The 55,404-nt window shown below is 69.6% G+C and carries 50 protein-coding genes (2 of these 50 running past the window's edge); 23 read left to right on the plus strand and 27 right to left on the minus strand.

What is annotated here, in order from left to right; all coding sequences use genetic code 11:
* Both TSB10P1A_RS15895 and TSB10P1A_RS15900 read left to right on the plus strand, forming a co-directional pair.
* On the plus strand, nt 1-1,383 hold the 3' portion of the coding sequence (locus TSB10P1A_RS15895) for a GumC family protein (RefSeq protein WP_208987111.1). 690 nt of this gene lie to the left of the window's left edge; the window shows 1,383 of its 2,073 coding nt (coding positions 691-2,073); its start codon lies beyond the left edge, outside the window; its stop codon occupies nt 1,381-1,383.
* Entirely contained in the window at nt 1,364-2,656 is a 1,293-nt protein-coding gene (locus tag TSB10P1A_RS15900; protein WP_186388895.1) for a UDP-phosphate alpha N-acetylglucosaminyltransferase, read from the plus strand. The genes TSB10P1A_RS15895 and TSB10P1A_RS15900 overlap by 20 nt, the downstream gene beginning before the upstream one ends.
* Here the strand turns inward: TSB10P1A_RS15900 and TSB10P1A_RS15905 are convergent.
* Nucleotides 2,623-3,831 (minus strand): glycosyltransferase family 4 protein, encoded by a 1,209-nt coding sequence (locus tag TSB10P1A_RS15905; RefSeq protein WP_186388896.1) that lies wholly within the window; start codon nt 3,829-3,831, stop codon nt 2,623-2,625. The two genes, TSB10P1A_RS15900 and TSB10P1A_RS15905, sit on opposite strands and share 34 nt — an antisense overlap.
* Entirely contained in the window at nt 3,828-4,937 is a 1,110-nt protein-coding gene (locus TSB10P1A_RS15910; protein WP_186388897.1) for a polysaccharide deacetylase family protein, read from the minus strand. The genes TSB10P1A_RS15905 and TSB10P1A_RS15910 overlap by 4 nt, the downstream gene beginning before the upstream one ends.
* A 300-nt stretch (nt 4,938-5,237) precedes the next feature.
* Here TSB10P1A_RS15910 and TSB10P1A_RS15915 point away from each other — a divergent pair, with 300 nt between their 5' ends.
* The 4 genes from TSB10P1A_RS15915 to TSB10P1A_RS15930 are packed head-to-tail and all read left to right on the plus strand — an operon-like array spanning nt 5,238 to nt 10,693.
* Nucleotides 5,238-6,485 carry a glycosyltransferase family 4 protein gene (locus tag TSB10P1A_RS15915; protein ID WP_186388898.1) on the plus strand — a complete coding sequence of 416 codons (1,248 nt, stop codon included), beginning with the start codon at nt 5,238-5,240 and terminating at the stop codon, nt 6,483-6,485.
* Entirely contained in the window at nt 6,482-7,864 is a 1,383-nt protein-coding gene (locus TSB10P1A_RS15920) for a lipopolysaccharide biosynthesis protein (RefSeq protein ID WP_186388899.1), read from the plus strand. Before TSB10P1A_RS15915 ends, TSB10P1A_RS15920 begins: the two co-directional genes overlap by 4 nt.
* Complete coding sequence (locus TSB10P1A_RS15925; RefSeq protein WP_186388900.1) at nt 7,851-8,903, plus strand: glycoside hydrolase family 5 protein; 1,053 nt, start codon at nt 7,851-7,853, stop codon at nt 8,901-8,903. Before TSB10P1A_RS15920 ends, TSB10P1A_RS15925 begins: the two co-directional genes overlap by 14 nt.
* Complete coding sequence (locus TSB10P1A_RS15930) at nt 8,900-10,693, plus strand: alpha/beta fold hydrolase (protein WP_186388901.1); 1,794 nt, start codon at nt 8,900-8,902, stop codon at nt 10,691-10,693. Before TSB10P1A_RS15925 ends, TSB10P1A_RS15930 begins: the two co-directional genes overlap by 4 nt.
* Here the strand turns inward: TSB10P1A_RS15930 and TSB10P1A_RS15935 are convergent.
* Genes TSB10P1A_RS15935 through TSB10P1A_RS15955 form a run of 5 tightly spaced genes read right to left on the minus strand, consistent with a single transcriptional unit; the run spans nt 10,678 to nt 16,556 of the window.
* Nucleotides 10,678-13,155: a glycoside hydrolase family 2 protein gene (locus TSB10P1A_RS15935; protein WP_186388902.1), complete on the minus strand. Its 2,478-nt coding sequence runs from the start codon at nt 13,153-13,155 to the stop codon at nt 10,678-10,680. The two genes, TSB10P1A_RS15930 and TSB10P1A_RS15935, sit on opposite strands and share 16 nt — an antisense overlap.
* Nucleotides 13,156-13,195: 40 nt before the next feature.
* Nucleotides 13,196-14,191, minus strand: a complete 996-nt coding sequence (locus TSB10P1A_RS15940) for a DUF1839 family protein (protein ID WP_186388903.1) — start codon at nt 14,189-14,191, stop codon at nt 13,196-13,198.
* 2 nt (nt 14,192-14,193) lie between these two features.
* Entirely contained in the window at nt 14,194-15,105 is a 912-nt protein-coding gene (locus TSB10P1A_RS15945) for an amino acid--[acyl-carrier-protein] ligase (protein ID WP_186388904.1), read from the minus strand.
* A gap of 12 nt (nt 15,106-15,117) precedes the next feature.
* Nucleotides 15,118-16,299 (minus strand): acyl-CoA dehydrogenase family protein, encoded by a 1,182-nt coding sequence (locus TSB10P1A_RS15950; RefSeq protein WP_186388980.1) that lies wholly within the window; start codon nt 16,297-16,299, stop codon nt 15,118-15,120.
* Complete coding sequence (locus TSB10P1A_RS15955; protein ID WP_371515135.1) at nt 16,299-16,556, minus strand: acyl carrier protein; 258 nt, start codon at nt 16,554-16,556, stop codon at nt 16,299-16,301. Before TSB10P1A_RS15955 ends, TSB10P1A_RS15950 begins: the two co-directional genes overlap by 1 nt.
* A gap of 463 nt (nt 16,557-17,019) precedes the next feature.
* On the opposite strand from TSB10P1A_RS15955, the gene pcaF reads away from it, so the two are divergent.
* Both pcaF and TSB10P1A_RS15965 read left to right on the plus strand, forming a co-directional pair.
* The gene (pcaF, locus tag TSB10P1A_RS15960; protein ID WP_186388905.1) at nt 17,020-18,225 is read left to right on the plus strand and encodes a 3-oxoadipyl-CoA thiolase; all 1,206 of its coding nucleotides are present in this window, start codon (nt 17,020-17,022) and stop codon (nt 18,223-18,225) included.
* Between the two features lie 224 nt (nt 18,226-18,449).
* A complete protein-coding gene (locus TSB10P1A_RS15965; RefSeq protein WP_186388906.1) occupies nt 18,450-18,740 on the plus strand; it encodes a PilZ domain-containing protein in 291 nt (96 codons plus the stop codon).
* A gap of 21 nt (nt 18,741-18,761) precedes the next feature.
* Here TSB10P1A_RS15965 and TSB10P1A_RS15970 read toward each other — a convergent pair whose 3' ends face one another.
* From TSB10P1A_RS15970 to TSB10P1A_RS15985, 4 genes are all read right to left on the minus strand, one after another.
* Nucleotides 18,762-19,580: a hypothetical protein gene (locus tag TSB10P1A_RS15970; protein WP_186388907.1), complete on the minus strand. Its 819-nt coding sequence runs from the start codon at nt 19,578-19,580 to the stop codon at nt 18,762-18,764.
* On the minus strand, nt 19,577-20,644 hold the full coding sequence (locus TSB10P1A_RS15975) for a glycosyltransferase family 4 protein (protein WP_186388908.1): 1,068 nt from the start codon (nt 20,642-20,644) through the stop codon (nt 19,577-19,579). The genes TSB10P1A_RS15970 and TSB10P1A_RS15975 overlap by 4 nt, the downstream gene beginning before the upstream one ends.
* On the minus strand, nt 20,644-21,042 hold the full coding sequence (locus TSB10P1A_RS15980) for a 6-carboxytetrahydropterin synthase (RefSeq protein WP_186388909.1): 399 nt from the start codon (nt 21,040-21,042) through the stop codon (nt 20,644-20,646). The genes TSB10P1A_RS15975 and TSB10P1A_RS15980 overlap by 1 nt, the downstream gene beginning before the upstream one ends.
* 91 nt (nt 21,043-21,133) lie before the next feature.
* A complete protein-coding gene (locus tag TSB10P1A_RS15985; RefSeq protein ID WP_186388910.1) occupies nt 21,134-22,159 on the minus strand; it encodes a zinc-binding alcohol dehydrogenase in 1,026 nt (341 codons plus the stop codon).
* 89 nt (nt 22,160-22,248) lie between these two features.
* Between TSB10P1A_RS15985 and mdoH the strand changes: the two genes are divergently transcribed.
* The gene (gene mdoH, locus TSB10P1A_RS15990) at nt 22,249-24,129 is read left to right on the plus strand and encodes a glucans biosynthesis glucosyltransferase MdoH (RefSeq protein WP_186388911.1); all 1,881 of its coding nucleotides are present in this window, start codon (nt 22,249-22,251) and stop codon (nt 24,127-24,129) included.
* A gap of 24 nt (nt 24,130-24,153) precedes the next feature.
* Here mdoH and TSB10P1A_RS15995 read toward each other — a convergent pair whose 3' ends face one another.
* Genes TSB10P1A_RS15995 through TSB10P1A_RS16005 form a run of 3 tightly spaced genes read right to left on the minus strand, consistent with a single transcriptional unit; the run spans nt 24,154 to nt 26,699 of the window.
* The gene (locus TSB10P1A_RS15995) at nt 24,154-24,279 is read right to left on the minus strand and encodes a DUF2474 domain-containing protein (RefSeq protein ID WP_186388912.1); all 126 of its coding nucleotides are present in this window, start codon (nt 24,277-24,279) and stop codon (nt 24,154-24,156) included.
* The gene (cydB, locus tag TSB10P1A_RS16000; RefSeq protein ID WP_186388913.1) at nt 24,279-25,286 is read right to left on the minus strand and encodes a cytochrome d ubiquinol oxidase subunit II; all 1,008 of its coding nucleotides are present in this window, start codon (nt 25,284-25,286) and stop codon (nt 24,279-24,281) included. The genes TSB10P1A_RS15995 and cydB overlap by 1 nt, the downstream gene beginning before the upstream one ends.
* A 3-nt stretch (nt 25,287-25,289) precedes the next feature.
* Nucleotides 25,290-26,699: a cytochrome ubiquinol oxidase subunit I gene (locus tag TSB10P1A_RS16005; protein WP_186388914.1), complete on the minus strand. Its 1,410-nt coding sequence runs from the start codon at nt 26,697-26,699 to the stop codon at nt 25,290-25,292.
* Nucleotides 26,700-27,064: 365 nt separating this feature from the next.
* Here TSB10P1A_RS16005 and TSB10P1A_RS16010 point away from each other — a divergent pair, with 365 nt between their 5' ends.
* Nucleotides 27,065-27,355 carry a hypothetical protein gene (locus tag TSB10P1A_RS16010; protein WP_186388915.1) on the plus strand — a complete coding sequence of 97 codons (291 nt, stop codon included), beginning with the start codon at nt 27,065-27,067 and terminating at the stop codon, nt 27,353-27,355.
* Nucleotides 27,356-27,365: 10 nt separating this feature from the next.
* On the opposite strand, the gene TSB10P1A_RS16015 is transcribed toward TSB10P1A_RS16010, so the two are convergent.
* From TSB10P1A_RS16015 to TSB10P1A_RS16030, 4 genes are all read right to left on the minus strand, one after another.
* Complete coding sequence (locus TSB10P1A_RS16015) at nt 27,366-28,415, minus strand: dipeptidase (protein ID WP_186388916.1); 1,050 nt, start codon at nt 28,413-28,415, stop codon at nt 27,366-27,368.
* A gap of 91 nt (nt 28,416-28,506) precedes the next feature.
* Nucleotides 28,507-29,619, minus strand: coding sequence for an S-methyl-5-thioribose-1-phosphate isomerase (gene mtnA / locus TSB10P1A_RS16020; RefSeq protein WP_186388917.1), 1,113 nt, complete (start codon nt 29,617-29,619; stop codon nt 28,507-28,509).
* A 156-nt stretch (nt 29,620-29,775) separates the two neighbouring features.
* Nucleotides 29,776-30,090, minus strand: coding sequence for an antibiotic biosynthesis monooxygenase (locus tag TSB10P1A_RS16025; RefSeq protein WP_186388918.1), 315 nt, complete (start codon nt 30,088-30,090; stop codon nt 29,776-29,778).
* Complete coding sequence (locus TSB10P1A_RS16030) at nt 30,090-31,409, minus strand: DUF2325 domain-containing protein (RefSeq protein WP_186388919.1); 1,320 nt, start codon at nt 31,407-31,409, stop codon at nt 30,090-30,092. The genes TSB10P1A_RS16025 and TSB10P1A_RS16030 overlap by 1 nt, the downstream gene beginning before the upstream one ends.
* 307 nt (nt 31,410-31,716) lie before the next feature.
* Between TSB10P1A_RS16030 and hemP the strand changes: the two genes are divergently transcribed.
* The 5 genes from hemP to TSB10P1A_RS23995 all read left to right on the plus strand — a co-directional run bounded on the left by hemP (nt 31,717) and on the right by TSB10P1A_RS23995 (nt 37,802).
* Nucleotides 31,717-31,947 carry a hemin uptake protein HemP gene (gene hemP, locus TSB10P1A_RS16035; protein WP_186388920.1) on the plus strand — a complete coding sequence of 77 codons (231 nt, stop codon included), beginning with the start codon at nt 31,717-31,719 and terminating at the stop codon, nt 31,945-31,947.
* Nucleotides 31,948-32,388: 441 nt separating this feature from the next.
* Nucleotides 32,389-33,471: a phenylalanine--tRNA ligase subunit alpha gene (gene pheS / locus TSB10P1A_RS16040; RefSeq protein WP_186388921.1), complete on the plus strand. Its 1,083-nt coding sequence runs from the start codon at nt 32,389-32,391 to the stop codon at nt 33,469-33,471.
* Nucleotides 33,468-34,133 carry a phenylalanyl-tRNA synthetase subunit alpha gene (locus TSB10P1A_RS16045; protein ID WP_186388922.1) on the plus strand — a complete coding sequence of 222 codons (666 nt, stop codon included), beginning with the start codon at nt 33,468-33,470 and terminating at the stop codon, nt 34,131-34,133. The genes pheS and TSB10P1A_RS16045 overlap by 4 nt, the downstream gene beginning before the upstream one ends.
* A 68-nt stretch (nt 34,134-34,201) precedes the next feature.
* On the plus strand, nt 34,202-36,622 hold the full coding sequence (gene pheT, locus TSB10P1A_RS16050; protein ID WP_186388923.1) for a phenylalanine--tRNA ligase subunit beta: 2,421 nt from the start codon (nt 34,202-34,204) through the stop codon (nt 36,620-36,622).
* A 157-nt stretch (nt 36,623-36,779) separates the two neighbouring features.
* Nucleotides 36,780-37,802, plus strand: a complete 1,023-nt coding sequence (locus tag TSB10P1A_RS23995; RefSeq protein ID WP_208987112.1) for a nucleotidyltransferase family protein — start codon at nt 36,780-36,782, stop codon at nt 37,800-37,802.
* Here the strand turns inward: TSB10P1A_RS23995 and pabB are convergent.
* The gene (pabB, locus tag TSB10P1A_RS16060; RefSeq protein ID WP_186388924.1) at nt 37,730-39,592 is read right to left on the minus strand and encodes an aminodeoxychorismate synthase component I; all 1,863 of its coding nucleotides are present in this window, start codon (nt 39,590-39,592) and stop codon (nt 37,730-37,732) included. The genes TSB10P1A_RS23995 and pabB overlap by 73 nt on opposite strands.
* Before the next feature lie 180 nt (nt 39,593-39,772).
* Between pabB and TSB10P1A_RS16065 the strand changes: the two genes are divergently transcribed.
* Nucleotides 39,773-41,758 (plus strand): SLC13 family permease, encoded by a 1,986-nt coding sequence (locus TSB10P1A_RS16065; RefSeq protein ID WP_186388925.1) that lies wholly within the window; start codon nt 39,773-39,775, stop codon nt 41,756-41,758.
* 35 nt (nt 41,759-41,793) lie between these two features.
* Here the strand turns inward: TSB10P1A_RS16065 and TSB10P1A_RS16070 are convergent, their stop codons facing one another.
* Nucleotides 41,794-42,258 carry a cupin domain-containing protein gene (locus tag TSB10P1A_RS16070; protein ID WP_208985252.1) on the minus strand — a complete coding sequence of 155 codons (465 nt, stop codon included), beginning with the start codon at nt 42,256-42,258 and terminating at the stop codon, nt 41,794-41,796.
* An 86-nt stretch (nt 42,259-42,344) separates the two neighbouring features.
* Between TSB10P1A_RS16070 and TSB10P1A_RS16075 the strand changes: the two genes are divergently transcribed.
* On the plus strand, nt 42,345-42,938 hold the full coding sequence (locus TSB10P1A_RS16075; RefSeq protein ID WP_186388926.1) for a TetR/AcrR family transcriptional regulator: 594 nt from the start codon (nt 42,345-42,347) through the stop codon (nt 42,936-42,938).
* Between the two features lie 18 nt (nt 42,939-42,956).
* On the opposite strand, the gene TSB10P1A_RS16080 is transcribed toward TSB10P1A_RS16075, so the two are convergent.
* Entirely contained in the window at nt 42,957-43,595 is a 639-nt protein-coding gene (locus TSB10P1A_RS16080) for a bifunctional 2-polyprenyl-6-hydroxyphenol methylase/3-demethylubiquinol 3-O-methyltransferase UbiG (RefSeq protein WP_186388927.1), read from the minus strand.
* Between the two features lie 101 nt (nt 43,596-43,696).
* Here TSB10P1A_RS16080 and TSB10P1A_RS16085 point away from each other — a divergent pair, with 101 nt between their 5' ends.
* Entirely contained in the window at nt 43,697-44,587 is an 891-nt protein-coding gene (locus tag TSB10P1A_RS16085; protein ID WP_186388928.1) for a LysR family transcriptional regulator, read from the plus strand.
* Nucleotides 44,588-44,943: 356 nt separating this feature from the next.
* Here TSB10P1A_RS16085 and rplT read toward each other — a convergent pair whose 3' ends face one another.
* The 4 genes from rplT to TSB10P1A_RS16105 form a co-directional block, all read right to left on the minus strand.
* Nucleotides 44,944-45,303 (minus strand): 50S ribosomal protein L20, encoded by a 360-nt coding sequence (gene rplT, locus TSB10P1A_RS16090; RefSeq protein ID WP_186388929.1) that lies wholly within the window; start codon nt 45,301-45,303, stop codon nt 44,944-44,946.
* A gap of 39 nt (nt 45,304-45,342) precedes the next feature.
* Nucleotides 45,343-45,540, minus strand: coding sequence for a 50S ribosomal protein L35 (gene rpmI / locus TSB10P1A_RS16095; protein ID WP_067223866.1), 198 nt, complete (start codon nt 45,538-45,540; stop codon nt 45,343-45,345).
* Nucleotides 45,541-45,858: 318 nt separating this feature from the next.
* On the minus strand, nt 45,859-46,401 hold the full coding sequence (gene infC, locus TSB10P1A_RS16100; RefSeq protein ID WP_186388983.1) for a translation initiation factor IF-3: 543 nt from the start codon (nt 46,399-46,401) through the stop codon (nt 45,859-45,861).
* Between the two features lie 159 nt (nt 46,402-46,560).
* Nucleotides 46,561-47,784: a glycosyltransferase family 4 protein gene (locus tag TSB10P1A_RS16105; RefSeq protein ID WP_186388930.1), complete on the minus strand. Its 1,224-nt coding sequence runs from the start codon at nt 47,782-47,784 to the stop codon at nt 46,561-46,563.
* A 129-nt stretch (nt 47,785-47,913) separates the two neighbouring features.
* Here TSB10P1A_RS16105 and TSB10P1A_RS16110 point away from each other — a divergent pair, with 129 nt between their 5' ends.
* From TSB10P1A_RS16110 to lepA, 4 genes are all read left to right on the plus strand, one after another.
* A complete protein-coding gene (locus TSB10P1A_RS16110) occupies nt 47,914-48,726 on the plus strand; it encodes a carboxylesterase (RefSeq protein WP_186388931.1) in 813 nt (270 codons plus the stop codon).
* A 153-nt stretch (nt 48,727-48,879) separates the two neighbouring features.
* Nucleotides 48,880-49,917, plus strand: coding sequence for a patatin-like phospholipase family protein (locus TSB10P1A_RS16115; RefSeq protein ID WP_186388932.1), 1,038 nt, complete (start codon nt 48,880-48,882; stop codon nt 49,915-49,917).
* Between the two features lie 122 nt (nt 49,918-50,039).
* A complete protein-coding gene (gene mepA / locus TSB10P1A_RS16120) occupies nt 50,040-51,116 on the plus strand; it encodes a penicillin-insensitive murein endopeptidase (RefSeq protein WP_244293141.1) in 1,077 nt (358 codons plus the stop codon).
* Nucleotides 51,117-51,245: 129 nt separating this feature from the next.
* Nucleotides 51,246-53,051 (plus strand): translation elongation factor 4, encoded by a 1,806-nt coding sequence (lepA, locus tag TSB10P1A_RS16125; protein WP_186388933.1) that lies wholly within the window; start codon nt 51,246-51,248, stop codon nt 53,049-53,051.
* Between the two features lie 25 nt (nt 53,052-53,076).
* Here the strand turns inward: lepA and TSB10P1A_RS16130 are convergent, their stop codons facing one another.
* Entirely contained in the window at nt 53,077-54,681 is a 1,605-nt protein-coding gene (locus tag TSB10P1A_RS16130) for a B12-binding domain-containing radical SAM protein (protein ID WP_186388934.1), read from the minus strand.
* A gap of 397 nt (nt 54,682-55,078) precedes the next feature.
* Between TSB10P1A_RS16130 and TSB10P1A_RS16135 the strand changes: the two genes are divergently transcribed.
* Entirely contained in the window at nt 55,079-55,279 is a 201-nt protein-coding gene (locus TSB10P1A_RS16135) for a cold-shock protein (RefSeq protein WP_186388935.1), read from the plus strand.
* A gap of 120 nt (nt 55,280-55,399) precedes the next feature.
* Here TSB10P1A_RS16135 and TSB10P1A_RS16140 read toward each other — a convergent pair whose 3' ends face one another.
* On the minus strand, nt 55,400-55,404 hold the final stretch of the coding sequence (locus tag TSB10P1A_RS16140) for an MFS transporter (protein ID WP_186388936.1). The gene runs 1,183 nt beyond the window's last position; the window shows 5 of its 1,188 coding nt (coding positions 1,184-1,188); its start codon lies beyond the right edge, outside the window; the stop codon is at nt 55,400-55,402.

Raw genomic sequence — 55,404 nt, forward strand, 5'->3', positions numbered from 1 at the left:
GAGGCCTTCCGCGCCGAGAATGGCCTGATCCGCACCGCCGAGCGCGGCCTCGTCGTCGGCCAGCGGCTGCAGGAGCTGAACTCGCAACTGACCCAGGCGCGGGTCGAGCTGGAGGGCGCGCGCGCCAATGCCGATCTCCTCGCCGGGCTGACGGCCGGTGCCATCGAGGGCGGTGCCCTGCCCGTCCGGCTGCAGACCACCACGCTCGGCTCGCTCCGCGTCCAATATGCCCGCATCGCCGAGCGCGAGGCGCAGGCCGCCACGACGCTCGGGGCCAATCATCCGCAGCTTCGAGAGCTTCGTTCGCAACTGGCCAACACCCGGCAGCTCATCGACGAGGAACTCAGCCGCGTCCGTCGCTCGGCCGATGCCGACCTGCAGCGGGCGGAAGCGAATGTCGTCGCGCTGGAAACCGAGGTGCAGCGCGTCACCTCGACCAGCGTCGACCAGAGCAGGGCGGAAATCCAGCTCCGCCAGTTGGAAAGCGAGGCGGACTCGCTCGCCTCGGTCTATCGCACCTTCCTGAGCCGGGCCAAGGAGCTGGACGAGCAGAGCAGCATCGACACCAGCAGCTCCCGCATCATTTCGCCGGCCGTGGCGCCGCTGCGCTCCACCGCCCCCTCCGGCCTCATCGTGCTGCTGGCCGCCGGTGTCTTCGGCACCATCATGGCGGCGGGGGCGGCCGTCGGCTGGGAGATCCTCAACGGCAAGCTCGGCTCGGAGCGCGAACTGGTGGACATCACCGGCGTGCCGCTGATCGCCAGCATTGCGGTCCCGGCCAGCCGGCGGGGGCTGCGCCGACGCGGCGGCGAGGGAGCCGCCGAGCGCCAACTTGCCGTCACGCGCATCGCCTTCGCGCTGCGCCATGCGTTCGAGAACGAGCGTCCGGCCCATGTGCTGGTGCTGGCGACAGGCCCGGGCATCGACACCGCGCCGCTGTCGCGCGCCATCGCCGCCAGCCTCTACGATATGGGCGAGGACGTGCTGCTTGCCCGGCCCGGCGACGGCGCCGCGCGGCTCGCCGCACCCGCCGGCGGCACCGCCATGGCACAGTCGGGCGGTCGCTCCCGCCTGTCCGCCCGCCGCCGCGAGGCGGAGGCCACCGCCCTTGCGCCGACGGGGGCCCTCACGGTCGAACGGCTCGATGGCGAGTCCCGCCGGGCGGGGCTGGATGCCTTCGACACTGCCGGCAGCGAGTTCCTGATTGTCGACGGCGGCTCCGCGCTCGACAATTCTCATCTCCCCGTGCTTCTCGACTATAGCGACGCGATCCTGCTGGTGACCCAGGTGGGCGGAACCGCCCGGTCCGATCTCGACCGCACCCTCGCCCTGCTGAAGCCTTGGGAAGAGCGGATGATCGGCAATGTCGCGCTGGCGGCCTGAAGCCTCGGGGGCCCCCGTCTGGACCCGACTGCCGCCATCGCGGCCCGCCGCCCTTCGTCGCCCCGACACCTATGATCTGTGGCTCCTTGCCGCCGGCCTTGTGATCGTCGGCACGGTGGTCTTCAACTTCTTCCTGGCCTTCCTCAACACCCGGGTGATGGGCATTTCCCAGAACACGGTGATGCTGGCGGAACTGGTACTGATTGCCGGGGCGTTGCTGCTCGCCGCCGACCGCCGGGCCGGGCTCTACGCGCTGCTCGCCATCTATCTGTCCTATATGGCGCTGATCCTGGCGCTGCGACCGGAACTCGACCTCAAGGCGATCCGCGACGGGCTCATTCCCATCGTCTTCTACTTTCTTGGCCGCCGGGTCCGGGACATCGCCGGCGTCGATCGGATCGTGCTGCTCACCGCCGCCATCGTGGTGGCGGTCGGCCTGTTCGAGTATTTCCTGCTCGATCTCTTCATCGCCTATGTCAACGTGCTGCAATACTACGTCGCCCGTGGCTCGCTGGAGGTCGCCGAGCATATCGTCGAGGGGTCCTCGCTGTTCATCAGCGGCATCCGCATGGAAGGGCGCAACATGCTGCCGTTTCTGGGCACGCACCGTGTCTCCTCGGTGTTCCTCGAACCCGTCGGCATGGGCAATTACGGTGCCTTCCTGGTGCTCTGGGCGGTGTTCCGCAAGGACATGGCGGGACGCGGCCTGCTGTTCTTCGCCGGCTGTGTCGTTCTCATCCTGTGCGATGCCCGCTTCGGCACGATGGTCTGCTTCGCCAGTGTCGGGGCGATGCTTTTCTATCGGCTGGTGCCGTCCCTGATCTGGTTTCTGGTCCCGGCCCTCATCATCCTGGCGATGGCGATCTACGGCATGACCACGGATGCCTTGCGCTGGGACGACAATTTTGGCGGTCGCTGGCTGCATGCCTCGTGGCTGCTGCTCAAGCTCGATATCCAGGGCGTCTTCGGCATCTCCACCTATGACGGTTTCCTGGAGGACAATGGCTATGCCTATTCGCTCCACCAGTTCGGCCTCATCGGCGTCGCCGGCCTGTGGGCGCTCTACATTTTCGCGCCGCTGCGCTCGCTCGATGCCTGGCGCTTCCGTGTCCCGATCATCGTCTATATCTGCCTGCTGATGGTGGTCTCCGCCTCGCTCTTTTCGATCAAGACCGCCGCCCTGTTCTGGTTCTGCGCCGGCGCCGTCGATGTCTGGCGGGGCTTTGCCTCCGGCCGGGCTCAGCCCGTCGCGCCCCCCAGCGCCTCCCGGTAGAAGTCGGCATAGCGCTCGGCGGTGCCGTCCCAGGAATAGATCCGCGCCACCGCCATGGCGTCCTGGCGCAGGGCCTGCGGCGCAGCAGCGAGCCGCGCATGGGCGGCCTCCAGCGCCTCCGCCGCCTGTTCGGAATTGGCGAAGTCCGCCAGCGTGATCCCGGCATGCCGCTGCGCGAAGGCGATGAAGGCGGAATTCGGCTCGATCACCGGAACGAGACCTGCGCTCATCGCCTCGATCAGGGCGAGGCCGAAGCCTTCATAGACCGAGGCGCTGGCGAAGAGGCTGGAGCGGCCGACGATCTCGCGCATGGCCGTATCGTCCGGCCCGACATGGAGCTGCGCCTTGCCGGTCAGCCCGCGCTCGGCGATCATCGCCTCCACGTCCGCGGCGCTCCAGTCGAAGGGCGTGCCGACGATGTCGAGCCGCCAGTCGGGATCGCGCCGGCACAGCAGGGCGAGCGCGTCGAGCACCCGGTCGATGCGCTTGTTGTGCGACAGCCGGCCGATGGTGACGATCCCCTTGACCGGCGCCTTCGATCCCGCGTCCCCCAGCTTGGCAAGGTCGACGCCGTTCTCGATCAAGCGGACCTTGCTGGGGGCGATGGCGGCGAAGCGGTCGTAGTCGCTCTGGCTGCAGCAGGCGAGGCCCCGATAGGCGGTGGCCGAGAGCCGGGTCAGCGTGTTGAACCAGACCGTCTTCAGCCCGCCCGCCGTGCCGCTGTGGAAGAAGCCGCCATGGGTGGTGGCGACCAGCGGCTTGCGGTGAAACGGGGCGGCGAGCGCCAGCGCGTCGAAGAAGAAGTCGATGGCGTGGACATGCACGAGATCCGCCTCGGCGATCGCCCGGAACACCCCCGGCGTCACCGGATAGCGGGTCGAGCCGTGCCAGGGCAGGCGGATCACCTCGACCCCGTCGATCACCTCGCGCGCCGGCAGGCGCTCGCGCGTGCCGCCGCGGAACACCCGGTCGCAGGTGACGATCGTTACCCGCGCGAACCGGTCCTTCTGGCGGGCCACAAGGCTTGCGACGAAATCCTCCAGCCCGCCGACGCTCGGCTTGTACTGGCGCACCACATGCACCAGCCGCAGGCGGTCCAGCGGGTCGCCGGTCGCCGCCTCGGCGAGGCTGCGGTCGGGGGCATCGCGGTTGGGGGCGCTGGCGGGAGCGCTCATGCGGCGGGCTCCGCGATGCCGGCCAGCGGACTGCCGCCGCGCGCGGCGATGGCGCGGAACAGCCCGTCGATACCACAGGCGGTATAGGCGGCGGAGTCCTCGGTGTATTCGGCGTTCTGCCGGGGCAGGGTGAAGAGATGGTGCGCGTGCTCGGGAAACAGCGAGCCCGGCATGGTGGTGACGGCGGTGCGGAAGCCCGCCTCGCGCACGATCCGCGGCTCGCGCTCGCCCGACAGGGACGGCGGGCCGTAGGGATAGGCGAAATGCGGCACCTCGCGGCCGAGCAGCGTTTCCAGATAGGCCTTGTTGTCGGCAATGTCGGAGCGCAGGTCGGCCTCATTGAGCAGGGCGAGGGCGCGGTGGGTCGTGGTATGGGCGGCGATCTCGATCAAGGGATGCCGGTCGGCGGCGACGACGCCGGCCTCATCCAGAATGTGCCGGTCGATCGCATCGGCAAGCGAGATGCCGTGGGAGCGGAAGGTCGGGGCCAGCATCTCCGCCCGGCGGAAGTCGCCCCAGACCCAGGCGATGGCGCGCCGCAGGCCGCCGATCTTGCTGTCGAGGTCCGGGCACAGGAAGCGCGCGTCCATCGCCTCGATCTCGATCCGCTCGCGGGCGCGGAACAGTTCGGTAAGGCCGAGCCACCAGGCGTTGAGGGTGCGGGTCGTCATTTCGGTCGGCACATAGATCGTTGCCGGCGCGGCATATTTCTCCAGCACCGGCAGCGCCAGGTCGATGTTCGAGCGATAGCCGTCGTCGAAGGTCAGCACCGCGAAGGGGCGCGGGTCGTTCTCAGCCAGCCGGCGGATCGCCTCGTCCAGCGTCACCACCTCGCGGCCGCGCTGCCTCAGTCCGGCCAGGATCCGCTCGAAGTCGTCGATCCGGCATCCCTGGTCGAGCTGGGCGCGGGGATCGCGGGTGAAGTCGTGGAACATCAGGATGACGCCGGAGCCGCCATAGCGCCGGGCGAGGAGGCGGGTGAGGCCGCTGTTCGCCAGCAGCCGCAGGCCGAGCGTCTTCGCCCGCCGGCGGGTGAGGTCAGCGAGGTTCGGTCGCGGCCGTGTCGCGGGGCGTGCCTGCACGGTGTCCTCGGTCGTTGCCGTCATCTTCTTGCCATCCTGTCATGCAGGAAGTCTGCGCCGCGCATCGCGCTGCCGTCGCCCGCGAAGCTAGGATCAAGGTATGAACGGCCGGTTGCCGCTGGCCGGACAGGCCAGCGTTTTCGGCCCCATGGTAAAGCAAGATTGAAGCGGGGTCGCCGGACCGCCCTGTCCTTTTGCGGCAAGCTCCGATTAACTCAACCGGCCGGAAACGCGCCCGCACGACTGGCGAAACGGCCCCGAACACGGGCGATTAACATGTTTCCGCTATCAGGCGGGGTAGACTCACCGCCTAGGACAAGCTCCATGAACCCGCCCAGGCCGATGCGCATCTTGATGGCTTGCGCTGCCTTTCCGCCCTACATGGACGGCGGCGGGCCGATTTCCGCCCTGATGCTCGCGCGCATGCTCGCGGGCGAGGGGCATGTGCTGCGCGTCGTCAATGCGGCGGACGAGGAGGGGCTGGAGCGCCTCGACGGGTTCGAGGTCCGGCGCATCCGCCCGACCAATGTCTACTGGAACTATCGCCGGCCCCGCCCGACCTGGAAGAAGGCCGTCTGGCACCTGCTGGAAAACGGCAACCCGCGCGCCTTCCAGGTGATGCGCCGCGAGATCGCCGACTTCCGGCCCGATGTGCTGCTGACCGACAGTATCGAGAACATCAACGTCGCCTCCTGGGCGGCGGCCCGCTCGCTCGGTGTGCCGGTGGCGCATACGCTGCGCAGCGCCTTCCTGCTGTGCTGGCGCGGCGTCATGCAGAAGCCCGACGGACGCAACTGCGAAAGCCAGTGCACCGGCTGCTGGCTGACCTCGCTCGGCAAGCGCCATTTCACCCGCTATGTCGATGCGGTCTGCGGCGAGAGCCGGGAGGTGATCGAACGGCATGTCTCGGCCGGCTATTTCCCCAATGCCTTGAGCGCCCGCATTCCCGGCGCCGTCGACAGGGTTGCCGGCGCCGCGGCCCGCCCCTTCCCGGCGGGCCGTCCCTTGCGCGTCGGCTTTCTCAGCGTCCACACGCCGTTCAAGGGGCTGCAGGTGCTGGGCGAGGCGGCCTGTGCCGCCACCGGCCGGCCGGTGGACTATGTCATCGCCGGCACGGCGCCGGACGGCAGCGAGGCACCGGCGCTCACCCGCGCCTTTCCCCCCGAGCGCACCCGCTTCCTCGGCTGGAGCGATCCGGCGGCGTTCTTCCCGCAGATCGACCTGCTGGTGTTCCCCTCGCTCGGCCGCGAGGCCTTCGGCCGTGTCGCCATTGAGGCCTTCGCCCATGGCGTGCCGGTGCTCGGCTCCGATCTCGGCGGCATCGCCGAGACGGTGGCCGACGACCATAACGGCTTCCTGTTCCCGCCCGGCGATGTCGCCGCGCTCGCCGCGCTGATCGACCGGGTCGCCGGCGACGGTGCGCTTTACGAGCGGCTGTCGCGGGGGGCGCTGGCCTCCGCCGAGCCCTATTATCGGCCGCATGTCGCCGCCGCCTATACGAGGTTCCTGACGAGTGCCATCGACCATGCGGCGGCGCGCCTGGAGCGCGGGCGCGAGCAGGTGGCCTCATGATCGGGCGGATCCGCGCCATTATCGCCAGCAAGGGAGGTCGCAAGATCTTCTGGGCGCTGGTCAGCCGGGGCAGCAGCACGGTGCTGAGCTTCGCCCTGCTTCTGGTGGCGAGCCGGGTGCTCGATACCGACGAATACGGCCTCTACATCTTCCTGTTCTCGATCGGCTCCTCGCTCGGGCTGATCGCCGTCTTCGGCCAGCAGGTCCTGCTGATGAAGCACTTCCGCGTGGCCGAGCATGTGCGCGGGGAGACCAACCAGCCGATCCTCTTCTACAACGCGCTGTGGCTCGGCGTCGGCTGCGGCGGCCAGGTGCTGGCGGCGCTTGTCGTCTGGATCTTCTCCGACCGGCTCCCCTATCCTTACGACCACCTGCCGGTCGCCCTGCTGTTCGGGGCGATCTTCACCTTGAGCGAATATCTGCAGAGCTATTTCATCGTCCATGCGCGCATCGTGCTGGCCCTGGTGCCGCGCGAGAATCTCTGGCGCCTGGTGTCCAGCCTGACGCTGGTGGGCCTTGCCTGGGCCGGCCTGCTGCACACCGGCGCTGCGGCGATCGAGATCGTCACCGGCCTGCTCGCGCTGATGGTCGGCTACCAGTTCGTCCGCTTCGTCGGCCGGGAGGGGCTGTCGTTCCTGGGTTCCGCCGAGGCCCGGGCGCAGGTCCCCTCGCGCGCCTGGCGCCGCGAGACGCTGACCTTCTCGGCCAACGGCTTCTTCTCGGCCGCCGCGGTCTATTTCGAGACGATCCTGATCGGCATCGCCATCGGCCTGGACGTTGCGGCCTTCTATTTCGTCGCCACCCGCATCGCCTCCCTGTTGATCCTGCCGGTGCTGGCGATCGACACGGTCGGCGTGCCGCTGATTTCCGCCCGCTTCCAGGAGCGGGACTATGCCGGCGCGCAGAAGCTCGTCTCCATGCTGTCGGCGGGCAGTTTCGTGCTGGCCTTCATCGGCGGCCTCGCCCTGCTGGTGGTCGGGCCCTTCGTGCTGCATCTGTTCAATCCCGCCTTTGTCGAGCATTTCCCGGTGCTGGTGCTGCTGTCGATCGGGGCGATTGCCCATGCCTTCTTCGGGCCCGGCACCTGGCTGATGATGATCGGCGGCGGCGAGGCCTATCTGCTCAAGGCGCGCAGCCTGGTGTTCGCGGCCTATCTCGGCCTGCTCTTCCTGCTGGCCAGCCAGTTCGGACCGGAAGGCGTCGCCATGGCCGGCGTCATCGAACTGGTGACGCTGCACCTGATCTCGCGCCGCTGGGTGCTGCGCAAGTGGCAGGTCGACAATGCCGCCACCTCGTTCCTGGTCCTGCGCTGGCGCGAGAGGCGGGCGACGGGCGAGGCCGCTCGGCAATTGGAGGCGGGGGACAATGGCCGTCTCTAGGATCATAGCCGGCGGCGTTCTCGCCGCCTTGCTGCTTGGCGCGCTGCCCGTGGGCGCGGCCGAGTGCCTGCGCGGCGCCAATGCGGCCGGCGCCGAGTTCGGCGAGGCGCTGCCCGGCGAGTTCGGCCGTCACTACATCTATCCCTCAGCCGAGACCCTGCGCTACCTGCGCTCGAAGGGGATGAATGTCGTCCGCCTGCCGTTCCGCTGGGAGCGGCTGCAGAAGCGGCAATTCGCCGAGTTCGATGCGACCGAGCTGACGCGCCTGCGCGAGACGGTCGCGGCCGCCACCGGGCTCGGCATGACGGTCGTGCTCGATCCGCACAATTTCGCCATGTACTACCAGAAGACCATCGGCAGCGACGATGTGCCGATTGCCGCCTTCGCCGATTTCTGGCGTCGTCTCGCGCCGCTCTTTGCCGGGCGCGACGACGTCATCTATCTGCTCATGAACGAACCGGCCTTGATCACGGCGCAGCACTGGCTGCCGTCCGCCAATGCGGCCATCGCCGAGATCCGCGCCGCCGGCGCCGACAATTTCATCCTCGTGCCGGGCACCATCTGGACCGGCGCCGTTCACTGGTATGCCGATCAGCCGGGCGGCTCCAATGCGCAGGTGATGCGCGGCGTCATCGACCCGCTCAATCACTACGGCTTCGACATCCACCAGTATCTCGACGACGACTATTCCGGCACCAGGACCGCCTGCAACAAGGTGGACGAGGCGATCGCCGCGCTGGAGCGCGTCACCGCCTGGATGGAGGAGACCGGCAACCGCGCCTTCCTCGGCGAGTTCGGCGGCCATGCCCGCCCCGATTGCTATCGCGGCCTTGCCCGCCTCGTCGGCCTTGTCAACGCGCGCCCCGACATCTGGGCCGGCTGGGCGATCTGGGCCGCCGGCGACTGGTGGGGCGACCATCCGCTCTCGGTGCAGCCGCTCGAGGACGGGCTCGACCGGCCGCAGATGGTGGCGATCGAGCATTTCATCCCGCGCCGGACAGAGCAGGAGCGCACATGCGAGGCGTTGCGCCGCCGATGACGACGAGGGACCCCGCACCGCGCCTGCCGGTCGCCTTTGCCGGCACCTTCGGTCTGCTGGACATGGCCGGCGGCGATGTCGGCGTGGTCGTTTGCGAGCCCTGGGGCTACGAGGCGCTCTGCGCCCGCCGCGCCCTGCGCGTGCTGTCCGACCGCCTGTCGGCGCTGGGCTGTCCGGTGCTGCGCTACGACCAGCCCGGCGCGGGCGATTCGCTCGCCGGCACGGGAGAGATCGAGGGCCTCGCCCCATTCGAGGCGGCGCTCGCGGCCGCCTGCGAGACGCTGCTGCGGCACACCAAGGCCACCCGCGTCGTACTGCTCGGCCTCGGGCTCGGCGCGGCCCTGTGCCTGCGCCATGCCGGGACCCATCCGCAAGGCATCGCCGGCCTCGTGCTGCTGGCGCCGCCGGTCAAGGGGCGCCTCTGGCTGCGCGAGACCCAGGCCCGCGCCTCGATGATCGGCGAGATCACCGGCTCGGCCCCCGCACCCGGCCCCGGCGAGGCGCTGCAGATCGCCGGCCTGCCCCTGTCCGAGGCGCTTGCCGGCGAGCTTCGCGGCCTCGACCTCGGCTCCCTGACGCCGCCGGCCTGTCCGGTGCTGGCGCTGGCGCGCGAGGGACGCTCCGCGGAAATCGCCCTGTGCGAGGCGCTGGCCGGCGCCACCGGCGGCGAGGCCGGCATCATGGCCGGCTATGACGACCTGATGAGCGACCCGACCGGCTCGATCGTGCCGGAGGCCGATTTCGCGAAGGTCATGTCCTGGCTGCGCCGCCTCCTGCCGGAGGGCGGTCTGGCGGGCCGTGACGACCTTGTGCCGGCCGCCGCGCCGGCCGCTCTCGCCGCTGCGGACTTCCAGGAAACCCTGTGCCTGTTCGGCCCGCGCGAGGCCCTGGTCGGGGTCTGGTGCGAGCCCTCCCGTCCGGATCCGCAGGCCCTGCCGGTGATGCTGCTGAATGCCGGCGGCAATCCGCGCGCCGGCTGGGCCCGCGGCGCGGTGGAACTCGCCCGCGCCCTTGCCATGGCCGGCATCCCCTCCTTCCGCTTCGACCTTGCCGATATCGGCGACAGCCGGCCTCTGCCCGGCGGCCCCGCCATCGTGCACTACGATCCCGCGCTTCCGGCGCAACTGTCCGCCGCCATCGATCTGTGCGAGGCGAGGGGCGGCGGCAGCCGCGTCGTCGTCACCGGCAATTGCGGCGGCGCCTATCTGGCGCTGAACGGCGCGGTGACGGACCCGCGCGTCGCCCAGGTGGTGGCGGTCAATCTCCAGCGCTTCCTGTGGGACCCGCGCGACGATGTCGCCGAGGTGCTGCGCTTCGGTCACAGTTCGGCGAGCGAGTATGGCCGCAAGCTGTTCAACCTGGAGAAATGGAAGCGGGTGCTGGCCGGCAAGTCCCACCCGATCGGCATCCTGCGCAATCTGGCGATCCGGGCCTGGCGGGAGAGCGAGCGGCGTCTTGCGCCGTTCCTGTTCGGGCTGGCGCCGTTCTCGCGGCTCTACCGGCAGGTGCATGCCAACCTGGCGACCCTGACCCTGCGCCGCGTCGGCGTCGTCCTCGTCTTCAGCGAGGGCGATCCCGGCCTTGCCGAGCTGGAGACATTCTTCGGCGAAGGGTGGAAGCGGCTCGCCGCCTATCCGAACATCGCCGTCGTCCTCATTCCGGACGCCGACCACAACCTCACGCCGGCGGCGGCGCGGCTGGCGCTGCGCGACCAGGTGATCGCGGCGTCCCTGGGAACCCGTGCCGGGGCGGGAGAGGCCACGGCGGCGGAGGTTCAGCCCGCCGCGTAAGGTACCGGCGCGCCGCCGAGCGGCGCGACCTGCCCGCGCGGCCGTGCCTCGCCCGGCGCCCCGGCCCGCCGGCGCAGCTCGACGCGCTTCACCGCTCCGGGAGCGAGATGGAACCCGTTGTCGAGCGCCAGGAACGCCTCGTCGCGGATCGCGACGCTCTGCGCCACCCTGTCGGTCGACAGGTGCAGGCACCAGCCGCCCTCCGGCGTGGCGACGACCTCGGCGGCAACCTTCGCCCCGCGCGCCGACGCCTTGCGCCCGAGCGGGAAGTGGAACGCCTCGTCCAGCACCGTTCCGGTCTGCGGATCAAGCGCCCGCACATGCACGCAGTCATGCGACGGCGGGCCGAAGCGGAAGGCGAGTGTCGTGTCGAAAAAGGCGCCGATCAGCCGCGTCGCCGGCAGGCTCAGGCTGCCATGCGCGGGCATCTCCACCACCTCCGCGCCGCTCGCCACCGCCATATGCCCCTCGCGCAGGCAGGCGATCTCGAGCCGCAGGGGACGTGCGTCGGGCCCGTCGTTCTGCAGGTGGATGTCGAGCCCGTTGGTGCCCTCGTCGGTCACGGTCAGGCGCAGCGGCGCGAACGCCCGGCGCAAGCCATGCCAGGCGGATTTCGGCGTGCCGTCATGGGCGATGACGCCCCAGCCGGCGCCCGGCATCAGGTCCTGGAAGGTCCACACCAGCGCTCCGCCGCAGCCCGATCCCTGGCGCCGCCATTCCGCGAATGTCGCCTCCATCACCTCGGCGACGGCCGCCCGGCCGTGGTCGAGATAGGCCGCCGGATCGCCGTAGCGCAGGTCGAGCGGCTCGATCCCGTAGAGCTCGCGCAGATAGTGGTCGCGCACGTCCTCGAAATCCCAGCCGACATCCCGGTCGCGCGGCACCCCGCGTTTCCAGTCCGGATGGTGGCAGGGGGCGAGCTCGCAGACCGCGCCGGGCTCCGGCACGTTGGAAAAGGCAAGGCATTCGCCGGCAAAGCGCACATTTGCCCGCCTTGCATCCTCCAGCGGCCGGCGATAGGCGCCGACGCCGTAGTAATGGGCAATGCCCGCATTCGGCGAAAACGGCATGGCCCCGCCGCTCGGCGAGTTCGCCACATAGGGCACGTCGGGCCGCGCGCTTGCCGCCGCACCGGGCAGGATCTCCTCGCTCAAGGCTCCGCGCCAGCGCTCTTCCGGCAGGCCCATCATCGCACCCTGCTGGTGCATCTCGCTGCCGCCGCAGATCACCGCGAGCGAGGGCGAGGCGCTGCTTGCGGCCAAAAGGTCCGCCGTCTCGCGGGCGACTTTCGCCGCGAAGTCGGGATCGCTCACCGGATAGTCGAAATTGGCGAAGGGCAGGTCCTGCCACACGAGAAGGCCGAACTCGTCGCACAGCTCGAAGAAGGCCCGGCTTTCCGGCGCCATCGTGCCGCCGATCCGCAGCATGTTCATATGTGCATCGCGCGCCAGCTCCAGCCAGGGGCGATAGGCCTCGACCGTGCCGGGCAGGGCGCAGATGTCGGCGCTGGTCCACACCGCGCCGCGGCAGAACACCGGCACGCCGTTGACGAGAAGGGCGAAACCGTTGCCGTCCGGCCCCCGGTCGACCTCGATCCGCCGGAAGCCGGTGCGTCCCAGCAACCGGTCGTGGCCGCCGCCGACGAGCCGGACCTCGTGCAGCGCGGGTGTTCCGTGCGTGTGCGGCCACCAGGGGTCGATATCGGGAAGCTCCAGCGTCGCCGCGAGCCTGCCGTCCGCCTGTGCGTGCAGCGGCGCCTCCACACCGGCGCAGGCAATATGCTCGCCGCTCGCAAAGGCCGCGCCGGGCCGCAGCGAAACAGTGAGCTCTCCGGTGCCGTCCGCGCGCAAGGCGGCGCGGATCGAAAGATCGTGGAGCAGGATGTCGGACGCAGCAGCCAGCGTCATCGCCCGCCAGGGCCCGACCGCATGCACGCTCGGGCACCAGCCCGGCATGTGGCCGAGCAGGGTGCTGCGCACCATCCGAAGGCCCGGCTCGTCGACGAGCCGCGTCCGCCAGCGGGCGCGGGGTCCCTTGCGGGCGAAATGCGGCGTCAGCGCGCGAAAGCAGAACACCAGCTCCGCCGGGCCGTCGAGGTCGAACTCGACCTCCAGCGGCTGGTACATGCTGTCGGAGGCGAGCAGCGGCGCGCCGTCGATCCAGGCTTCGCAGACCGTCGCCAGCCCGTCGCAGCGCAGGACGTGGCGCCCGGCCTGCGCCGGTTCGATCCGGCAGCGATACCAGACGTCCTTGTCGTGCAGCGGCGTCGGATCTTCGCGCGAAAACCGCCCCGCCGCCTCCAGCGCCGCCGCCGCCGTTCCCGGCACCATTCCCGGAACCCAGTCGGCGTCCGCGTCCATGTCGGCGGGCGTTGTCCAGGCATCCGCCGGGGTCACGCAGAGCCGCCAGTCGGCGCCGGCAAGGCGGTTGGCGGCTGCGGGCAGGGTGGCAAGGTCGATCATCTGGCTCCCCCGGGTCCGGCCGGGCCGCGTGGCCGCAGCGTCACGCCGCGCGGGTGCCGGCGCGCGCCGCAAGCTTCGCCTCCAGCCCGGCCATCAGCGTGTCCCAGGCCGTTGCTGCCGGCGTCAAGGCCTCGCCGAGCCCGGCGAAGCGCTTGCGCGCCAGCGCCCTTGCAAGCTGGAACTGCAGCGTCTTGCAGCATTCGGAGATGGCGCGTGCCGCACCGGCTTCCGCCGCTAGGCCGCCGTCCGGCGCGAGCCAGTCGAGATGGCTTGCCGCCAGCTCGAAATTGGCGCCGGCCTGGCGCAGCGTGTTGAAGGCGTATTTGTGGAAGGCCTCGAAGGGCCGCTCCGACAGCGCCTCGATCTCGGCGGCAAAGCCCGATGCATAGGCGGCAAAGGGATTGTCCTTGGGCCGCCGCGCCAGATGTCCGGCAAGCAGCCGCCAGGCGATCTCGCGCGGGTTGCCGGCCGGGGCGGTCTCGGGGAATTTCGCGAATTCGGTATAGGGCAGGAACGGCAGCGGCTGGGCCTGGTCGCCGCGCTGGAACACCCCGTCGAAATCCTCGCCCTCCAGCTCGAAGAAGCCGGCATTGTGGAAGTAGCGCAGGCGCCTGGCGCCTTCGTCCAGCGCGGTGATCGCCACCGTCGTCTTGCCGTGCTCGATGCGGTAGCTGACGCCCTGCGTGTCGGGCAGGAAATAGCTGTCGACCTCGACGAGGCAGAGCCGGCCACGGGCGATCTGCGTCGCCACATGCTGCTCGACCGGCTCGTAGACGGCAAGTTCCGTCGCCCGGATGCCGTAGAGCGTCTCCAGGTCCTCCAGCGGCACCTTGAAGAAGGTGAACTGGTCGCCCTCGAAATCCTGCGTCACGGTGAAGCCGAGCATTGCCTCCACCGGCAGGCCGAGCGCGTGCAGCACCTCGATCCACAGGTCGACATAGCAATTGGTCTCCGGCCACATCCTGCCTGCGTCATGCAGCGGATGCGGCCGGTAGCCGTCGGCCCGAAGGGCGGCGAGCCTGTCGAATGCGGGCATGGTCAGCCCCACAGCGCCTTGCGCACGTCGGCCGGCCAGTCGGCCGTCTCCAGCCCGTGCCGGGCGAACAGCGCGAGCGCGATCCGCTCCAGGCCGAAGCCGACACAGGCCGTATGCGCGGTCGCACCATCATGGGTCGTCAGGCCCCAGGTCGTGCCGAAATGGTCCTGGTGGTAGTTGAAGCTGAGGCAGGCGGTCTTCTTCGCCGACGAGGTCACCGGGATCAGCAGCTCGAATTTCAGCTTCTGCTCGCGCTGGCTGTTGCCCATCATCTTGCCGGCGCGGCCGAAGAACGGATCGTTCGCCGTGTCCAGCTCGACGTCCAGTCCGACGGCGGAAATCAGCGCCTGGCCGCGCTCCATCCAGTCCTCGCGGAACTCCGTCACCTGGTCCGGCGTGCCCATGCGCACGAATTCGCGCATGCGGAAGAGCTGCATGCGGGCCGGGTCCTTCGAGGGTTCGTGGCGGAAGCAGTAGGACTGCAGGTCGAACAGCCCGCCGCCCTCCGGCAGCGGCCCGCGCTTGGCGATCACCGGATAGAGCGGGTAGCAGGCCGCCGGGGTCAGCACCACGTCGGTCGCCTTCTGCCCTTCCGTCCAGTCGCCGCCCTCGGCGATACATTGCAGCAGGTTGGCGTGGTCGAGCTCGCAGCCGCAGAAACTGTGCACCGTGCCGGCCAGTTGCGGGAAGCTCTTCATGTAGCCGGACCCTTCGAAATGGGTGCGGTTCATGCCCGGCGGGAAGCGGATCACCTCGGGCCGCGCATCGGCCGGCGCGTGGACGTCGATCAGCTTTTCGAAGCGCGCGATCACGTCCTCGAAGGCGCCGCTGCGGCCATAGAGGCCGTCGATGCCGGTGTCGATCAGCAGGCCGGCGGCGAGCAGCCGGTCGAGCAGCGAGCTCTGCATGTCCATTCTGTCCTCCCCTCAGCCGAAAAGGCTGGTGTCCTGCTTGTGCACGAGCAGCATGGTCGACGTGTTGCCGAGGATGCGGTCGTTGGAGATCATCAACTGGGCCGAATGCGCGTCGCGCAGGTGCCGGCCGAGGCTGTAGGGCGTGCCGTTCTTGTAGCCGAGGATGCCGCAGATCAGCATGCAGTGGTTGATGATCGCCAGGATCGTCTGCGAACTGGCGATCTTCAGGTTGTTGATGGCGACGGCGAAGCTCATCGACGACAGCTTGTCCTCGTCCTGGCGGGCTTCCTCGTATTTCTCGACGGCGGCGACGATGCTGGCCTTCACCCCCTGCAGCAGGGTCGAGGCCTCGGCCAGCCGCAGCGCGCCGGGCGGCGCCTGGTCGGGTGTGCGGCGTGCGGCCGCGCGCACGAAGGCCTGGGCCCGGGCGAAGGCGTCGGCGGCGATGCCGTACCACACCGCGCTCCACAGGATATGCGCATGGGCGAGCATCGACTGTGCGGCGATCTCGGCGAAGGGCCGGGGCAGGATCTGCCTGGCCGGCGCCTCGCCCTTGAACAGGAAGCCGTCGGAGCAGGTGCCGCGCATGCCGAGCGTGTCCCACACATGGGTCTGCTCGAGCGTGTACTGGTCCTTCAGGAAGACGGTCATCACCTGGTCGCTGGAGGCGGCCTGGGGATGTGCCCGCGAGGTGATCAGGATGGCGTCGGCGTCGAGGCCGTAGGAGATGACGGTGGCGTCCTTCTGCAGCCGGCAGGTGTCGCCCTCGACCTCGATCGCGCAGATCGAATTGCGCAGGTTGCCGCCGATGCCGCCTTCGGTGGTGGCCGAGCCGAGCAGCAGTTGCTCGCTCGCCACCCTGGCCATGAAGCCGCGGTGCCAGTCGTCGCCCTCGCTGTGGCTGACCAGGCTCGACGCCTTGATGTGGTGCATGGCGAAGATCATCGCGGCCGAGGCGCAGGCCTGGCCGAGGATCGCACAGAGTTCGGCGATCTGCGCCACCGTGGCGCCCTCGCCGCCGAGATCCACCGGGATCTGGCAGCCGAGCAGCCGTTCGTTGCGCATCGCCTCGACCGCTTCGCGCGGGAACCGCGCCTCGCTGTCGACCGCTTCCGCATGGGCGGCGGCGATGGTTGCGACCCGGCGCATGCGCTCGCAGAGCGTCGTCGCCAGAGCGGAGCCGAGCGCGTTCATCACGCCACCCGCTCTTGCGGGGCGAGCTCGGCGACCGCCGAAGAGATCGCGCCGATGCTGGCGAAGGTCTTGCGGTTGAGCATCGTCTCCGGGAATTCGATGTCGAACCGCTCCTCCAGCGCCAGCATCAACTGGACGGAGGCGAAGGAAGACAGGCCGGCGGCATAGAGATCGGCGTCGTCGGCAAGGGTGGCGACATCCACCGGAAGCTTGCCGTGGCTGGCGATGATCTCGCGCACATCCTCGATGATTGACATTGTCACGCTCCTGTAAATGCGACACCAGCGAAAATACTTGTGTCCATGTGGTTCGGTTATGTCCGAAATGTGCTTCAGCGAGTGACGCAAAGGAATGCAGATGTCGGAGCCGAACCGTTTGGCGATCTCGTTGCCTGCGGTATCGCATGTCCGGATTGAAAATATCTAAAGATGATTGCAGACAAAAGCTGGAGATTTATTAAGGTTAATCCTGACCTGTGCAAGGCGTCGAACCCGGCTGCGACGCTTTGACCATACGGCGCGCCGCGTGTCGGCGGGCCCGTGCCAGCTCGCGCCTTCCCCCCGCCCCTCTTCGTCCCGTCCGCCTGGATGCCGTCGGGGCTTTTCGTTGACCGACCGGTCGATCAATTAGTATATGCCGGCGAGAGGCGTTGACGCCCGCCTGAGGGGCGGGGAAAAAGACGCCGGCAATAACGGTCCGGGCGGACCAGGGAGGTCTTTGATGCGCAATGCCTATATCGTCGACTATGTCCGCACGCCGATCGGCCGTTTCGGCGGCGTCCTGTCCCAGGTGCGGGCCGACGATCTCGGGGCGGTGCCGATCCGCGCGCTGATGGCGCGCAATGCCGGCGTCGACTGGGCGCGGGTGGACGATGTTCTGTATGGCTGCGCCAACCAGGCCGGCGAGGACAACCGCAATGTCGCGCGTATGGCCGCGCTTCTTGCCGGACTGCCGGTCGAGGTGCCCGGCACCACGGTCAACCGCCTGTGCGGCTCGGGCATGGACGCGGTGATCATGGCCGCGCGCGCCATCCGTACCGGCGAGGCGGAGCTGATGATCGCCGGCGGCGTGGAGAGCATGTCGCGCGCGCCCTTCGTGCTGCCCAAGGCCGACAGCGCCTTTTCCCGCCATGCCGAGATCCACGACACCACCATCGGCTGGCGCTTCGTCAATCCCTTGATGAAGGCGCAATACGGCATCGATTCCATGCCGGAGACGGCGGAAAACGTCGCCGAGGACTACAGCATCGCGCGTGCCGACCAGGACGCCTTCGCCGCCCGCTCGCAGGACCGCGCCGTCGCGGCCCAGGAGAACGGCCGTCTCGCCCGCGAGATCGTCCCGGTGACCATTCCGCAGCGCAAGGGCGATCCGGTGGTGGTCGAGCGCGACGAGCACCCGCGCGCCGGCACCACGGCCGAAAAGCTCGCCAAGCTGCCGACGCCGTTCCGCCAGGGCGGTTCGGTCACCGCCGGCAACGCCTCCGGCGTCAATGACGGCGCCGCCGCGCTGCTCATCGCCTCGGAAGACGCCGTGAAGGCCTATGGTCTGACGCCGATCGCGCGCATCATTGGCGGTGCCACGGCCGGCGTGCCGCCGCGCGTCATGGGCATCGGTCCGGTGCCGGCGAGCCGCAAGCTGATGGCGCGGCTCGGCCTGTCGATCGGCGATTTCGACGTCGTCGAGCTGAACGAGGCCTTCGCCGCCCAGGGGCTGGCGGTGATGCGCGAGCTCGGGCTCGCGGACGATGCCGACCACGTCAACCCGAATGGCGGAGCCATCGCGCTCGGCCATCCGCTCGGCATGTCGGGCGCGCGCATCGTCGGCACGGCGGCGCTGGAACTGGCGCAGCGCGGCGCCGCCCGCGCCCTCGCCACCATGTGCATCGGCGTCGGCCAGGGCATTGCCTGCGCCATCGAGCGGGCCTGACGGGCCCCTTGCGCCTTCCCTGGTGAGGTCCGGAGCGACGAACTGTCGCGCCCGGACCGGGAGAAAGTAGGAGAAAGGAAAGGGCTCGCCCTACACGATTTCTTGAGCCTTGGCCGCTACGATCCGTATCGTGAAGCTGTCCGGGGCAGGGCACGCTTCGCGTGTCCGAACCTGAGGCAGGGTCGGCGGTGTGTTCGCCGCCGCCGGAACAGGAGGTCGAGAACGTGGATGCTGAAAGGGAGGACGCGCGCCGCAGCAGCCGGGTGCGAACTCTCAAGCAGGGCCGGCTGGTGCTGGAGGGCAAGGGCGGGTTCGGCATCGACTGCCGGATCGTCAACCTGTCCCCCCATGGTGCCCGTCTCAAGCTGGAGACCCCGCTGACCCGCAGCGAGGCGATCGAGCTGATCTTCCTGCCCGAGAACATCCGCACCAGGGTGCGGATCGTCTGGCAGGACGGCAACCAGATGGGCGTCGAATTCTGCGAGCCGCTGTCCTGGCTGAAGAACCTGACCTGACCTGTTGAGGCCGCTGCGCCGTCAGGCGGGCGGCAGCGCCGCCAGGTCGCGGTGGCCGACATGGGCCGCGAGCTCCCCGCGGCCGATCTGACCCTGGCGCAGGGCCAGCCAGTCGGCGAGCGCCGTATCCGCCGCGCCACTGTCCCGCGCCGCCTCGGCCCAGCCCCCCACCAGCATCTTCAGGAAATCTGTTTCGCCGGGCAGCGCCTGCCAGTCGGCAGCGCCCTCGTGCGTGCGATATCCCTGCGCGCGGAAGGCGGCGGCCGCATGCGCATGCGCGCCCGGCCCCAGCGCCGGGCCGAAGCCCTTGTCGCGGCCCTGATGGGTCCGCAGCGCCGCATGCACCGTCTCGTCGAAGGGGTGCTCTGGTGCCAGCGACTGCCGCCCGTCATAGGTCAGCATGGCGAGGAAGGGCAGGGCGCGGCGGGCCAGCGTCCGCGCCAGCCGGTCGATCCAACCGGCCGAGACGAGGTCGAGAAAGGCCGATGTCGTCACCGCGTCGATGCCGGACAGCAGCTCGGCGGAGAGGCCCCGCGCCAGGTCGGCGGCGACGACCGCGGCCGCCAGCCCGTCCCGCTCGGCCATCTCGCGGGCCAGTGCCAGCAGCGCCGGATCGTGTTCGGCGAGCCGCCAGCTCGTGGCAAAGCGCAGATGCGGATGCAGCGCCCGCATCGTCGCGCCGGTCCCCGCGCCAAGGTCGAGGATGACCAGTGGCGCGTCGCCCCTGGCCTTGGCGCGTCTCTCCAGATGATCGAGAAAGGCCTTGCGCACGGCCGTGTTGCGGGCGCGCAGATCCGCCGGCTCGCGCGCCGACAGCCACGCGCCGGAAAAGCCGCTCATCGCCCGATCTCCGCGATCAGCGCGGCGAGCCGCCGTGCCTGCTCCGGCCAGCCCGGCAGGCCCTGCGCATGGGCGCGCGCCGCCTGGGCCAGGCTCTGGCGCAGCGCCGCGTCTTCGGCGAGCCGCCGGATCGCCGCGCCGACAGAAGCCGCATCGCCCGCCTCGCACAGGATGCCCGCCGCCGCCGGCACGGTGTCGCGCACCGCGCCAGCGCCGGTCGCCACCACCGGCAGGCCGTGCGCCATCGCCTCGACAAAGGCCATGCCATAGCCCTCGTAGAGCGTGGTCAGCACGAACAGGTCCGCCTGGGCATAGAGCGCGTCGAGCGCCGCGCGGCCGAGCGCGCCATGCAGCCGCACCCGCTGCGACAGGCCGAGCCGTTCGATGATCGCGCGCACGCTCGCCGCATGGGCGCGATCGAACTCGCCGCTGCCGGCGATGTCCAGCGTCACCGCCGGGTCGTCGATCTGCGCCAGCGCGGCCAGCAGCGTCGGGTGGTCCTTGCGCGGCACCAGCGAGCCGACCGACAGCAGGCGGAACGGCTCGCCCGGCCGCCGGACCCGTGCCACCGGCGGCGCGGGCAGTACGAGGCCCGGCTCCAGCACGCTCACCTTCGCGCTTGGCACGCCGAATTCGGTGGTGACGGCGGCGGCGGTCGCCGGGCTCGTCGTCACCACATGGCGGGCCAGCGCCAGCGCGCGCCGTTCGCTCGCCGCAAGCTCCGCCGCCCGCGCCGGCGGCAGGCCGCTCTCATGCGCCAGCGGATGGTGCACCAAGGCGATCAGCCGCAGCCGCTGCGCCTGCGGGGCGGCAATGGCGTCCATCACGCCGAAGGCCAACCCGTCGATCATCACCGCTTCGCCGTCGGCGAGCCCGGAAAGCAGCGCCGCGCCCGCCTCAAGCGTCGCCGGGGAGGGCGCCGGGTAGCCCTCGCCCAGCGTTGCCGCGCTCACCTGCGTCCCCGTCGCCGCCAGCGCCGCCAGCAGCTCGCGGTCATAGACATAGCCGCCGGTCGGCGTCTCCAGCCGGCCGGGATAGAGGAAGGTAAGGCGCCCCGCCGCCATCACAGCGTGCCTTCGTACCAGGCCCGCGCCGCGTGGGATTCGTGCAGCGTCACCCGGATCGCGGAGAGCTCGCTGGCGGGCCGGCCGAGCCGGTTCTCCCGCGCCGCCCGCGCCAGCGCCTCGAAGATATGCCGGCTCAGGAATTCCGTGGTGGTGTTCCGGCCCTTGAACTCCGGCACCTCGTCGAGGTTGCGATAGTTCAGCGGCGCCAGCGTTTCCTTGAGCACCTCATGGGCGCGGCCGATGTCGATGACGATGCCGTTCGCGTCGAGCTCCGGCGAGAAGAACGCGGCATCGACGACGAAGGTCGCCCCGTGCAGCCGCTGTGCGGGGCCGAACACCTCGCCCGTGAACGAATGGGCGATCATGATGTGGTCGCGGACTTCGACGGCATGCATCTGTCGGGGTCTCCTGCTGGAACTGGCGGCCGGTCCGGCCGGGGGGAGGGGCGAGCGTGTCGGCGGGATCTTGCGGAAGAATGCGCCCTCTTCAGGGCGCTGCCGGCGGTGCCTCGTCGTCATGGTGGATCGGCTGGGCCAGCACCGGCACCCGGCCGGCGAAGATCTCCGGCAGCCGGGCGGGCGCCTCCTCGATGGAAATCGGCGGCGCGATCAGCGCGTCGAGCGCCGGGTCGCGCAGCAGCGCCAGCGCCGTCTCCAGGCGCCGGCGATAGGTCCAGCGCGCCAGCCTTTCCGGCGGCAGGCTGCCGACCTGGCTGGAGCGCAGCGTCAGCCGCCGGCTGTGGAAGCCGCCGCCCAGATGCGCCGTGACCGGGGCCGTGCCGTACCAGCTCATCTCCACCACCTTCGCCTCCGCTCCGGCCAGGAAAAGCGCCGTGTCGAGGCCGGACGGGTGGCCGGAGGTGTGGAAGACGAGGTCCTGGTCGGGCGGCGCCTCGCCGGGCCGGGCGAAATTCGCGCCGAGGCTGCGCGCCGGGCGCTCCTTCGCCGGATCGATGTCGACCACCGTCACCTGCGTCCCCGGCAGCCGGGCGGCGAGAGAGGCGACCAGCAGTCCGACGACCCCGCCGCCGACGACGGCGATGCGGTCTCCGGGCGCCGCGCCCCCGTCCCACAGTCCGTTGAGCGCGGTCTCCATATTGGCGGCAAGGATCGCGCGCAGCGGCGGCACGCCCGCCGGCACCGGCACCGCTGCCGTCCCGGCGACGACGAAGCGGTCCTGATGCGGATGCAGCACGAACACGGTCTCGCCGGCCCGCGCCGGATCGCCGCCGGCGATCTCGCCGACACAGGCATAGCCATATTTGACCGGGAAGGGGAACTCGCCCGCCTGGAACGGCGCGCGCATGCGCTGCCATTCGCTTTCGGGCACCGCGCCGGTGAAGACCAGCCGCTCGGTCCCCAGACTGACGCCGCTCCACAGGCTGCGCACGACGACCTCGCCCGCCTGCGGCCGGCGCAGCGCTTCCTGGCGCAGTTCCAGCCGCCCCGGACCCGTGGTCCAGAGCGCCCGCGCGGAATACGGGTCCTTGCCGGGAGTGCTGCGCTGCGTCACAAATCCTCCTTAGTCCGGCGCAACCTATAGCGCAACGGACGGGGCGGGGCATCCGCCATCGCCGGCCTCGCACAACAGGGTTGCGTATCATGCGTCAGACCGGGTCGCCGACCTGCCCTGCGCCGGAGACCTCCGGCGACGCGGCCCCTGCGCCGGGTCCCGATGCCGCGCGGCTGGCGCGCCGGCGCGCGGTCTTCGCCGCCCTGGTGCTTGCCACCATCGCCGGATTGACCGCCCTGCTCGGCCTTGCCTTTGCCGGCGACGGCACGATCACCTGGGGCGAGTGGCTGATGATCGGCTGCTTCCTGCTGACCCTGCCCTGGACGGCGATCGGCTTCTGGAACGCGGTGATCGGCCTTGCCGTCCTGCGGCTGTCGCGCGATCCGCTCGCCGCCGTCTCCACCCTGCGTCCGGGCGATGCCGCCGGCGACAGCACCGCCTCCACCGCGATCCTCTCCTGCATCCGCAACGAGGATGTCGACGCCGTCGCCGCCTCGCTCGATGCCATGGCCGCCGACCTGGTGCGCTCCGGCCGCGCCGCCGGCTTTGCCCTCTATGTCCTCAGCGACACCGATGACGCGAAGATCGCCGCCCGCGAGGAGCGCGCCTTTGCCGCGCTTGCCGCGTGCTGGGCCGGCCGTCTGCCGGTTCTCTACCGCCGCCGGGCGGAAAATCCCGGCTTCAAGGCCGGCAACATCCGCGACTTTCTCGAGCGCTGGGGCGCCGCGCATGACTATGCCATCGTGCTCGATGCCGACAGTTTCCTGTCGGCGCGGACGATGCTCGACCTCACCGCGCGGATGGATGCCAACCCGCGCGTCGGCATCCTGCAGACCCTCGTCGTCGGCCTGCCGGCGACGAGCGCCTTCGCCCGCATCTTCCAGTTCGGCATGCGCCTCGGCATGCGCTCCTACACGCTCGGCAGCGCCTGGTGGCAGGGCGATTGCGGCCCCTATTGGGGCCACAACGCCATCCTGCGCCTTGCCCCCTTCGCCGAACATTGCGACCTGCCGCGGCTGCCGGGCGCCGGGCCGCTGTCCGGCTGGGTGCTGAGCCACGACCAGGTCGAGGCGGTGCTGATGCGCCGCGCCGGCTACGAGGTCCGCGTGCTGCCGCTGGAGGGCGAGAGCTTCGAGGAGAACCCGCCCAACCTGCTGGAGTTCATCCGCCGCGAGCTGCGCTGGTGCCAGGGCAACCTGCAATATCTGAAGCTGCTCGGCCTGCCGGATCTCAAGCCGGTCAGCCGGGTGCAACTGGTACTGGCGATCCTGATGTTCGTCTCCGCCCCGGCCTGGCTCGCCTTCATGGCGACCGGCGCGGCGCTGGTCGCCTTCGGCACCGGCGAACTGATCCGCGTCGACCTGACGGCGGGCTTCGCGCTGTTCGTCATCGTCCTGACGATGATCTTCGCGCCGAAGATTGCGACCTGTCTCGATATTCTGGCCGATCGCCGGCAGCGCGCCGCCTTTGGCGGCGGCCTGCGGGTTGCGGCAAGCTGGCTGACCGAGCTGGTCTTCTCCATGCTGATGGCGCCGGTCATTGCGGTTGCCGTCACCCTGTTCATCGCCGGCCTGCCCTTCGGCAAGGCCATCGGCTGGGGCGCGCAGATCCGCGACACCCGCACCCTGCCGCTCGGCCTGTGCGCGGCCAAGCTCTGGCCGCAGACCCTGTTCGGCCTGGCCGGCGTCGGCTTTGCCCTCGCGCTCACGCCGGGTCTCGTCTGGCCGCTGCTGCCGGTCGTCCTCGGCCCGGCGCTGGCCATCCCGCTGGCGCGCCTGACCTCGGGCAAGGCCGCCGGCCGGCTGGCGCTCGCCTCGCGCCTGTGGCGCCTGCCGGAGGAGATCGCCCCGCCGCCCTGCCTGCTGCCGCTGCGCCTTCCCGCCCATGCCCTGCTCGGCGTTGCCTTTGCCGGGTCGGAGGCCGCATCCGGCGCCGGCCTCTCCGTGGATCTGGCTCGCGCCGAGGGCTGAGGCGCGGCGCCCGCTGCCCTATCGCTACAGGATCGCCCAGCGGATCAGGCTCGCCACCGCGAACAGGGTCAAGACGCCGGCGAGCCACAGGCCGGCGAACCAGGCGAGCCGCAGATGGAGCGGCCGCCGCTCCGGCCCGTTTCGCCTCATCAGTGATAGCCCTCGCCGGGGCGCACCTTGCCGCGAAACACCCAATAGGCATAGGCGGTGTAGGCGAGGATCATCGGGATCAGCACCGCCGCCCCGACCAGCAGGAATTTCAGCGAACTGTCCGGTGCCGCGGCGTCCCACAGGGTGATCGAGGTCGGCACCACATAGGGGAAGAGGCTCACGCCGAGCCCGATGAAGGTGACGAGGAACAGGCCGAGGCTCGCCAGGAACGGCACCGCGTCGCGGCCGGAGCGCAGGCTGGCGAACAGCAGCGCGGCGAGCGCCAGCACCATCAGCGGCACCGGCGCGGTGTAGACGATCTGCGGGAACTCGAACCAGCGCGCGGCGAATTGCGGATGCAGCGAGGGGGTCCACAGGCTGACGATGCCGATCATCACCAGCAGCAGGCTGCCGGTGACCATCGCCTTGCCGCGGAAATGTTCCTGCATCGGTCCCTCGCATTTCCACACCAGCCAGGTGGCGCCGAGCAGCGCGTAGCCGGTGGCGACGGCGATGCCGGTGAAGACCGAGAACGGCGTCAGCCAGTCCAGCCAGCCGCCGGCATAGGCCCGGCCCTCGACCTCGATCCCCTGGATGATGGCGCCGAGCGCGATGCCCTGCGCCAGCGCCGCGGTCAGCGATCCGAGGAAGAAGGCGATGTCCCAGATCCATTGCCGCTCGGGGCGCGCCTTGAAGCGGAATTCGAAGACGACGCCGCGGAACACCAGTCCGATCAGCATCGCCATGATCGGCGCGTAGAGCGCCGGCATCAGCACCGCATAGGCGAGCGGGAACACCGCATAGAGCCCGCCGCCGCCCAGCACCAGCCAGGTCTCGTTGCCGTCCCACACCGGCGCGACGGAGTTCATCATCACGTCGCGCTCGGTCTTGGAGCGGGCGAGCGGGAACAGGATCCCGAGGCCGAGGTCGAAGCCGTCGAGCACCACATAGAGGAACACCGCGGTGGCGATCAGCAGCGCCCAGATCAGGGCGAGATCGAAGATCATGGCTTACCTCCGCCGGTTCGGGTTGACGTCGGCGACATAGGCGGGGGCGGGGGTGACGCCGGCGGCGCGGGTCGGCTCGCCCGCCTCCGGTCCCTCGGCGTCGCCGCCCGGTGTCTTGGCCATCGACCGCAGCAGGTAGCCCGTGCCGATGCCGAAGACGATGAAATAGACCACGATGAACACCAGCAGCGAGGTCGCCACCGCCGGCGCGTCGACCGGCGAGATGCTGTCGCTGGTGCGCAGCAGTCCATAGACCGTATAGGGCTGGCGGCCGACCTCGGTGGTGATCCAGCCGGCCAGCACGGCGATGAAGCCGGTCGGCCCCATCGCCACCACCGCCCGGTGGAAGACCGGCGTGTCGGCGAGCCGCCCGCGCCGGCGCAGATAGAGGCTCCACAGCCCGATCGCCAGCATCAGGAAGCCGATGCCGACCATGATGCGGAAGGAGAAGAACACGATCGTCGCGTTTGGCCAGTCCTCGCGCGGGAAGTCCTTCAGCCCCGGCACCCGGCCGTCCAGCGAATGGGTGAGGATCAGGCTGCCGAGCTTCGGCACCTCGATCTTGTAGCGGGTTTCCGCCGCCGCCATGTCGGGAAAGCCGAACAGGATCAGCGGCGCGCCGGTCTCGCCGTCGAAATGGCCTTCCATCGCGGCGATCTTCGCCGGCTGGTGCTCCAGCGTGTTGAGCCCGTGCATGTCGCCGGCAACGATCTGCACCGGCGTCACCAGCACCGCCATCCACATCGCCATCGACAGCATCACCTTCGCGCCCTCGTTGGCGCGGTCCTTGAGCAGGTGCCAGGCGCCGACCGCGCCGACCACGAAGGCGGTGGTCAGATAGGCCGCCAGCATCATGTGGACGAAGCGATAGGGGAAGGAGGGGTTGAAGACGATCTCGAACCAGTTTTCCGGCACGAACTGGCCGGCCTCGTTGATCGCGTAGCCGGTCGGCGTGTGCATCCAGCTGTTCACCGACAGGATCCAGAAGCCCGACAGGGCGGTGCCGAAGGCGACCATCGCGGTGGCGAGGAAGTGCAGCCTCGGTCCCACCCGGTTGAGTCCGAACAGCATGATGCCGAGGAAGCCGGCCTCCAGGAAGAAGGCGGACAGCACCTCATAGCCCATCAGCGGGCCGAGCACCGGGCCGGTCTTGTCGGAAAACACCGACCAGTTGGTGCCGAACTGGTAGGTCATGACGATGCCGGAGACGACGCCCATGCCGAAGGCGACGGCGAAGATCTTCAGCCAGAACTTGAACAGGGTCAGGTAGATCTCTCGGCGGGTCGCCAGCCACAGCCCTTCCAGCACCATCAGATAGCTTGCAAGGCCGATGGTGAAGGACGGGAAGATGATGTGAAACGAGACGGTAAAGGCGAACTGGAAACGCGCCAGGTCGACTGCGGAAAACTCCATCTGTCGGCTCCTTCGCGGCTCTTGCCGGGTCGCCGCGGCCCCCGCTCTGCCCCGGCGAAAACAGTGGTCGGGATCACGCTGTGCCCGAGAAACTTGCGACCTCGCCGGCACTTGACCATGCGACCGATTGAAGCCCGAGCCGTGCGCCAAGGCAACCCCCGGCGGGCGGGCCGGCCGGCCGCCCGGTCCCGGCCGCGGTTTGCCTGCCTTCCTGCCGCCGCGCCCTCTGCTTTGCCGGCAGAGGAAAACAGGCGGGCCGGCCGGTGCCTTGCGGGGTTTTGACTCTGGCGCGAATCGGCGCAAGACTTCGTTAACCATTTCGGCGGCGGCAGGTCCGACCTGCCGCGGAATTGTTGGGGAACGTCATGTCCGCATTTGTTCAGTCACTGCCGACCCTGAACGACAGCCTGCGTTTTGCCGAGCAGCATGTCGGGGATATCCTCTACACGCCGAGGTCGCCGGACGGCGCCGCCTATCGCTTCATCGTCCGTGGCAGCGGCCGTTTCGGCAACGGCGCCCGCAGCAGCCGCCCCTGCGAGGTGCTGGCCGCCACCCGCCGCGAGGCGGAGCTGCGCCGCCTGCATGCGGTCGCCACCAGCATCGCGCAATATCTGGAAGAGCGGATCGCCGCCGAAAGCCCGCTCGCCGCCGAGTGAGGACCGTCCCTCAGGCCCAGGTCCGCTCCAGCACCGACAGCCAGTTCTTCCAGGCGATCTTCTCGATCAGCTCCTCGCCGTAGCCCGCCTCGCGGAAGGCCTGCAGCAGCGCCGGCAGGCCGGCGACGTCGCCGATGGCGCGCGGCACCATGCAGCCGTCGAAATCCGAGCCGAGCGCCACCCCGTCCTCGCCGAGCCGCGAGATCAGGTGGTCCATGTGCCGCACCATCACCGAAAGCGGCGTGTCGGAGACATTGGCCCCGTCCGGCCGCAGGAAGGCGACGTGGAAGTTGAGCCCGACGACGCCGCCGCTCTCGGCGATGGCGTCGAGCTGCCGGTCGGTCAGGTTGCGCGCCGAGGGGCAGACCGCATGGGCGTTGGAATGGGTGGCGACCAGCGGCCGGTCGGTGAGCGCGGCAACGTCCCAGAAGCCTTTCTCGGTGATATGCGACAGGTCGACCATGATCTTCAGCCGGTTGCAGGCGCGCACCAGTTCCTTGCCCGCTGCCGTCAGCCCCGGCCCCGTGTCGGGGGAGGAGGGGCAGGTCATCGGCACCCCGTCGCCGAAGATGTTCGGCCGGCTCCACACCGGCCCGAGCGAGCGCAGGCCGGCGGCGTGCAGCACCTCCAGCGCGGTCAGCTCGGCATCGATCGCCTCGGCCCCTTCCACATGCAGCACCATGGCGAGCTTTTTCGCCGCCATCGCCGCGCGGATCTCCGCCGCAGTCCGGCAGATCGCCACCTCGCCGGCGCTGTCGCGTTCCAGCCGCAGCGCGCGAGCCAGCAGCCGCAGCGTGAAGGCCAGCGCCTCCGGCTGGGCGACCTCGGCGAAATTCGCCGGATCGTCCGGATCGTAGCGCAGCTTCAGCGCCTCGCCGAGCTGCGAGGGCACATACATGGCGAACAGCCCGCCGGCGAATCGGCCCTTTCGGGCGCGCGGCAGGTCGATATGGTCGCGCGCGGCGCGCTCGAAGAAGGAGCGCTCGCGGGCCGTGCCGGCGCCGAGCTCCAGCTTGAGCAGCGTGTCGTTATGGCCGTCGAAGACGGGGATCTGGCTCATGCGGATGCGGTCCTGGGAGAGGGCGTGCGGGCGGGTGGGCGGGCGGGCGCGAGTGTCGCCGCCCCGCCGCCGCAACGCAAGAGGGGGGGCGTCAGGCGGCGCGCCGCTCCGGGAACAGGCTCGCGAGCCCGTCGGCGCTTGCCGCGCAGATGCCGCGCTCGGTGATCAGGCTGGTGACCAGCCGCGCCGGCGTCACGTCGAAGGCCGGGTTGGCCGCCTCCGTCGTCGGCGGGGTGACGGCGACGGTCTCGACCCGCCCGTCCTGCGTCAGGCCGGTCAGATGCGTCACCTCGCGCCCCGAGCGTTCCTCGATCGGGATCTCGCGCAAGCCGTCGCGGACGGTCCAGTCGATGGTCGAGGAGGGCAGGGCGACATGGAACGGCACGCCGTTGTCATGAGCGGCCAGCGCCTTGAGATACGTGCCGATCTTGTTGCAGACATCGCCCGTCGCCGTGGTGCGGTCGGTGCCGACGATCACCATGTCGACGAGCCCGTGCTGCATCAGGTGGCCGCCGGCATTGTCGACCACCAGCCGGTGCGGCACCCCGTGCCGGCCGAGTTCCCAGGCGGTCAGTCCGGCGCCCTGGTTGCGCGGACGCGTCTCGTCGACCCACACATGCACCGGGATGCCGGCATCGTGCGCCTGGTAGATCGGCGAGGTCGCCGTGCCCCAGTCGACGGTGGCGAGCCACCCGGCATTGCAATGGGTCAGGATGTTGACCGGCTCGCCCCCACCCTTGCCTTGGCGCTTGCGCGCGGCGATCTCGCGGATCAGGGCCAGCCCGTGCCGGCCGATGGCGTGGTTGACCGCGACATCCTCCTCGCAGATCTCGCCGGCCTTCGCCCAGGCGGCGGCCGCGCGCTGGTCTTCGGCCAGCGGCGCCACCCGTGCGGTCACCGCGTCGAGCGCCCAGCGCAGGTTGATCGCCGTCGGCCGGGTCGCGGCCAGCAGGGCGGCGGCCTTTGCCAGTCCCGCATCGGAAGGATCGCGCGCCAGCGCCATGGCGAGGCCATAGGCGGCGGTGGCGCCGATCAGCGGCGCGCCGCGCACCCACATGTCGCGGATCGCCGTGGCGGCGGCGTCCAGCGTCGCCAGTTCCGTGGTGACGAAACCGTGCGGCAGCCGCGTCTGGTCGATGATATGCACCGACCGGCCATGCTCTGCCGGCCAGATGGAGCGGTGGGCAACGCCGTCGATCTTCATGACATCTCCGTACCGATGGGGCCGATCCCTGTCGGGGAGGTAAAGCATGTTTTCGCCGTGTCCACCACCTGCGGGCGAAAAGGCGGCCCAAAAGCGCATGCGAAAAGGGCGGGGTCCTCGCGAACCCCGCCCTTGCAAGTCTTCGCGGCCGAGGCCTCAGGCGGTTTCGGTCAGCACTGCCTCGAAGCCCTCGAACTCCGGCGGCCCGAGATAGAGCGGCTTGTTGTCGCCCGCCCCCTTGTGCGCGTCGCGGAACGCCTGGCTCTTGGTCCAGGCGAGGAAGGCGTCCTTGTCCCGCCAGATCGTGTGCGAGGCATAGAGCGTGTGGTCCTCGCGGTCCGGGCCCTTCAGCAGGTGGAACTCGACGAAGCCGTCCATCTCCGCGAGGCGCCGCTCGCGGTTGCGCCACACTTCCTCGAAGGCGTCCTCGTTGCCGGACTTCACGCGGAAGCGGTTCATGGCAATATACATCAGACAGTGTCTCCCTCTTCTGATCCTGGCCCCTGCGGGGCAAGGTGGACCGCCTTGCGCGTGCCGACAAGGTCCTGCAAGGCCTTGCGGAACGCGGTCTGGCCGGTGCTGCGCAGCGGCACGAACGGCTTGTTGAGCTTCTGGCAGATCTTCTTGGCCCGCAGGCAGGCGTCGTGGCTGACGCAATTCACCGGGCAGAAGACGCAATCGACCGACGGCAGCAGGTGGTCGAGCCGCTGCGGGGCGTCCTCGACGCCGCCGTCATGGTGGACGAAGGTGGTGTTGAACGCCTCGGCGATGCCGCGCAGCCGGTCGCGGTGGCCATGCATGCCGCCGACATAGAGGATCGCCTTGGGCCGTGCGGCCTCGCCCGCCGGCACCGGCGCGTTGTGCGGCATCGCCGCCCTGGCCGCCGCACTTGCCGCCCCACTGGCCGCCCCATTGGCCGTCATGCCTGTCGGCTGCGCCGCCGGGCGCCGCGTCTCGCCGCCGATCTCGCGCAGCCGCTCCTCGGCCTGGCGCGCCCGCACCCGCGCCGATTGCAGCGCCCGCCCGGCCTTGTCGAGCCGCCGGCGCAGCGTCGCCGCCTCCGGCGCGGTCTCGCCGGTCTCCGGCGCCCGTGCCTCCTCCGCCGCCCGTCCGGCCTTGAGCCTTGCCAGCGCCGCGCGCAAGTCGGCGAGCTCCCGGTCGCGCTGGACGAGCGCCTCGCGCAGGCCCGCCTCCACCCGCCGTGCCCGCTCCTCGGCCTCCTGCAGCTGGTCGCGCAGGGTCGCCGCCTCCTCGTTCTTCTGGCGGAACGAGGCGCCGGCCAGGTGCGACCACATATGCACCTCGCCGAAGATCCGCGCGCGCAAGGCGCCCGGCACGTGCTGGTGCGTCATGAAGGCCCAATAGGCCGGGCCGACCTGGCCGCGGTCGCACATGTCGCGCCACAGCGCGTCCAGCTCCGCGGCGCTGCGGGCGCGGCCGACCCGGCGCAGCGCGCCCTCGTAGCGGCCGTCGAGCAGTTTCTGAAAGGCGCGGGTGAAGGCGCAGTCGGTGGTCGACAGGCGCACGAAATGGCCGTGCACGTCGTAGTCGGGCGTGTCGGGGGCAACGTCGATGCCGACCTTGCGGGCGATGCGGCGCAGGTCCGCGACGCTGGCACAGGTGCCGACGATGGAACAGTGGACGCTGTCGCCCTGCTCCCACAGGCAGATGCGCCGGCGTCCGGCCTGGGCATCGCCCCCGGCCTCCTCGCAGGCGAAAGGGGCACGTCCCGAATGGGCGGCGACCGCATCCTCGATCGCCTTTCGCAGCTTGTCATCCCTGGCGCACATGGAGCCGTGCCCCTCCCGAAACAGGTTGAAAACGCTTGGTCACGATTTGGCTTGGTCAAGAGCGTGGCTTGCTGGCCGTCGAGGGAGTGGACGGGGAGCTGGCTGGCGCTTGGATCTCCGTCTGCCATCTCCGGGCACAGCGAGAGGCGAAACGGACATTGCCTTTCCTATAAAACATGAGTATTTCAGTCAAGAATATTCTTGCGAACGGTTCGCAAGTTTAGAGCAATTCCAAACCGCGGACGGAAGAACCGGAGTTTCCGGCCATTTCGCCCAAGGACCAAGCGATCGAAGGAGCAAGTCGATCATGTCCCAGTCTGCGACCCCCGCCCATCAGGTCCAAGCTGCCGCTTATCGCCGGTCGCGCAGCCAGCAGCGCACCCTGACCCTGCCGAAAACGGCGAAGGTCGTCCAGGAACCGTTGGAACTCGACAGCTCCGCCCTGTTCCAGGGCGCCCGCGAGGTCCATATCCGTCACAAGGACATGGTCTACCGCCTCTCGATCACCCGATTCGAGAAGCTGCTGCTGACCAAATAGGCCTCCTGCCGCGAGCCCTCCCCCGCGAGTGCCGCCGGAGCCGGTGCCGGAAGCGTGTCCCGTCGCGCTTCCGGCGCTTGCCTTCCTTGCGCCGATCTGCGAAGGAAGAAGCCGTCGAACGGCAACCCGGCAGGACCAGACGTGAGCCTCGGTGACATTCCGGCCGCCCTTTTCGCGGCACCGACCGACCGGCCGTCCTCGGCCGGCCGCTCCGTGCTGCCCGGCGGGTGCCGCCTTGCCGGCCGGTCCTCCCCATTCCAGGCCCTGCATCAGGGTCCGGCCTGCGGCCGATTTAGGCAGTTGCCGCACTGAGCCGTCTCTGCCGCCGGTCTTCGTCCTGCCGCTGGAAAGCGGCGGAAAGTCTGGTAAAAGACCCCCCGAACTCCCTTCTCACGTGCCGCGCCGGCATGCCGGCCGCGCGCTGCCAGTCACGACGGTGCCATGTCCGAATTGCAATCCCTTGAAACTGCGATCCTCGCGGCCGTCGCCGCCGCGTCGAACGAGGCCGAGCTGGAAGAGGTGCGCATCGCCGCCCTCGGCAAGAAAGGGTCCGTGTCCGAGAAGCTGAAGACCCTCGGCTCCCTGTCGCCGGACGAGCGGCGCGAGATGGGCCCGGCGATCAACGGCCTCAAGACCCGGGTCACCGATGCGCTCGCCGCCCGCCGCGAGCTGCTGCAGGACGCCGCCCTCGACGCGCGCCTCCAGCGCGAGCGCGTCGACGTCACCCTGCCGCTGCGTGCCGCGCCCGCCGAGGCCGGGCGCATCCATCCGGTCAGCCAGGTCATCGACGAACTCACCGCGATCTTCGCCGACATGGGCTTTTCCATCGCCGAAGGTCCGGACATCGAGACCGACCATCTCAACTTCACCCAGCTCAACTTCCCGCCCGACCATCCGGCGCGCGAGATGCACGACACGTTCTTCCTGCCCGAAAAGGCGGACGGCGAGCGCATGCTGCTGCGCACCCACACCTCGCCGGTGCAGATCCGCACGATGATGTCGCAACAGCCGCCGATCCGGGTGATCATCCCGGGCCGCACCTATCGCTGCGACAGCGACCAGACCCACACGCCGATGTTCCACCAGGTCGAGGGTCTGGTGATCGACAAGCAAAGCCATATCGGCCACCTGAAATGGGTGCTGGAGGAGTTCTGCAAGGCCTTCTTCGAGGTCGACGAGGTGCGCATGCGCTTCCGCCCGTCCTACTTCCCCTTCACCGAGCCGTCGATGGAGGTCGATATCGGCTGCGACCGCTCGGGCAACGAGGTGAAGATCGGCGAGGGCAACGACTGGCTGGAGATCCTCGGCTGCGGCATGGTCCATCCCAATGTCATCCGCAATTGCGGCCTCGACCCGGATGTCTACCAGGGCTTCGCCTGGGGCATGGGCATCGACCGTATCGCCATGCTGAAATACGGCATGCCGGACCTGCGCGCCTTCTTCGACGCGGATGTCCGCTGGATCGAGCATTACGGCTTCCGCCCGCTCGACCTGCCGACCCTGTTCGGAGGACTGTCGCGATGAGACCGCGGTCGATGATTGCCCGCCTGCGCGCGGCGCTGCTGCCGCTGCTGGCGCTCGCCGTGCTGGCGGCCGGCCTGCTGCCGCCGGCGCCCGTTGCGGCCCAGCCCGCCTCCTTCGTCGAGGTCTGCGCCGACAAGACCCAGGAGCGCGGCCGGCTGCGCTATTGCGACGCCTATTTCCGCGATGCGCTCGGTCCCCAGGCCGACACGGTTCTCTACCTGCGCGACCGCATCACCACCCTGCGCGCCAGCCAGGAGATGAACGCGGAGAGCAATTACGAGAGCTTCCTGACGGCGGTCGCCATCGTCGCCTTCCTGTCGATCGCCACCATGGTGCTGGTGTCGGCGGAGCGCCGCATCGACGGCATCGCCAAGTGGTCGTCGGTCACCTCGGCCGCCGCCGTGCTGGTGATGGTGGCGATCCTCACCTTCGGCTGGCTCGACAAGTACCGGGCGGAGGATGCGGCGATGCTGGAGCTCGGCCTGTTGCGCGATCAGGTGGAGGTCGAGGCCTCCCATGCCATCGCCAGCGGGCGCGGCCTCGACGAGGCGATGATCCGCCGCTGGACCGACCGGCTGCACGAGATCGGCCTGCGCTTCGCCAAGAATTACGGCGCCGCCTCCATCGTGCCGGACCTCGACCGCTTCACGCCGCAGAACTGACGCAGCCGCGCCGGCGCGCGGAGCCCCGCCGCGCCGGTCCCGTCACGATACCTGAAGAGACACGACCCATGAAGTTCACCCTGTCCTGGCTGAAGGAACATCTGGAGACCGACGCCACTCTCGACGAGATCGTCGAGGCGCTGACCCGCGTCGGCCTGGAGGTCGAGCATGTCGCCAATCCGGCCGACCGCCTGAAGCCCTTCACCATCGCCAGGGTGCTGGAGGCCCGCCAGCACCCCAATGCCGACCGCCTGCGCGTCCTCACCGTCGATGCCGGCGACGGCAAGGAGCCGCTGCAGATCGTCTGCGGCGCGCCCAATGCCCGCACCGGCCTTGTCGGCGTGCTCGCCCGTCCGGGCGACTATGTGCCGGGCATCGACGTCACCCTGTCGGTCGGCAAGATCCGCGATGTCGAAAGCTTCGGCATGATGTGTTCGGAGCGCGAGCTGGAACTGTCGGAGGCCCATGACGGCATCATCGACCTTCCCGAGGATGCGCCGGTCGGCGCCTCCTATGCCGCCTATGTCGGGCTCGACGACCCGGTCATCGAGATCGGCCTGACGCCGAATCGTCCGGACTGCACCGGCGTTTCCGGCATCGCCCGCGATCTTGCCGCCGCCGGCCTCGGCAAGCTGAAGGAGAACCGCCCGGCGCAGGTGCCCGGCACCGGCCCGTGCCCGGTCGCGGTGCGGCTGGAGTTCGGCGACACGCCCTCGCTCTGCCCGGCCTTCGCCCTGCGCCTGGTGCGCGGCGTGAACAACGGCCCCTCGCCGGAGTGGATGCAGAAGCGGCTGCGCGCCATCGGCCTGCGCCCGATCAATGCGCTGGTCGACATCACCAATTACATCACCTTCGACCGCGGCCGGCCGCTGCATGTCTTCGACGCGGCCAAGGTCAAGGGCGATCTCGTCGTCCGCCGCGGCCGCGCGGGCGAGGAGCTGCTGGCGCTGGACGGGCGCACCTATCAGGTGGACGACAGCGTCTGCGTCATCGCCGACGACAACGGCCTGGAATCGCTCGCCGGCATCATGGGCGGCGAGCTGTCCGGCTGCACCGAGGACACCACCGACGTGCTGATCGAATCGGCCCTGTGGGACGAGACCAACCTCGCCCGCACCGGCCGCCGGCTCGGCATCAATTCCGATGCCCGCTACCGCTTCGAGCGCGGCGTCGATCCGGCCTTCTGCCTGCCGGGGCTGGAACTCGCCACCCGCATGGTCATGGACCTGTGCGGCGGCACGCCGAGCCAGGTGACGCTTGCCGGCCATGTGCCGGAGACCGACCGCACCATCGAGTTCCCTTTCGCCGAGGTCAAGCGCCTGTCGGGCCTCAAGCTCTCCGACGCGGAGATCAAGGGCGTGCTCACCCGTCTCGGCTTCTGGGTCACCGGCAGCGGCGAGGGCGTGCGCGTCGCCCCGCCGTCCTGGCGTCCGGACATTCACGGCAAGGCGGACCTGGTCGAGGAGGTCGTGCGCATCGTCGGCCTCGATTCGGTCGCCTCGACGCCGCTGCCGCGCGGCGCCACCGTCACCGGCCAGGTGCTCACCCCGGCGCAGGTCCGCCGCTCGCAGGCGCGCCGGGCGCTCGCCGTGCGCGGCATGAAGGAAGCCGTCACCTGGTCCTTCATCCCGCAGGACCAGGCCGAGGCCTTCGGCGGCGGTTCGCCGGCCCTGCGCCTTGCCAACCCGATCTCCGCCGACATGTCGGACATGCGCCCGAGCCTGGTGCCGGGCCTTGCCACGGCGGCGCAGCGCAATGCCGATCGCGGCTATCCGGATGTCGCCCTGTTCGAGGTCGGCCAGGTCTTTGCCGACGACACGCCGCAGGGCCAGTCGATGGTCGCCGCCGGCCTGCGCCGCGGCACGGCGGTGATGACCGGCGCCGATCGCCACTGGGCCGGCAATGCGCCTGAGGTCGGCGTCTTCGATGCCCGCGCCGATGCGGAAGCCGCGCTCGCCGCCATCGGCGTGTCGGTCGACAAGCTGATGATCTTCTCCGAAAGCGCGCCCTGGCTGCATCCGGGCCGCTGCGGCGAATTGCGTCTCGGCCCCAAGACGGTCCTCGCCCGCTTCGGCGAGCTGCATCCGCGCATCGCCAGGGCGCTCGATCTCGACGGCCGGCTCGCCGTCTTCGAGGTCTATCTCGACGCGGTGCCGCTGCCCAAGGGCAGGGCCGGCCGCTCCAAGGGCGCCTTCGCCGCCTCGGACCTGATGCCGGTGCGCCGCGACTTCGCCTTCGTCGTCGAGGAGGCGGTGACCGCCGACCGGCTGATCAAGGCCGCGCGCGGCGCCGAGAAGACCTTGATCAGCGACGTCACGCTGTTCGACGTCTATCGCGGCGCCGGCATCGCGCAAGGGCACAAGTCGATGGCCATCGACGTGACGCTGCAGCCGCGCGAGCGCACCTTGACCGAGGAGGAGATCGACGCGGTCGGCGCCAAGATCCGCGCCGCGGTGGAAAAGGCGACCGGCGGCACCTTGCGCACTTGATCGGGGCGCCCGAACCGGGCACCTGCCGCTGACGGGACTTGCGCCGCGCGCCCTTGCCCCCCATCCTTCGGGCCAGGGGCGACGCGCGGCGCGGCCTGTCGTTGCGAGGGGCTGCTCGCGCGAGGGACCGGGACGTGCAACAGGAGAGGGTCATGCGATGAAGCCGGCGCAAGCCGTGCCTCCCGCCCTTGGCCAGGGCCTTGCCTTCGGGCGCACCACGCTGGGCGATCCCTCGCTTGCCAGCGAGGATGACCGCAGGCGTGTGCTGGAGCTGATCCTGCGCATGGATCCGGTGGTGATGCGGGTGCTGCGGATCGCCCGCGGCCTTGCCCTGCCGGACTGGCGCCTTGCCAGCGGCGCCATCTACCAGACCGTCTGGAACGCGCTGACCGGCCGCCCCGCCGGCCATGGCATCCGCGATTTCGACCTGGTCTATTTCGACGGGGATACCAGCTACGAGGCCGAGGACCGGGTGATCACCCGCGCCCGCCCGCGCTTTTCCGGCCTGCCGGCGCCGGTGGAGATCCGCAACCAGGCGCGCGTGCCCCTCTGGTTCCGGCAAAAGCACGGCATCGACTATCCGCCGCTCGCCTGCACCGACGAGGCGCTCCTCAACTATGCCGCGCGCACCCATGCCGTTGCCGTGCGGCTGGAGGCGGACGGCCGCCTGTCGCTCGCCGCGCCCTTCGGTCTTGCCGATATCTTCGCCATGCGGCTGGTGCCCAATCCGGCGCTCGACAATTCGGCGGCCTATCTGGACAAGGCGCTGCGGATGAAGGCCGCCTGGCCGGAACTGGAGATCCTGCCCTGGCCGTCGGACCGGGCGCCGCGCGCCGCGCCGCGTGTCGACGAGCCCACTCCCGAGCCGGCGAACGAGGACGATCCGGGCGAGGCCTCGCCCGCCGCCTCGCCTCCTGCCACCCCCTCGCATCGCCCCTCGCACACGCTCTCGCACCGGGAAGAGCTGCTGCGGCAGAGCCCGTTCCGCCGCCATCTGCCGGGCGACCGCTATGCCCGCCTCGTTGGCGGCGACCTCGGGGCGCGGCCGGGCGCGCCTGCCGGCGAGCATGATGAAGGGCACGGCGAAGAGAGCGGCACCGCGGCGGATCAGCCGGCGGCGAGCGTTGCCCGCGACTGGATCCGCGTCTCGACCAGCCCGCGCAGCGAATTCCCCAGATAAATCTTGTCCGCGCTGGCGAGGTCTTCTGGCCGCAGGTCCGCCTCCACCGCGCGTCCGCTGTCGAGCAGCGCGGCCCGCAGCGTGCCCGGCAGCAGCCCGTGCCGCAGCGCCGGGGTCAGCAGCCGGCCGCCGCGCGCGAGGAAGAGGTTGGTGAAGCTGCCTTCCGTCAGATAGCCCCCGTCATTGGCGAAGATCACCTCGTCGCAGCCGGTCGAAGCGGACAGCCGCGCCCGCGTGCCGTCATAGATCTCGCGCCGCGTCGTCTTGTGCCACAGCAGCGGATCGCCGGCCGCCATCGTCACATCGGCGAGGACCGCCGTCCACTGCTTCACCGCCGGCGGCAGCTCCCGGTCCTCCAGCGCCAGCTTGCCGTCGCCGGCCAGTTCCAGCCGCACCCGGCGAGGACCTTCGAAAGCCGCCGCCCGCCGCGCCAGCAGCGCCCGCGCCGCCTCCTTGTCGAGCGGAAAACCGAGCCGCGCCGCACTGTTGGTAAGCCGGCTAATATGCCGCTCCAGCAGCAGGTATCCGGCCAGCGGCCCCCCCGTCTCCGGCGGATGCCAGGCCATCGTCTCGAACAGCGCGAAGTCCGGCGCCTCGCGCTCCAGGAAGGCGAGCTTCAGCCGGCACTCGTCATATTCCGGCGTGCTGGCGGAATCGAACACCAGCCCCGATCCCGCGCCGACCTCGAACCGGCCGTCCGCCTCCACCACCAGCGTGCGGATCGCCACGTTGAAGCGGAAGTCGCCGGAGGGCTCCAGATGGCCGATGCCGCCGGTATAGATGCCGCGCGGCCCGCTCTCCAGCCGATGGATGATCTGCATCGCCGAAAGCTTCGGCGCCCCGGTGATCGAGCCGCAGGGAAACAGCTCGCGCATACAGGCGGCAAAGCCGGTCCCGGCCGGCACCTTTCCCTCCACCGTCGAGGTCATCTGGAACAGCGTCGAATAAGGCTCGACCTCGAAGAGGCGCGGCACCTTGACGCTGCCCGTTTGCGCGATGCGCGACAGGTCGTTGCGCATCAGGTCGACGATCATCACGTTCTCGGCTTGCGATTTCGGGTCGCCGGCAAGCGCCCGCGCGATGCGCCGGTCCTCCTCGTCCGTCCGCCCGCGCGGTGCGGTGCCCTTCATCGGCCGGCTCGTCACCCGCGTGCCGCGTCGCTCCAGGAACAGCTCCGGCGACAGCGACAGCACGGTGCGGCTCTCCGTTCTCAGGAACGCCGCATGGCCGACCGGCTGCGACAGCAGCAGCCGGGCGAACAGCCGAGCCGGGTCGCCGGTGATCCGCCCGCGCGCCCGCATCGTCAGGTTGGCCTGGTAGATGTCGCCCCTGGCAAGATGATCGCGCACGGCGGCGAAGGCCGCATCGTAGTCTTCGCGGCTCAGTTCGAACCCGTCGACCCGAGCATCCGTCCCGCCGCATCCCGCTTGCGCGATGTCGCCGGCGCCGATTCGCGCCAGCGCCTCGCTCATCGTCAGCCTCTCGGCCTCCTCATAGACGCCGAAGCGCAGCAAGGGCAGCGCCGGGTCGTTCGGCGCAAGCCCCCGCAGCTTGTCCTCGAAGGCGAAGCCCGCCTCATAGGCGATGAAACCGGCGACATGAAAGCCCGCGCGCGCCGCTGCCTCGGCCTCGGCGAGCGCCGCTTCGACGCCGCCGACCTCATGGCAGGCGATGATCCGCCGCGGCCGGGCGAACAGCAGCGCCGTTGCCGCTCCCGCGTCGAAAAGCGCCAGCATGTCGGCGGGTGCCTGGGGGGCTGCTGCCCGTCCCGTGTCGCCGCTCTCGTCCATCTGCTGCCGGTCTCGTCCTGCTCGCCCGTCCCCGCCGGCCGTCTTAAGTCAGTTGCCCTGCGTTGCATAGCCGCGCGCGCGACATGGGCCCGTCCGTTTTCGCCCCCGTCGCCATGTCCACGGTTTTCGTGCAACCTGCAAGGCGCTACAGACGTTTGCAAGGCACGAGCGGAGCACTGCATGACCGGCGACCAGATCGCGATCCTTGCCATTCTCGCCCTGGCGATGGCCGCCTTCCTGTCCGGGCGCCTGCGCCACGACATCGTGGCGATGGGTGCGCTGATCGCCTGTGTCGTCGCCGGTCTGGTGCCCTCGCAGGAGGCGTTTGCCGGCTTCGGCCATCCGGCGGTGATCACGGTTGCCTGCGTGCTGGTGCTGAGCCGCGCGCTGCAGACCTCCGGCGCCGTCGATGTCCTGGCCCGCACGGTGCTGCCGGCGCGGGCCGGGCGCACCGTCAGCCTCGCCGCGCTGGTCGGCCTTGGCGCGGCGCTCTCCGGCTTCATGAACAATGTCGGCGCCATGGCGCTGTTGATGCCGGTGGCGCTGCAGCTTGCCCGCCGCCTCGACATGACGCCGGGCCGCATGCTGATGCCGCTCGCCTTCGGCACGATCCTCGGCGGCATGACGACGCTGATCGGCACCCCGCCGAACCTCATCGTCTCCGGCTTTCGCGTCTCCAATTCCGGCAGCGGCTTTTCCATGTTCGACTTCGCGCCGGTCGGCGTCGCCGTGGCGCTGGCCGGCATTGCCTTCGTCGTCACCATCGGCTGGCGGCTGGTGCCGGTTACCCGCGCCGCCGCCGGCGAGGCCTTCGAGGTCGGCTCCTATCTCACCGAGGTGCGGGTGGTCGACAAGGGCAAGGCCGACGGCATGACCCTGCACGAGATCGAGGCGGAGCTCGACAAGGCCGATGCCCAGGTCGTCGGTCTGGTGCGCGGCGGCCTGCGCATCAGCGCCCCGCGCGGCAACCGCCGGGTCCAGGGCGGCGACGTCCTGGTGCTGGAGGCCGATGTCGAGGGCATCGCCGAAGCGCTCTCCAAGCTCGACCTGAAGCTGGAGGAGCAGGTCAAGGCGCAGGACGAGGAGCGCGAGGAAAAGGAGCGCGCCCGCGAGCTGCAGGCCCGCCGCGCCGAAGACGAGGTGCGCCGCCGCGAGATCGACGAGGCCGCCGCCCTTGGCGACGTGGCGCTGGCGCCTCAGCCGCAGCCCCAGCCCCGGCCGGAGCCGGCGGCCGGCGGCAAGGGGCAGGGCGCCTCCTCCCGGTCCGGCGAGGCGGAGCGGGGCGAGGTTCGCCGCGACGGGGAGGCGGACGAGGTGGTGCTGCGTGAGCTGGTGGTGCGGCCGGAATCGCAGCTTGTCGGCCGTTCGGCGCGCGATCTCGCCCTGCGCAGCCGCTACGGGCTGAACCTGCTCGGCGTTTCGCGCGACGGCCGCCGCGAGACCACGCGGCTGCGCACCCTGAGATTGCAGTCGGGCGATCTGCTGTTGATGCAGGGGCCGGCCGAGGTGCTGACCGTCTTCGCCTCGGAAATGGGTTGCGTGCCGCTGGCCGAGCGCGACTTGCGCATTCCCGACAAGCGCCTCGCCCTGCTGTCGGCGGTGATCCTGGCGCTGTCGATCCTGGTCGCGGCGGTCGGCCTGCTGCCGGCCTCCGTCGCCTTCGCCGCCGGCGTGCTCGCCTCCATGGTGCTGAAGACCATGCCGCTGCGCGCCGTCTACACCGCCATCGACTGGCCGGTGGTGGTGCTGCTCGCCGCGCTCATTCCCGTTGCCGGCGCCCTGGAGGCGACCGGCACGGCCGGGCTCATCGCCTCCTTTCTGGTCGGCAGCGTCGCCCAGGGCCATCCGGTCGCCGCGCTGGCCATGGTGCTGGTCGTCACCATGTTCCTGTCGGACGTGATGAACAACGCGGCGACCGCCGCCGTCATGTGCCCGATCGCCATCGGCATCGCCCTGGCGCTCGGGGTCAGCGCCGATGCCTTCCTGATGGCGGTGGCGATCGGCGCCTCCTGCGCCTTCCTCACCCCCATCGGCCACCAGAACAACACGCTGATCCTGGGTCCCGGCGGCTTCGGCTTCGGCGACTACTGGCGCCTCGGCCTGCCGCTGGAACTGCTGGTGATGGCCGTCGCCATGCCCCTGCTGCTGCTCGTCTGGCCGCTGTAGCAGCCGGCGAGGAGGGCTCCGGCCATCCGCCCGCCTCAGGCCGGCGGCGGCAGGATGGTCATGCCGGTCGCGCCGGCCACCTGCATCACCTTCGCCACGTCCGGCGGCCCGTCCATCGGCGCCGGCGCGCGCGTCTCGTCGGCGACCGGCCGGCCCAGTTCGGTGAAGAAGCGCTCGTGCATGTGGCCCGGCGCGTTGAGGATCAGCACCCGTGCCGGCGCGTCTCCCCTTGCGGCGAAGGCATGCACAGCCCCGTCGGGAATCGCCACATGGCTGCCCGGCCCGGCGATCCGCGTTTCGCCCGCGACCATGAACTCGATCTCGCCCTCCAGCACGTAGAAGGCCTCGGTCTCGCCGGCATGGTGGTTGGGCGGCGCGCCGAGCCCCGGCGGCACCACCGCCTCGACAAGACAGAACTTGCCCATCGTCTCGCCGGGAAAGGCATGGAATTTCATCAGGATGCCGAGCGTTTCATAGGTTCTGGCGCGACTGTCTGCCACGGTCTGTCTCCACTTGTGAGAAGGAAGCGATGCCCTTATGATACACAAGTCTTTTTATGAGACAAGTGTCTTATTATGAGGAAGGCATGACGGCGACCCGCGAACGCATCTCCCAGAAGTCCCGCACCCGCGAGGCGATCCTGGCCGGCGCCCGTGCGCTCATCGAGCGCGGCGAGCCGGTGACGGTGACGGCCGCCGCCGCCGAGAGCGGCATCTCCAAGGCGACGGCCTATCGCTATTTCTCCGATCCGGCGGTGCTGGCGGCGGAGGCGGGCCTTGCGGTGGAGGTGCGCGACTATGCCGAGATCGTGCAAGGCTGCGACACGCCGCGCGCGAAGGTGCTGGCCGTCAGCCTCTACATGTTCGATCTGGCGCTGGCGCATGAGCCGGCCTTTCGCCAGTTCCTGGCGCGCAGTCTCGACTGCTGGCTGGCGGAAGGCGGCACCAAGGCGCCGCTGCGGGGCGCGCGCCGCGTTGCCATGTTCGAGGCGGCCCTTGCCGGGCACCGCCCGGCCCTGCCGGCGGATCGGCTCGCCCTTTTGGTCGGCGCCCTGTCGGCGGCCACCGGCACCGAGGCGATGATCGCGCTCACCGATGTCGCCCGCCTGTCGCCGGACATGGCCCGTCAGGCCCTGCGCGAAATGACCGAGGCGATTCTCGACCGGTTCCTCGGCGCGTGAGAGGGCCGCGCGCGCGCCTCAGATCTTCTGCGCCACCACGAAGCGCGCCTTGTGCGAGGCCGGCAGCAGGTCCGCCTCCACGATGCGGAAGCCGGCGTCTACGATCGTCCGGTCCAGTTCGGCGATGCTGAGAAAGCCGACATGCGGCGCCTTGCCGACAAGCTGCATCGCCGTGACCAGCGGGCGGATGTACCAGCCCCAGTTCTTCAGGCAGACCGTCTTGGAGATCAGCAGCCCGCCCGGCTTCAGCTTCTCGCGCAGCGCGGCGAGCGTGCCCGGCAGGTCCTCCAGCAGATGCAGCAGGTTGAAGGCCAGCACCGCGTCGAAGGGCGGCGCGCCGGCGGCGAGTTCCGCCCGTCCGGCCTCGCTCGCCGCCGTCTTCTGGAAGTCGACCGTCTCGACACCGGCCGCCGCGGCCCGCTCGCGGGCGATCGCGATCATTTCGCCCGAGATGTCGGTGCCGAGATAGCGGCCCGCATGTCCGGCCAGCCGCAAGGCCGTCGTGCCGGTGCCGCAGCCGATCTCCAGCACCCGGTCCTGCGGCGTCAGATGCGCCGCCGTCGCCTCCAGCGTCCGCTGGTAGGCGGCCTCGTTCCGGATCGGGCTGGCGGCGTATTTGCGCGCCGCCTTGTCCCAGAAGTCGTCCTGCCTGCGCATGTCATCCGGCTCCGCTGTCGGTTTCGCTCGCGTCTCTGGCTTAGCGTGGCGGCGAACCAAATGAAATTGCATAAAAATGCAGTCTCGTTATACGTTTTTGCATGAATTTCCGTCCCCCCTTCGACTGGAACCGCCTGCGCGCCTTTCTCGTCACCGCCGAGGAGGGCTCGCTCTCGGCCGCCGCCCGCATCCTCAAGCTGACCCAGCCGACGCTCGGCCGCCAGGTCGCGGCGCTGGAAGCCGAACTTGGCGTCATCCTGTTCGAGCGGGTCGGCCGCTCCCTCAGCCTCACCCGCTCGGGGCTGGAACTGCTGGAGCATGCCCGCGCCATGGGCGAGGCGGCGAACCGCGTCTCGCTGGCCGCCTCCGGCCGGGTCGAGGCGGTCGAGGGCGAGGTCTCGATCGCCGCCAGCGACGTCACCGCCGCCTTCCTGCTGCCGCCGATGCTGGCGCGGCTGCGCGCGGCGGCGCCCGGCATCTCGGTCAACGTCGTTGCCTCCAACAGTCTGAGCGACCTGCTGCGCCGCGAGGCCGACATTGCCATCCGTCATGTCGAGCCGCAGGACGGCGATCTGGTCGTCCGGCGGATGCCCGACATGCTGGCCCGGATCTATGCCTCGCGCGATCTCATCGCCCGGCAGGGCGGGCACCCGCGCGATGCCGCCGCCCTGTCGGCCTGGCCCTTCATCGGCTTCGAGCGCTCCGAACGGTTCCGCCTGGCGCTGAACACGGAAGGCCTGTCGCTGACCCAGGGCAGCTTCCCCATCGTCAGCGAGAACGGCGTCGTCGCCTGGCACTATGTCCGGGCCGGGCTCGGCGTCGGCGTCATGGTCGAGGCGGTCGCCCGCCAGGCGCCGGAGGTCGAGTGCGTTCTGCCGGACATGCCGCCCTTTGTCGTCCCGGTCTTCCTGGTCACCCATCGCGAGCTGCACACCAGCCGGCGCATCAGGATCGTCTTCGACCTTATCACGGGCCTGCTGGCCGGGGATTAAATGACGAGCGGACGGGGATAGCGCCGAAGACAGGGCCGAAGACAGGGCCGAAGACAGGAGCGGGCGAGGGGGCTTGCCTCGGGAGGCTGGTCCGGGGCCGGCGTGAGCTCCCGCCTCGCGCACGTGTCCCCGCCGCTATCCCCGTCCTGTCCCCGCTGGGCCTCCGCGCCGCGGTTTGGCGATTTTGCGACGATTGAGACGCGAAAAGCCGATTTCGAGACGGAATTTTGCAAAATCCGTCTCGAAATTTCTCAAAATCCGACAAGCGGTCGCCGGCACGCAAAAGGCGCGCTCCTTGCGGGGCGCGCCTTCCGTTTGTCTGTCGATCCCGCGAGGGCGGATCGGGCTCTCGCGCCTCAGGCGGCGAGGGCGCCCTTTGCCTGCTCGGTCAAGAGCTTGAACGCATCCGGCTCGCGGATGGCGATGTCGGAGAGGACCTTGCGGTCGATCTCGATGCCGGCCTTGTTGAGGCCGTCGATGAAGCGCCCGTAGGTCAGGCCGTGCTCACGGACAGCGGCGTTGATGCGCTGGATCCAGAGCGAACGGAAGTTCCGCTTGCGAACCTTGCGGTCGCGATAGGCGTACTGGCCGGCCTTCTCGACCGCCTGCTTGGCAACGCGGATCGTGTTCTTGCGACGACCGTAGTAGCCCTTGGCGGCCTTGAGGACCTTCTTGTGCTTGGCGTGGGCGGTAACGCCCCTTTTGACACGCGACATGGGGTGTAACTCCTTGAAAAGTCTAGAACGTCGTCAGGTTCAGCCGTAGGGCAGGAACTTCTTGACGATACGGGCATCGGGCTCGGCCAGAGTGGTCGTGCCGCGTGCGTTGCGGATGAACTTGGCGGAACGCTTGATCATCCCGTGACGCTTGCCCGCCTGAGCGGTCTTGACCTTGCCGGTCGCGGTCAGTTTGAAGCGCTTCTTGGCGCCGGACTTCGTCTTCAGCTTGGGCATTTTGCATCCTTTCTTGGCCCGGCGGGGCTGAACCGCCGGCTTTTGTTGGAAGCCGTTTGTGAGCCGCCACGGCATGCCCTTTTGTCGCGGATGTCGGCCGAAACACGGCCGGTCCCGCGAAGCCGGGCGGCTCGGGACAGGGGCTTATAGGCAAAGCCGGGGCGAAACGCAAGCGCTCCGGCGGACTTGCCGGACCTCGTGCCGCCCGTTTGCGGCCCGTTCGCCGGCCCTTGCCGTGAAACTGCGAAACCCGGCCCTTTTTAAGGCCGGGTTCCGCGAAAAACCGCCGCGTGCCGCGGCCGTGTCGGGTGGCAGGCGTCAGCGCGCGATCGGCGCCAGCACCATCACCATCTGGCGGCCTTCCAGCCGCGGGTGGGATTCGACCTTGGCGAACTCGGCCGTCTCGTCCCGCACCTTGTTGAGCAGCGCGACGCCCAGGTCCTGATGCGCCATTTCGCGTCCGCGGAACCGCAGGGTGACCTTGACCTTGTCGCCCTCGTCGAAGAAACGCTTCATGTTCCGCATCTTCACCTCATAATCATGGGTGTCGATGTTCGGACGCATCTTGATTTCCTTGACCTCGACGATCTTCTGGTTCTTGCGCGCCTCTGCCGCCTTCTTCTGGCTCAGATACTTGTACTTGCCATAGTCAAGGATCTTGCAGACGGGCGGCGAAGAGTTCGGAGAAATCTCGACAAGATCCAGACCGGCCTCTTCGGCCATCCTCAAGGCGTCTTCCGTGGGCGTGACACCGAGGTTCTGTCCGTCCTGGTCGATGAGCTGGACTTCCCGAACGCGGATCTCTTGGTTTGTGCGCGGGCCTTCCTTGGTCGGCGGCGGGGCGCGGTATGGACGGCGAATGGTCGCAATCTCCTCTAACGTTTCAACGACTTGGCGAAGCCGGCGCGCGGCCGGCGGTTTTGCCCTGCAACGACAAATACCCCGAACGCCGGGCGCCGGGGAAAACTTGGCACGCCGCAGGGCGCCATGCCAAGAAAATCAAGCGAAACCGGCGCGGAGTCAACCGCTTTCGCTTCGCCGGCTGGCCGCCGCGCCGGGATCGTCCGGGGACAAGCCGGCGCCGAGCAGCCGTTCGTAGACGGCGAGCGTTGCCCCGCACATCGCCTCGACCGTGAAGTCGCGGCGCACATGGGCGCGCGCCCGTGCGGCCAGCGCCGCGCGGTTCTGCGGCGCGAGCGCCAGCATCTCGGAAAGCGTCCGGGCCAGCGCTGCGGCATCGTTCGCCGGCACGCGCCAGCCGGTGCGCTGGTCCTCCGCGACATCGGGCGGCGCCAGCACCGTCTCGGGCACGGCGCCAAGGTTGGTCGCGACCACCGGCACGCCGGCGGCCTGCGCCTCGACGGCGGCCCGGCCAAAGGCTTCCGGCTCGATCGAGGCAACGACCGCGACATCGGCAAGGGCGAGGGCTGCGGCGACATCGGCGCAGTGGCCGACCAGCCGCACCCGGTTCCCGAGGCCGGCATTGGCGATTCGCCAGTTCAGCTCCGCCACATAGGCCTCGCGCCCCTGCGGGTCGCCGGCCAGGATCGCCGTCCAGCCGGCCGGCGCCTCGCCCGAGGCGGCAAGGCGCACCAGCGCGTCGATCAGCACCGCCTGGCCCTTCCAGGGGGTCAGGCGGGCAAGGTTGAGGATCACCCGCTCGCCGGCCTGAAGGCCCCAGGCATCGGCCAGCGCCTGCCGGCGCTCGGGCGAAACGGACGCCGCATCGAGCGCGGCAAGGTCGGAGCCGCGATGGATGACGGTGAGGCGGTCTGTCGCGAAAGGGTGCCGCTCGGCGATCAGCGCGGCCGTGTAGCGGGAATTGGCGATCACCGCATCGCCCCGCGCCATCACCGAATTGTAGAGCCCCTTCAAGGCGTTGGTCTGGTTGTAGATGCCGTGATAGGTGGTGACGAAGGCAAGATCCAGCCGCCGTGCGGCGATCAGTGCCGACCAGGCCGGCGCGCGCGAGCGGGCATGGATCAGATCGACCCCCTCCGCCCGCGCAAGGCGCGTCAGCGTGCCGGCATTGCGCCAGATCGCAATCGGCGACTTTCGTCCCACCGGCAGCGTCACATGCTCGCCGCCGGCCGCCTCAAGCTCCGCCACCAGCCGGCCGCCGCGGCTTGCGACGATCGCCCGGTGACCGGCCGCCACCAGCGCCCGCGCCACGTCGACCGTCGTGCGCTCGGCGCCGCCCGTGTCGAGGTCCGGGATGACTTGCAGCACGGTTCGGCGGGTCACGGCGGCTCCTGTCGGATGGGGCAAGCGAAGGCCCGGCGCGGAGTTTTCTGGCGCGGACTTTTCAAGGCTTGCGACCTGTGCCACATCGGGCGGCAATCAGGCAAGAGAGCGAGGCAGACGGAGGCAGCGATGGACGGAGAGGCTCAGGATCAGGTGCGCCATATCGAGGTCGGCGCCGACAGGCGGCGGATCGCCGTGCTGCGCGAGGAGGGCGCGCCGGGGCGCTGCGGCGTGCTGTGGCTGTCCGGCTTCAAGTCCGACATGGCCGGCACCAAGGCCGAGGAACTGGCCACCTGGGCGCGCGCCACCGGCCGCGCCATCACCCGCCTCGACTATTCCGGCCACGGCCTCTCGGGCGGCGCGTTCGAGGACGGCACCATCTCGCGCTGGGCCGAGGAGGCGCGGGCGGTGCACGAGGCCTTCTGCCGCGAGCCGACCATCGTCGTCGGCTCGTCGATGGGCGGCTGGATCGCGCTGCTGCTGGCCCGCGCGCTTGCCGCCCGGCCGGTGGCGGCCGCGCCGCTCGCCGGCATGGTGCTGATCGCCCCGGCGCCGGACTTCACCGAAGAGCTGATGTGGAAGCACGAGTTCACCGACGAGATCCGCGAGACGATCCTGCGCCAGGGCCGTTTCGAGCGCCCGTCGGAATATGACGACAGCCCCTATGTGATCACCCGGGCGCTGATCGAGGACGGCCGCGACAACCTGCTGCTCGGCGGCCTGATCGAGACCGGCTGCCCGGTCACCATCCTGCAGGGCCAGCGCGACGATGCCGTGCCCTGGCGCCACGCGCTGCGGCTGACCGAGTGCCTGGCGCTGGACGATGTGGTGCTGACCCTGATCAAGGACGGCGACCACCGGCTGTCGCGGCCGCGGGACATCGAGCGGCTGATCGCCGCCGTCGAGGTTCGCGCCGCCGAGGCCGAGGCGAAGGCCGGCTGATCCGTCGCACCCGCCTCCCTCCGCCTGCCTGCTCTTTCTGCAGCTCGGGTCATCGGTTTGTCGTATTTCGCGCAAAGGCTTGGCGCGGCATGATCGGCATTCGTCGACCGGTTCGGCGGGCGATACGGGGCAGCGAGCGGAGGCAAGCAATCCATGGCGGCAGCACGCAGGCGTTTCATCCTGGCGATCGACGGAGGCGGCATTCGCGGGCTGATTCCGCTGCGGATCCTGGAATCGCTGGAGGCGCGGCTGCGCATGCGCGGCAAGGGCAAGCCGCTGCACCGCTATGTCGACATGATCGGCGGCAGCTCCATCGGCGGGCTGATCGCCGCCGGCCTTGCCGCCCCGCGCCCCGACGACACCGGCGGCGCTCCGGCGGCCGGCATTTCCGAGCTGCGCCGCTTCTTCGAGGTGGAGGCGCGCGAGGTGTTCCGCCGCAAGAGCCTGTTCGAGCGGTTCGTCGCCAACCCGCGCGCGCTTCTCGACGAGCGCTACGACGAACGGCCGCTGGAGCGCATGCTCAAGGACCAGCTCGGCTGGACCTCGCTGCAATCGGCGCTGACCCGCGTCGTCTTGACCGCCTATGACATCGGCCGCCGCGAGGCGGTGTTCATGACCAACGGCCGCCAGAGCGACGGCAGCCGGCCGGACGACTATTATTTCTGGCAGGCGGTGCGGGCGACGACGGCCGCGCCGGTCTATTTCGAGCCGATGCGCGCGGAGAACCTGACCAAGGGCGACGAGCGGGTGCTGATCGACGGCGGCGTCGTCATGAACAACCCGACCCTGGCGGTCTGGCTGGAGGCGATGAAGCTCGACTGGGAGCCGGGCGGGATCACCATCCTGTCGCTCGGCACCGGCGCCGACAGGCACCGGTCCTGGAGCTTCCGCGAGGCGGCGTCCTGGGGCCCGCTTGGCTGGCTGCTGCCGGCCAATGGCGTGCCGCTGCTGTCGATTCTCGCGCATGGCCAGTCGACCACCGCCGCCTATCAGGCCGAGCGGCTGCTGCCGGCCGCCGGCATCGGCGAGATCGTGCGCCTCGACGGCGAACTGCCGGAGGGCGCGGAGGCGATCGACAACACCCGCCCCGGCAACATCATCGAGCTGAACGGCGTCGCCGACCGCATCATCCGCGACAACACGCTGCTGCTCGACCGGCTGGCGGAGGAGATGAGCGAGCGCGAGGACTGACCCGCGCGCCGCTTCGGTGCGGTATGGTTAACCAGGTGTAAACGCTCCGGCGCGACACTGGTCGTGACCGTCGGTGCGCTGTGCCGGCGGGCAGGGCCAGCGCGGAACGAAAGGAGCCGGCCATGACGCGCATGCATGCAGCAGCCATTGCCAGCCGGGGTCGACTGGTGCGCCTGTCGGGCCTGCCGGGCCTGCCGGGTCTGTTGTCGGGCCTGTCGCGCCTGCCGCTGCTGGCCGGCGCCCTGGCGGCGCTCGCCGCCGTGTCGGCCGCCCATGCGACGCCGCTGCCGCGCGAGAAGCCGGCCGCCGCCGCGCCCCTGCAGCTTGCCGCCGCGCCCTCCGGCCTGCCGGCATCGGCGGTGCGGCCCGGCGCCGTCGCCAAGGATCTTTTCGGCGCGGTGCGCGCGCCGGCCCCGCTCGCCGCCCGCGCCATCGGCTCCTATGCCAAGGGCTGTCTCGCCGGCGCCACGGCGCTTGCCGTCGACGGGCCGACCTGGCAGGTCATGCGCCTGTCGCGCAACCGCAACTGGGGCCATCCGCACCTGGTCGCCATGCTGCAGCGGCTGGCCGGCGACGCCCCGGCGCTCGGCTGGAGCGGCCTGCTCGTCGGCGATCTTGCCCAGCCGCGCGGCGGGCCGATGACCTCCGGCCATTCGAGCCACCAGATCGGCCTCGACGCCGATATCTGGCTGACGCCGATGCCCGGCCGCACCCTGTCGCGCGAGGAGCGCGAGACGATGACGGCGATCTCGATGCTGAAGGGGCCGTCCGAACTGCCGGGCGCCGATCGCGGCGTCGATCCGGCGAAATGGACCGACAGCCATGCGCGGCTGATCCGCCGCGCGGCGCAGGATCCGCAGGTCTCCCGCATCTTCGTCCATCCGGGCATCAAGCAGGCGCTGTGCCGCTTCGAGACCGGCGAGCGCGGCTGGCTGCGCAAGGTCCGGCCCTGGTGGGGCCACCACTACCACTTCCATGTGCGGATCGCCTGTCCGGCAGGAAGCATCGGCTGCAAGGATCAGGACGCGCCGCCGCCGGGCGACGGCTGCGGCGCCGAACTGGTCTCCTGGCTGTCCGACGAGCCCTGGGTGCCGAAGAAGCCGAAAAAGACCGACAAGCCCGCGGCCCCGGTGCAGAAGAAGCACATGACCCTGTCGGCCCTGCCCGAGGCCTGCACCGAGGTTCTGGTGGCAAGGTGAGGGTGTTGGCCGCTTGCGGGCGCGGCTTGCGGCGCGATCGGGCCGGTCGCGTGGTTTTGCCGTGTTTTTTGGATGCTGCGCCGCGCAATCCGCTTTGCCGGCGCATCCGGCGATGGTAAATGGGCGCGCATGAGCACGCAGAAAATCTCCGACATTCGCAATTTCTCGATCGTGGCGCATATCGACCACGGCAAATCGACGCTGGCCGACCGCCTGATCCAGATGACGGGCACGCTGACCGAGCGCGAGATGAAGGAGCAGGTGCTCGATTCGATGGACATCGAGCGCGAGCGCGGCATCACCATCAAGGCGCAGACCGTGCGCCTGATCTACAACGCCAAGGACGGCAAGCAGTACAAGCTGAACCTGATCGACACGCCGGGCCATGTCGACTTCGCCTATGAGGTGTCGCGTTCGCTCGCCGCCTGCGAAGGGTCGCTGCTGGTCGTCGACGCCAGCCAGGGCGTCGAGGCGCAGACGCTCGCCAATGTCTACCAGGCCATCGACAACGATCATGAGATCGTGTCAGTGCTCAACAAGGTCGACCTGCCGGCGGCCGAGCCCGAGCGCGTCAAGCAGCAGATCGAGGACGTGATCGGCCTCGATGCCTCCGAAGCGGTGATGATCTCGGCCAAGACCGGCCTTGGCGTCGAGAACGTGCTGGAGGCGATCGTCAACCGCCTGCCGGCGCCCGAGGGCGATCCCGGCGCGCCGCTGAAGGCGCTGCTGGTCGATAGCTGGTATGACGCCTATCTCGGCGTCATGGTGCTGGTGCGCATCATCGACGGCTCGATGAAGAAGGGCCAGAAGGTCAAGATGATGGGCACGGGTGCGGCCTATGAGATCGACCGGGTCGGCGTCATGACGCCGAAATTCCTGTCGGTCGACAGCCTCGGCCCCGGCGAGATCGGCGTCATCACCGCCTCGATCAAGGAAGTGGCCGACACCCGCGTCGGCGACACGATCACCGACGACCGCAAGCCCTGCGCGCAGGCGCTTCCCGGCTTCAAGCCGGCCCAGCCGGTGGTGTTCTGCGGCCTCTTTCCGGTCGATGCCAACGATTTCGAGGACCTGCGCGCGGCGATGGGCAAGCTGCGCCTCAACGATGCCAGCTTCTCCTTCGAGATGGAGACCTCGGCGGCGCTCGGCTTCGGCTTCCGCTGCGGCTTCCTCGGCCTCCTGCATCTGGAGATCGTCCAGGAGCGGCTGGAGCGCGAGTTCGACCTCGACCTGATCGCCACCGCGCCCTCGGTCGTCTACCGTATGCACCTGACCGACGGCACGCTGAAGGAGTTGCACAATCCGGCCGACATGCCGGACCCGGTGAAGATCGACACGATCGAGGAGCCGTGGATCCGCGCCACGATCATGACGCCGGACGAGTATCTCGGCGCGATCCTGACCCTGTGCCAGGAGCGGCGCGGCGTGCAGATCGACCTCAACTATGTCGGCAACCGCGCCATGGTCACCTATGACCTGCCGCTGAACGAGGTGGTCTTCGACTTCTACGACCGGCTGAAGTCGATCTCCAAGGGCTACGCCTCCTTCGACTACCAGATCACCGATTATCGCGAGGGCGACCTCGTCAAGATGTCGATCCTGGTCAATGCCGAACCGGTCGACGCGCTCTCCGTGCTGGTCCACCGCACGCAGGCCGACCGGCGCGGCCGCGCCATGTGCGAGAAGCTGAAGGACCTGATTCCCCGGCACATGTTCAAGATCCCGATCCAGGCGGCCATCGGCGCCCGGGTCATCGCCCGCGAGACCATCGCGGCGCTGCGCAAGGACGTCACCGCCAAGTGCTATGGCGGCGACGCGACGCGCAAGCGCAAGCTTCTGGAAAAGCAGAAGGAAGGCAAGAAGCGCATGCGCCAGTTCGGCAAGGTGGAGATCCCGCAGGAAGCCTTTATCAAGGCCCTGAAGATGGATTCCTGACCCGCACGCTGCCTTGCGCCGCCGCCTATTCGGCGGCGACGAGGGCGGGCGCTTGCCAGTTGCCGGCCTCGATCTCGGCGATCTGCGTGTCGATCTGCTGCAACACGAAGCGCGAGAACGGGCCGAGATGCACGTAGAGCGCCACCATGTGCAGCATCGGGTTGAGGGCGCGCGGGTTGTGCCGCAGCGTGAAGGCGATCATCCGCCACAGGTGGCCGCGATGCCCGGGCTTGCGCAGGGTGATCGACCAGACGAGCTTGCCCAGCTTCCTCACATCGCTTGGCAGGCGGGCGTTGAGCACGTCGCCATTGGGGCCGCTCATGTCGAGCAGCTCGACCATCTTGCGCAGCCGGCCGAAATAGGTCTCGGGTGAGTAGACCCGTTCGATCACCTTCCGGTAGTCGGCGAGGATCTGCGCGCGCGGGCGCAGGGTCTCGAAATTGAGCCCGGCCGTGCACTGGTCGCCCTGCTCGTGATCGGGATCGGCGACGTCGAACTCGGCATGCAGCCGGCCCTGTGCCGCCAGCCGCCGGGTGAGCTGGGTGTTGGGCAGGGCGTAGAGCAGCCCGGTCATGGCGACGGGAATGGCGGCCTCTTCGATCAGGCCGGCGATCTCGTCCGCCACCCGGTCGCTCTCTTCGTCGAAGCCGACGATGAAGCCGCCGATGACGAAGATGCCGGCCTCGTAGATCTTGTGCACGCTGGCGGCGATGTCGCGCCGCGTGTTCTGCTTCTTGCGGGTGGCGACCAGCACGTCCGGGTCCGGGCTCTCGATGCCGACAAAGACGACGAAGAACCCGGCGTGACGCATCATTTCGAGCAGGTCCTCGTCGTCCGCCAGGTTGAGCGAAGCTTCGGTGGACAGTTCGAACGGGCGCCCATGGGCCTTCTGCCAGGCGATGAGATCGGGCAGGAACGCCTTCACCGCCTTCTTGTTGCCGATCAGGTTGTCGTCGACGAAATCGACATGGCCGCGATAGCCGAGGTCGTAGAGCGCCTGAAGCTCGGCCAGGATCTGCGCGCTGCCCTTGGTGCGCGGCTTGCGGCCGTAGAGCTCGATGATGTCGCAGAATTCGCAGGTGAACGGGCAGCCGCGCGAGAACTGCACGTTGACCTGCACATAATCGGAAAAGTTCAGCAGATCGAAGCGCGGGACCGGTGTGGTGGTGACGTCGGCCTTGAACTTCTCGGCCTCGAACGTGCCGCTCCGCTCGCCGCGCTCGAATGCCTCGAGGAAGGCGCCGAAGATGCCCTCGGCCTCGCCGATGACCCGGAAGTCGGCCTGCGCGTAGTGATCGGGGCTCGAGGTCACGTCCGGTCCGCCGACCACAACCGGAATGCCGGCGCCCTTGCACAGGGCGATGATCGCCAGCGTGTCGGACTGCTGCGGCAGCATGCCGCCGGTGAAGACGACATCGGCCCAGGCAAGGTCCTCGTCCCGCAACTCCGCCGTGTTGCGGTCGACCAGCCGCGGCTCCCAGCTCTCGGGCAGCATCGCCGCGACGGTGATCAGGCCGAGGGGCGGTGCCGGGTACTTGGCGCCGACCAGGTTGCAGGTCTCCTGGTAGTTCCAGAAGGACCCCGCCTGGAAGCGCGGGTAGAGCAGCAGGACTTTGACGGCTGGTCGCATTCTCACGCAATTCCTTCGGGAGATCGAGGGTCCTTGCGGCGACCATAGCAGACCCGGCGGCGCTTGTGATGGGGGGCGGTGTGCAAGGTGCTTGGCTTGATCGGGCTTGCAAAATGGAATGCGCTCACCATTTGTTAACGGTGCTTGTTCATCATTGACCGACGACCACGCGCGCCGAACGGTGTCGCAAGCCTGTCACCCTCGCATTGCAAAATGAGGGACGGGCGGTTCCGAGAAACGACCCTGGCGCAGATCGTCATGCGACGGTGCGATACGTTCCGCACCGCGATGGACCTGTTGCAGCCCGGCTTTCGCGATGGCGGAGGCGGGCAGGCGACGGCATGGCACCCTCAAAGCGGTGCAAGCGAAAACAAGAACGATAAGAAAGAGACTGACTATGGAACTTGGAAATGTGAAGTGGTTCGACAACAAGGCCGGTATCGGCGCGATCGAACCGAACGAAGGCGACTATGTTCACGTGGACATGGCGGCACTGCGCAAGTCGGGCGTTCCGAGCCTGCGCGAGGGCCAGCTCGTGGCCTATGATCTCGCCTATCTGCGCGGCCACACGGTCGCGGAGAACCTGCGCGTCCTGTAACGCGCCGGCCGGGAGAACCCGGCCGAAGCCGTCCCTTCACGCAAGACTTGCGTGATGCGCGAAGCGCCGATGCCCGGACAAGGCACGGCGCTTTTTGCGTTTCAAGGGGGCAACCTCCTCTCAGG

The organism is Stappia sp. TSB10P1A (genome assembly GCF_900185725.1).
Classification (GTDB): Bacteria; Pseudomonadota; Alphaproteobacteria; order Rhizobiales; family Stappiaceae; genus Stappia.

Bases quoted from the DNA above. Each gene is read 5' to 3' on its own strand.
- cydB (WP_186388913.1), bottom strand. From the start codon at position 25,286: ATGATCTTCGATCTCGCCCTGATCTGGGCGCTGCTGATCGCCACCGCG.
- TSB10P1A_RS15920 (WP_186388899.1), top strand. From the start codon at position 6,482: ATGATCGGGCGGATCCGCGCCATTATCGCCAGCAAGGGAGGTCGCAAG.
- TSB10P1A_RS16015 (WP_186388916.1), bottom strand. From the start codon at position 28,415: ATGAGCCAGATCCCCGTCTTCGACGGCCATAACGACACGCTGCTCAAG.
- TSB10P1A_RS16080 (WP_186388927.1), bottom strand. From the start codon at position 43,595: ATGCGCAGGCAGGACGACTTCTGGGACAAGGCGGCGCGCAAATACGCC.
- TSB10P1A_RS16075 (WP_186388926.1), top strand. From the start codon at position 42,345: ATGACGGCGACCCGCGAACGCATCTCCCAGAAGTCCCGCACCCGCGAG.
- TSB10P1A_RS15900 (WP_186388895.1), top strand. From the start codon at position 1,364: ATGTCGCGCTGGCGGCCTGAAGCCTCGGGGGCCCCCGTCTGGACCCGA.
- mtnA (WP_186388917.1), bottom strand. From the start codon at position 29,619: ATGAAGATCGACGGCGTTGCCCACCGCTCCATCTGGCCGGCAGAGCAT.
- rplT (WP_186388929.1), bottom strand. From the start codon at position 45,303: ATGTCGCGTGTCAAAAGGGGCGTTACCGCCCACGCCAAGCACAAGAAG.
- TSB10P1A_RS16115 (WP_186388932.1), top strand. From the start codon at position 48,880: ATGGCGGCAGCACGCAGGCGTTTCATCCTGGCGATCGACGGAGGCGGC.
- mepA (WP_244293141.1), top strand. From the start codon at position 50,040: ATGACGCGCATGCATGCAGCAGCCATTGCCAGCCGGGGTCGACTGGTG.
- TSB10P1A_RS15995 (WP_186388912.1), bottom strand. From the start codon at position 24,279: ATGAGGCGAAACGGGCCGGAGCGGCGGCCGCTCCATCTGCGGCTCGCC.
- lepA (WP_186388933.1), top strand. From the start codon at position 51,246: ATGAGCACGCAGAAAATCTCCGACATTCGCAATTTCTCGATCGTGGCG.
- TSB10P1A_RS15915 (WP_186388898.1), top strand. From the start codon at position 5,238: ATGAACCCGCCCAGGCCGATGCGCATCTTGATGGCTTGCGCTGCCTTT.
- TSB10P1A_RS16130 (WP_186388934.1), bottom strand. From the start codon at position 54,681: ATGCGACCAGCCGTCAAAGTCCTGCTGCTCTACCCGCGCTTCCAGGCG.
- TSB10P1A_RS23995 (WP_208987112.1), top strand. From the start codon at position 36,780: ATGAAGCCGGCGCAAGCCGTGCCTCCCGCCCTTGGCCAGGGCCTTGCC.
- TSB10P1A_RS16045 (WP_186388922.1), top strand. From the start codon at position 33,468: ATGAGACCGCGGTCGATGATTGCCCGCCTGCGCGCGGCGCTGCTGCCG.
- TSB10P1A_RS15980 (WP_186388909.1), bottom strand. From the start codon at position 21,042: ATGCATGCCGTCGAAGTCCGCGACCACATCATGATCGCCCATTCGTTC.
- mdoH (WP_186388911.1), top strand. From the start codon at position 22,249: ATGCGTCAGACCGGGTCGCCGACCTGCCCTGCGCCGGAGACCTCCGGC.
- TSB10P1A_RS15950 (WP_186388980.1), bottom strand. From the start codon at position 16,299: ATGAACGCGCTCGGCTCCGCTCTGGCGACGACGCTCTGCGAGCGCATG.
- TSB10P1A_RS16030 (WP_186388919.1), bottom strand. From the start codon at position 31,409: ATGTGCGCCAGGGATGACAAGCTGCGAAAGGCGATCGAGGATGCGGTC.
- TSB10P1A_RS16010 (WP_186388915.1), top strand. From the start codon at position 27,065: ATGTCCGCATTTGTTCAGTCACTGCCGACCCTGAACGACAGCCTGCGT.
- TSB10P1A_RS15940 (WP_186388903.1), bottom strand. From the start codon at position 14,191: ATGCCCGCATTCGACAGGCTCGCCGCCCTTCGGGCCGACGGCTACCGG.
- pheT (WP_186388923.1), top strand. From the start codon at position 34,202: ATGAAGTTCACCCTGTCCTGGCTGAAGGAACATCTGGAGACCGACGCC.
- TSB10P1A_RS15955 (WP_371515135.1), bottom strand. From the start codon at position 16,556: ATGTCAATCATCGAGGATGTGCGCGAGATCATCGCCAGCCACGGCAAG.
- pcaF (WP_186388905.1), top strand. From the start codon at position 17,020: ATGCGCAATGCCTATATCGTCGACTATGTCCGCACGCCGATCGGCCGT.
- TSB10P1A_RS15930 (WP_186388901.1), top strand. From the start codon at position 8,900: ATGACGACGAGGGACCCCGCACCGCGCCTGCCGGTCGCCTTTGCCGGC.
- TSB10P1A_RS15975 (WP_186388908.1), bottom strand. From the start codon at position 20,644: ATGGCGGCGGGGCGCCTTACCTTCCTCTATCCCGGCCGGCTGGAGACG.
- TSB10P1A_RS15935 (WP_186388902.1), bottom strand. From the start codon at position 13,155: ATGATCGACCTTGCCACCCTGCCCGCAGCCGCCAACCGCCTTGCCGGC.
- TSB10P1A_RS15945 (WP_186388904.1), bottom strand. From the start codon at position 15,105: ATGGACATGCAGAGCTCGCTGCTCGACCGGCTGCTCGCCGCCGGCCTG.
- TSB10P1A_RS15970 (WP_186388907.1), bottom strand. From the start codon at position 19,580: ATGAGCGGCTTTTCCGGCGCGTGGCTGTCGGCGCGCGAGCCGGCGGAT.
- TSB10P1A_RS16135 (WP_186388935.1), top strand. From the start codon at position 55,079: ATGGAACTTGGAAATGTGAAGTGGTTCGACAACAAGGCCGGTATCGGC.
- pheS (WP_186388921.1), top strand. From the start codon at position 32,389: ATGTCCGAATTGCAATCCCTTGAAACTGCGATCCTCGCGGCCGTCGCC.
- TSB10P1A_RS16025 (WP_186388918.1), bottom strand. From the start codon at position 30,090: ATGTATATTGCCATGAACCGCTTCCGCGTGAAGTCCGGCAACGAGGAC.
- pabB (WP_186388924.1), bottom strand. From the start codon at position 39,592: ATGGACGAGAGCGGCGACACGGGACGGGCAGCAGCCCCCCAGGCACCC.
- TSB10P1A_RS15905 (WP_186388896.1), bottom strand. From the start codon at position 3,831: ATGAGCGCTCCCGCCAGCGCCCCCAACCGCGATGCCCCCGACCGCAGC.
- rpmI (WP_067223866.1), bottom strand. From the start codon at position 45,540: ATGCCCAAGCTGAAGACGAAGTCCGGCGCCAAGAAGCGCTTCAAACTG.
- TSB10P1A_RS16110 (WP_186388931.1), top strand. From the start codon at position 47,914: ATGGACGGAGAGGCTCAGGATCAGGTGCGCCATATCGAGGTCGGCGCC.
- TSB10P1A_RS16085 (WP_186388928.1), top strand. From the start codon at position 43,697: ATGAATTTCCGTCCCCCCTTCGACTGGAACCGCCTGCGCGCCTTTCTC.
- TSB10P1A_RS15910 (WP_186388897.1), bottom strand. From the start codon at position 4,937: ATGACGGCAACGACCGAGGACACCGTGCAGGCACGCCCCGCGACACGG.
- TSB10P1A_RS15925 (WP_186388900.1), top strand. From the start codon at position 7,851: ATGGCCGTCTCTAGGATCATAGCCGGCGGCGTTCTCGCCGCCTTGCTG.
- TSB10P1A_RS16005 (WP_186388914.1), bottom strand. From the start codon at position 26,699: ATGGAGTTTTCCGCAGTCGACCTGGCGCGTTTCCAGTTCGCCTTTACC.
- TSB10P1A_RS16065 (WP_186388925.1), top strand. From the start codon at position 39,773: ATGACCGGCGACCAGATCGCGATCCTTGCCATTCTCGCCCTGGCGATG.
- hemP (WP_186388920.1), top strand. From the start codon at position 31,717: ATGTCCCAGTCTGCGACCCCCGCCCATCAGGTCCAAGCTGCCGCTTAT.